The sequence below is a fragment of the Echinimonas agarilytica genome (assembly GCF_023703465.1).
In the GTDB taxonomy this organism is placed as follows: Bacteria; Pseudomonadota; Gammaproteobacteria; order Enterobacterales; family Neiellaceae; genus Echinimonas; species Echinimonas agarilytica.
Map to the genome: position 1 here is coordinate 1 of NZ_JAMQGP010000006.1, position 57,671 is coordinate 57,671.

Annotated in this window: 48 protein-coding genes and 1 tRNA gene (1 of these 49 running past the window's edge); 24 read left to right on the forward strand and 25 right to left on the reverse strand. The window is 46.5% G+C overall.

Annotated elements, in window-relative coordinates:
- The first annotated feature begins 71 nt into the window (after positions 1-71).
- From NAF29_RS11745 to NAF29_RS11765, 5 genes are all read left to right on the forward strand, one after another.
- Complete coding sequence (locus NAF29_RS11745; protein WP_251261766.1) at positions 72-1,235, forward strand: Ca2+-dependent phosphoinositide-specific phospholipase C; 1,164 nt, start codon at positions 72-74, stop codon at positions 1,233-1,235.
- Positions 1,236-1,253: 18 nt separating this feature from the next.
- Entirely contained in the window at positions 1,254-3,968 is a 2,715-nt protein-coding gene (locus NAF29_RS11750) for a TonB-dependent receptor (RefSeq protein ID WP_251261767.1), read from the forward strand.
- Positions 3,969-4,048: 80 nt separating this feature from the next.
- Complete coding sequence (locus NAF29_RS11755) at positions 4,049-4,741, forward strand: RNA polymerase sigma factor (RefSeq protein WP_251261768.1); 693 nt, start codon at positions 4,049-4,051, stop codon at positions 4,739-4,741.
- Positions 4,738-5,763, forward strand: coding sequence for a FecR family protein (locus tag NAF29_RS11760; RefSeq protein WP_251261769.1), 1,026 nt, complete (start codon positions 4,738-4,740; stop codon positions 5,761-5,763). The genes NAF29_RS11755 and NAF29_RS11760 overlap by 4 nt, the downstream gene beginning before the upstream one ends.
- Positions 5,760-8,723: a TonB-dependent receptor gene (locus NAF29_RS11765; protein WP_251261770.1), complete on the forward strand. Its 2,964-nt coding sequence runs from the start codon at positions 5,760-5,762 to the stop codon at positions 8,721-8,723. The genes NAF29_RS11760 and NAF29_RS11765 overlap by 4 nt, the downstream gene beginning before the upstream one ends.
- On the opposite strand, the gene NAF29_RS11770 is transcribed toward NAF29_RS11765, so the two are convergent.
- The 3 genes from NAF29_RS11770 to NAF29_RS11780 all read right to left on the reverse strand — a co-directional run bounded on the left by NAF29_RS11770 (position 8,724) and on the right by NAF29_RS11780 (position 12,149).
- Positions 8,724-9,320, reverse strand: coding sequence for a TetR/AcrR family transcriptional regulator (locus NAF29_RS11770; RefSeq protein ID WP_251261771.1), 597 nt, complete (start codon positions 9,318-9,320; stop codon positions 8,724-8,726).
- A 195-nt stretch (positions 9,321-9,515) separates the two neighbouring features.
- Complete coding sequence (locus NAF29_RS11775; RefSeq protein WP_251261772.1) at positions 9,516-9,860, reverse strand: hypothetical protein; 345 nt, start codon at positions 9,858-9,860, stop codon at positions 9,516-9,518.
- Positions 9,861-10,016: 156 nt separating this feature from the next.
- Positions 10,017-12,149, reverse strand: coding sequence for an alpha-amylase (locus NAF29_RS11780; RefSeq protein WP_251261773.1), 2,133 nt, complete (start codon positions 12,147-12,149; stop codon positions 10,017-10,019).
- 396 nt (positions 12,150-12,545) lie between these two features.
- Here NAF29_RS11780 and NAF29_RS11785 point away from each other — a divergent pair, with 396 nt between their 5' ends.
- Positions 12,546-12,791 carry a hypothetical protein gene (locus NAF29_RS11785; protein ID WP_251261774.1) on the forward strand — a complete coding sequence of 82 codons (246 nt, stop codon included), beginning with the start codon at positions 12,546-12,548 and terminating at the stop codon, positions 12,789-12,791.
- A gap of 84 nt (positions 12,792-12,875) precedes the next feature.
- On the opposite strand, the gene NAF29_RS11790 is transcribed toward NAF29_RS11785, so the two are convergent.
- From NAF29_RS11790 to NAF29_RS11805, 4 genes are all read right to left on the reverse strand, one after another.
- Positions 12,876-14,462: an ABC-F family ATPase gene (locus NAF29_RS11790; protein ID WP_285817740.1), complete on the reverse strand. Its 1,587-nt coding sequence runs from the start codon at positions 14,460-14,462 to the stop codon at positions 12,876-12,878.
- 236 nt (positions 14,463-14,698) lie between these two features.
- On the reverse strand, positions 14,699-16,285 hold the full coding sequence (locus tag NAF29_RS11795; protein WP_251261775.1) for a sulfatase-like hydrolase/transferase: 1,587 nt from the start codon (positions 16,283-16,285) through the stop codon (positions 14,699-14,701).
- Positions 16,286-16,457: 172 nt separating this feature from the next.
- Complete coding sequence (locus NAF29_RS11800; RefSeq protein ID WP_251261776.1) at positions 16,458-17,612, reverse strand: DUF1501 domain-containing protein; 1,155 nt, start codon at positions 17,610-17,612, stop codon at positions 16,458-16,460.
- A 2-nt stretch (positions 17,613-17,614) separates the two neighbouring features.
- The gene (locus tag NAF29_RS11805; protein WP_251261777.1) at positions 17,615-18,940 is read right to left on the reverse strand and encodes a DUF1800 domain-containing protein; all 1,326 of its coding nucleotides are present in this window, start codon (positions 18,938-18,940) and stop codon (positions 17,615-17,617) included.
- A 195-nt stretch (positions 18,941-19,135) separates the two neighbouring features.
- On the opposite strand from NAF29_RS11805, the gene NAF29_RS11810 reads away from it, so the two are divergent.
- Positions 19,136-20,017 carry a glycerol kinase gene (locus NAF29_RS11810; RefSeq protein WP_251261778.1) on the forward strand — a complete coding sequence of 294 codons (882 nt, stop codon included), beginning with the start codon at positions 19,136-19,138 and terminating at the stop codon, positions 20,015-20,017.
- A gap of 21 nt (positions 20,018-20,038) precedes the next feature.
- Here NAF29_RS11810 and NAF29_RS11815 read toward each other — a convergent pair whose 3' ends face one another.
- Entirely contained in the window at positions 20,039-21,502 is a 1,464-nt protein-coding gene (locus tag NAF29_RS11815) for a flagellin N-terminal helical domain-containing protein (protein WP_251261780.1), read from the reverse strand.
- A gap of 325 nt (positions 21,503-21,827) precedes the next feature.
- On the opposite strand from NAF29_RS11815, the gene NAF29_RS11820 reads away from it, so the two are divergent.
- Together NAF29_RS11820 and NAF29_RS11825 are read left to right on the forward strand one after the other, a co-directional pair.
- Positions 21,828-22,223 carry a MerC domain-containing protein gene (locus NAF29_RS11820; RefSeq protein WP_251261781.1) on the forward strand — a complete coding sequence of 132 codons (396 nt, stop codon included), beginning with the start codon at positions 21,828-21,830 and terminating at the stop codon, positions 22,221-22,223.
- 163 nt (positions 22,224-22,386) lie between these two features.
- Positions 22,387-23,439: a CobW family GTP-binding protein gene (locus NAF29_RS11825; protein WP_251261782.1), complete on the forward strand. Its 1,053-nt coding sequence runs from the start codon at positions 22,387-22,389 to the stop codon at positions 23,437-23,439.
- 20 nt (positions 23,440-23,459) lie between these two features.
- On the opposite strand, the gene NAF29_RS11830 is transcribed toward NAF29_RS11825, so the two are convergent.
- From NAF29_RS11830 to NAF29_RS11840, 3 genes are read right to left on the reverse strand one after another with little or no spacing between them, the layout of a single operon-like run.
- Positions 23,460-24,059, reverse strand: a complete 600-nt coding sequence (locus NAF29_RS11830) for a ZrgA family zinc uptake protein (protein WP_251261783.1) — start codon at positions 24,057-24,059, stop codon at positions 23,460-23,462.
- A 19-nt stretch (positions 24,060-24,078) separates the two neighbouring features.
- Positions 24,079-24,594 carry a hypothetical protein gene (locus NAF29_RS11835; RefSeq protein ID WP_251261784.1) on the reverse strand — a complete coding sequence of 172 codons (516 nt, stop codon included), beginning with the start codon at positions 24,592-24,594 and terminating at the stop codon, positions 24,079-24,081.
- Positions 24,595-24,644: 50 nt separating this feature from the next.
- On the reverse strand, positions 24,645-25,208 hold the full coding sequence (locus tag NAF29_RS11840) for a DUF3299 domain-containing protein (RefSeq protein WP_251261785.1): 564 nt from the start codon (positions 25,206-25,208) through the stop codon (positions 24,645-24,647).
- A gap of 116 nt (positions 25,209-25,324) precedes the next feature.
- Here NAF29_RS11840 and NAF29_RS11845 point away from each other — a divergent pair, with 116 nt between their 5' ends.
- From NAF29_RS11845 to NAF29_RS11855, 3 genes are all read left to right on the forward strand, one after another.
- Positions 25,325-26,044, forward strand: a complete 720-nt coding sequence (locus NAF29_RS11845) for an ABC transporter ATP-binding protein (protein ID WP_251261786.1) — start codon at positions 25,325-25,327, stop codon at positions 26,042-26,044.
- Complete coding sequence (locus NAF29_RS11850; protein ID WP_251261788.1) at positions 26,041-27,285, forward strand: ABC transporter permease; 1,245 nt, start codon at positions 26,041-26,043, stop codon at positions 27,283-27,285. The genes NAF29_RS11845 and NAF29_RS11850 overlap by 4 nt, the downstream gene beginning before the upstream one ends.
- A gap of 74 nt (positions 27,286-27,359) precedes the next feature.
- Complete coding sequence (locus NAF29_RS11855) at positions 27,360-27,821, forward strand: Fur family transcriptional regulator (RefSeq protein ID WP_251261790.1); 462 nt, start codon at positions 27,360-27,362, stop codon at positions 27,819-27,821.
- A gap of 228 nt (positions 27,822-28,049) precedes the next feature.
- Here NAF29_RS11855 and NAF29_RS11860 read toward each other — a convergent pair.
- The 7 genes from NAF29_RS11860 to rpsU form a co-directional block, all read right to left on the reverse strand.
- Positions 28,050-28,126 (reverse strand) — tRNA-Ile (locus NAF29_RS11860).
- Positions 28,127-28,336: 210 nt separating this feature from the next.
- The gene (locus NAF29_RS11865) at positions 28,337-31,489 is read right to left on the reverse strand and encodes an efflux RND transporter permease subunit (protein ID WP_285817741.1); all 3,153 of its coding nucleotides are present in this window, start codon (positions 31,487-31,489) and stop codon (positions 28,337-28,339) included.
- Between the two features lie 13 nt (positions 31,490-31,502).
- The gene (locus tag NAF29_RS11870) at positions 31,503-32,651 is read right to left on the reverse strand and encodes an efflux RND transporter periplasmic adaptor subunit (protein WP_251261792.1); all 1,149 of its coding nucleotides are present in this window, start codon (positions 32,649-32,651) and stop codon (positions 31,503-31,505) included.
- 380 nt (positions 32,652-33,031) lie between these two features.
- Complete coding sequence (rpoD, locus tag NAF29_RS11875) at positions 33,032-34,882, reverse strand: RNA polymerase sigma factor RpoD (RefSeq protein WP_251261793.1); 1,851 nt, start codon at positions 34,880-34,882, stop codon at positions 33,032-33,034.
- Between the two features lie 99 nt (positions 34,883-34,981).
- Positions 34,982-36,742 carry a DNA primase gene (dnaG, locus tag NAF29_RS11880; protein WP_251261795.1) on the reverse strand — a complete coding sequence of 587 codons (1,761 nt, stop codon included), beginning with the start codon at positions 36,740-36,742 and terminating at the stop codon, positions 34,982-34,984.
- An 89-nt stretch (positions 36,743-36,831) separates the two neighbouring features.
- Positions 36,832-37,281, reverse strand: a complete 450-nt coding sequence (locus NAF29_RS11885; RefSeq protein WP_251261796.1) for a GatB/YqeY domain-containing protein — start codon at positions 37,279-37,281, stop codon at positions 36,832-36,834.
- A gap of 20 nt (positions 37,282-37,301) precedes the next feature.
- Complete coding sequence (gene rpsU, locus NAF29_RS11890) at positions 37,302-37,517, reverse strand: 30S ribosomal protein S21 (protein ID WP_251261798.1); 216 nt, start codon at positions 37,515-37,517, stop codon at positions 37,302-37,304.
- 210 nt (positions 37,518-37,727) lie between these two features.
- Between rpsU and tsaD the strand changes: the two genes are divergently transcribed.
- A complete protein-coding gene (tsaD, locus tag NAF29_RS11895) occupies positions 37,728-38,741 on the forward strand; it encodes a tRNA (adenosine(37)-N6)-threonylcarbamoyltransferase complex transferase subunit TsaD (protein ID WP_251261799.1) in 1,014 nt (337 codons plus the stop codon).
- Here the strand turns inward: tsaD and plsY are convergent.
- Positions 38,738-39,349: a glycerol-3-phosphate 1-O-acyltransferase PlsY gene (gene plsY / locus NAF29_RS11900; RefSeq protein ID WP_349665580.1), complete on the reverse strand. Its 612-nt coding sequence runs from the start codon at positions 39,347-39,349 to the stop codon at positions 38,738-38,740. The genes tsaD and plsY overlap by 4 nt on opposite strands.
- A gap of 146 nt (positions 39,350-39,495) precedes the next feature.
- On the opposite strand from plsY, the gene folB reads away from it, so the two are divergent.
- The 4 genes from folB to NAF29_RS11920 are packed head-to-tail and all read left to right on the forward strand — an operon-like array spanning position 39,496 to position 41,663.
- Entirely contained in the window at positions 39,496-39,855 is a 360-nt protein-coding gene (gene folB / locus NAF29_RS11905) for a dihydroneopterin aldolase (RefSeq protein WP_251261802.1), read from the forward strand.
- Positions 39,856-39,860: 5 nt separating this feature from the next.
- On the forward strand, positions 39,861-40,343 hold the full coding sequence (folK, locus tag NAF29_RS11910; RefSeq protein WP_251261803.1) for a 2-amino-4-hydroxy-6-hydroxymethyldihydropteridine diphosphokinase: 483 nt from the start codon (positions 39,861-39,863) through the stop codon (positions 40,341-40,343).
- Positions 40,344-40,370: 27 nt separating this feature from the next.
- Positions 40,371-41,174 carry an undecaprenyl-diphosphate phosphatase gene (locus NAF29_RS11915; RefSeq protein WP_251261805.1) on the forward strand — a complete coding sequence of 268 codons (804 nt, stop codon included), beginning with the start codon at positions 40,371-40,373 and terminating at the stop codon, positions 41,172-41,174.
- A gap of 33 nt (positions 41,175-41,207) precedes the next feature.
- A complete protein-coding gene (locus NAF29_RS11920; protein ID WP_251261806.1) occupies positions 41,208-41,663 on the forward strand; it encodes a GNAT family N-acetyltransferase in 456 nt (151 codons plus the stop codon).
- Here the strand turns inward: NAF29_RS11920 and NAF29_RS11925 are convergent.
- Positions 41,645-42,544: an AraC family transcriptional regulator gene (locus NAF29_RS11925; RefSeq protein WP_251261807.1), complete on the reverse strand. Its 900-nt coding sequence runs from the start codon at positions 42,542-42,544 to the stop codon at positions 41,645-41,647. The genes NAF29_RS11920 and NAF29_RS11925 overlap by 19 nt on opposite strands.
- A 181-nt stretch (positions 42,545-42,725) precedes the next feature.
- Here NAF29_RS11925 and NAF29_RS11930 point away from each other — a divergent pair, with 181 nt between their 5' ends.
- Positions 42,726-43,886 (forward strand): iron-containing alcohol dehydrogenase, encoded by a 1,161-nt coding sequence (locus tag NAF29_RS11930; RefSeq protein WP_251261808.1) that lies wholly within the window; start codon positions 42,726-42,728, stop codon positions 43,884-43,886.
- 32 nt (positions 43,887-43,918) lie between these two features.
- On the opposite strand, the gene NAF29_RS11935 is transcribed toward NAF29_RS11930, so the two are convergent.
- The gene (locus tag NAF29_RS11935) at positions 43,919-45,163 is read right to left on the reverse strand and encodes a multifunctional CCA addition/repair protein (RefSeq protein ID WP_251261809.1); all 1,245 of its coding nucleotides are present in this window, start codon (positions 45,161-45,163) and stop codon (positions 43,919-43,921) included.
- A 148-nt stretch (positions 45,164-45,311) separates the two neighbouring features.
- Here NAF29_RS11935 and NAF29_RS11940 point away from each other — a divergent pair, with 148 nt between their 5' ends.
- The 4 genes from NAF29_RS11940 to NAF29_RS11955 are packed head-to-tail and all read left to right on the forward strand — an operon-like array spanning position 45,312 to position 48,419.
- On the forward strand, positions 45,312-46,856 hold the full coding sequence (locus NAF29_RS11940) for an ExeA family protein (RefSeq protein ID WP_251261810.1): 1,545 nt from the start codon (positions 45,312-45,314) through the stop codon (positions 46,854-46,856).
- A complete protein-coding gene (locus NAF29_RS11945) occupies positions 46,856-47,647 on the forward strand; it encodes a general secretion pathway protein GspB (RefSeq protein ID WP_251261811.1) in 792 nt (263 codons plus the stop codon). Before NAF29_RS11940 ends, NAF29_RS11945 begins: the two co-directional genes overlap by 1 nt.
- A gap of 26 nt (positions 47,648-47,673) precedes the next feature.
- Positions 47,674-48,030 carry a GFA family protein gene (locus NAF29_RS11950; RefSeq protein WP_251261812.1) on the forward strand — a complete coding sequence of 119 codons (357 nt, stop codon included), beginning with the start codon at positions 47,674-47,676 and terminating at the stop codon, positions 48,028-48,030.
- Complete coding sequence (locus tag NAF29_RS11955) at positions 48,027-48,419, forward strand: DUF1294 domain-containing protein (RefSeq protein WP_251261813.1); 393 nt, start codon at positions 48,027-48,029, stop codon at positions 48,417-48,419. Before NAF29_RS11950 ends, NAF29_RS11955 begins: the two co-directional genes overlap by 4 nt.
- Positions 48,420-48,486: 67 nt before the next feature.
- Here NAF29_RS11955 and putA read toward each other — a convergent pair whose 3' ends face one another.
- From putA to NAF29_RS11975, 4 genes are all read right to left on the reverse strand, one after another.
- Complete coding sequence (gene putA, locus NAF29_RS11960) at positions 48,487-51,651, reverse strand: bifunctional proline dehydrogenase/L-glutamate gamma-semialdehyde dehydrogenase PutA (protein WP_251261814.1); 3,165 nt, start codon at positions 51,649-51,651, stop codon at positions 48,487-48,489.
- Between the two features lie 137 nt (positions 51,652-51,788).
- Positions 51,789-52,388: a TIGR04211 family SH3 domain-containing protein gene (locus NAF29_RS11965; RefSeq protein WP_251261815.1), complete on the reverse strand. Its 600-nt coding sequence runs from the start codon at positions 52,386-52,388 to the stop codon at positions 51,789-51,791.
- A gap of 127 nt (positions 52,389-52,515) precedes the next feature.
- Positions 52,516-53,787, reverse strand: a complete 1,272-nt coding sequence (locus tag NAF29_RS11970; RefSeq protein ID WP_251261816.1) for an inorganic phosphate transporter — start codon at positions 53,785-53,787, stop codon at positions 52,516-52,518.
- A gap of 37 nt (positions 53,788-53,824) precedes the next feature.
- Positions 53,825-54,505 carry a TIGR00153 family protein gene (locus NAF29_RS11975; protein ID WP_251261817.1) on the reverse strand — a complete coding sequence of 227 codons (681 nt, stop codon included), beginning with the start codon at positions 54,503-54,505 and terminating at the stop codon, positions 53,825-53,827.
- Between the two features lie 98 nt (positions 54,506-54,603).
- On the opposite strand from NAF29_RS11975, the gene NAF29_RS11980 reads away from it, so the two are divergent.
- Positions 54,604-56,157, forward strand: a complete 1,554-nt coding sequence (locus tag NAF29_RS11980; RefSeq protein ID WP_251261818.1) for a CYTH and CHAD domain-containing protein — start codon at positions 54,604-54,606, stop codon at positions 56,155-56,157.
- Between the two features lie 29 nt (positions 56,158-56,186).
- A protein-coding gene (gene glnE / locus NAF29_RS11985) for a bifunctional [glutamate--ammonia ligase]-adenylyl-L-tyrosine phosphorylase/[glutamate--ammonia-ligase] adenylyltransferase (RefSeq protein WP_251261819.1) crosses the window boundary here: on the forward strand, positions 56,187-57,671 show its 5' portion. The gene runs 1,419 nt beyond the window's last position; only the first 1,485 of its 2,904 coding nucleotides appear in the window; it begins with the start codon at positions 56,187-56,189; its stop codon lies off the right edge, out of view.

Sequence of the window (57,671 nt, forward strand, 5' to 3'; positions counted from 1 at the left end):
AAGTTATGTCCCCGTTTTACGCGTTAAAAGTCTCCTGAAGCATATTAAAAACATGTGGAATGAAATGACAAATGTTGAATCGAATTGGGGCCACTCTGTGCATCATTGTGAGCTCAGTCAACTGTGCTCATGGCAACATCAAGAGTTCGTCTGAACATGCGGTTCAACAGCAATCTGTTCGGTTTAATCACGCTCAATTTTTAGGATCGCATAACAGTTATAAGAAGGCCGTTCATCCAACTGTCCTGACATTAATTACCTCGCATAACCCAAAATTATCGCGCCAGATTAATTATTCCCACATTGATCTCGATGCTCAGCTTGACGTGGGGCTAAGGCATTTAGAAATTGATGTGTTGGTCGATGATACGGGCGGTAAGTATGCGTATCCATTAGCAGAAAAGATTGCTGGAAGTCGTTTGCTAGATAAGGCTGAGCGCCAACAACTTCTTAAACCCGGTTTTAAAGTACTTCATATTCCTGACTTAGACATTTCATCGCATTGTCAGTTGTTTAGCGAATGCTTACATCAATTAACTGCTTGGTCTAATCGAAACCCTGAACATCTACCAATTTCGATCCTACTCAATGTAAAAGAAAGCCACATTAAATTCGTCAAAGGTACTATTCCGGAAGAGTTTGGACCTGCCCAATATCAAGCATTAGACCGTGTGATATTCAATGCTATCTCGGAGCAATCCCTCTTTAGCCCTGACTCGCTTCGAGCTCACTATGACTCACTTGATGAAGCCATTGAACAAGCAGGCTGGCCTTTGTTGAAGGACATGCGTGGGAAGTTCATCTTCATATTTGATGCCAACACTAAGCAACGAGAGTTATACCGAGATGAACACTTTGCTTTGATGGGGCGCGCCATGTTTGCCAGCTACGAACCTGGAGAGCCAGAGGCGGCAATTATGATCAGGAATAATCCTGTCGAACAATTTTCAGAGATCTCATCACTGGTTGATCAGGGTTACCTTATACGAACTCGAGCGGATGCTGATTTGTCCGCACCCACAGCTAAAAATCAGGCTCGATTCCAAGCTGCTAAAGCCAGCGGCGCTCAAGTTATTTCCACTGATTATTACCCCTCGTCACCGCAAGCGATAGAGAGTGGCTATCAAGTTTCATTTTCTGATGATTGTTTCGTGCAGTCCAATCAAAGGTTGCAGCGAGAGCATTCGTCAGTTGTTTGTTTTCAATCGCGCATTGCGCAATACACCCAATATTAATACGACTGGAGTATTCTCATGAATTTTTCGTGGACCAAAACAGCGGTATCGGTTGCTGTTCTATCTGCAATCACCACCACTTCTCTGACGGTGTCTGCTCAAGAAGAGTCAGTAGTCAACCCATCAGAAGTTGAGGCCATTGAAGTTAAGGGGTTTCGTAGCAGCTTAATTAAGGCTCGCGACTTAAAACGCAGTGCCAATGGTGCACAAGATTCGATTGTGGCAGAAGACATTGCAGACTTTCCTGACTTAAACCTTGCTGATGCATTGAATCGTATTCCGGGGGTCGCCATTACTCGTGAAGGTGGAGAAGGGCGTCAAATTTCTTTACGCGGTTTGGGCCCCGATTTTACTCAAGTGCAGCTCAATGGCATGGAAGCGCTGGGTAACTCTTCATCAGCAATGGATAGTCGCGGCGGCACATCGCGTTCTCGTGCATTTGACTTCAATATTTTCGCAGCAGAACTCTTTAGTCGAGTCGACGTTAGAAAAGCATTCTCAGCAGACATGGATGAAGGCGGCATTGGCGGTACGGTTAATTTAGAGACAGCAAAGCCTTTCGATTATGACGGATTTAAAGGAGCTGTGAGCGGCCAAGTAGGGCATAACTCCCTCGCTGACGATCTGAGTCCTCGAGTGGCAGCATTGGTGTCGAATACATGGGATGACTTTGGAGCGTTGATGTCGGTTGCTTACAGCACTCGTGACATCAATGAACAAGGTTACAACACCTATCGCTGGCGACAGAAAAATGCATCAGGAAGTGATATTTCGGGTCTGCCGCAACGAACTCAAGAGCTTATCAATAATGAAGAGCTGCACTTCTCACGCGGTAGTCGTAATTCCATCTTTTTAAATGATCAAGAGCGTTTGGGGATCACCACAGCATTTCAATACCGGCCTTCTCAAAGCCTGAATCTCGGACTCGATGTTTTATATGGTGAGTTGAACAATGATCGAGACGAGTACCATCTTCAAAGCCGAGGTTCGAGTTCAACCGCGTTAGGTTGCGGCGGGCCCGCTTATGCGGGCGATTTGACTTGCTCCGTGGTGAACGAGATTCGATACAACGATAAAAACGAAGTGATGTATTCAAACTTCTCTAACACATCGATTCATAGCGAAAGTCGCGAACAGTATGCCGATACTGAGTTTAAGCAGGTTGTGGCAAACGCGGAATGGCAGATGAACGATGACTTCGCCATTCGAGCATTAGTTGGGCATCAGAGTAGTGATTTCGAAACCGGTAGCGCTAAGGTCTACGTCGAGACATTTGGTGACTTAACCATTGATTATACCAATGATCGTTTTTATGGCACTAACTCATATGGCTTTGATACCACCGATATTCATCAGTTCAAATACCATGAAATTGATCTGCAGGAGACGGAAATCAATAGCAGTTTTGATACAGCCTCGTTGGATTTTGAGTATGTGTTGAATGACAGTTCGTATTTCACCGGTGGGGTGATATACAAGAAGTTTGAAAATGAAACAGGCCAGGTAGACGGCAAAGATTTAAACAAAAGTGAATGGTCCAACGGTACATTCAGCGATGACATTGCTGAGGGTGTAGCGTTTACTAACAGAGAGCATCAAAAACTGGCTTGGACGAGCGTTAATGTGAGCGATGTGCTCAATACATGGGCGATTGTTCGCAACCTTGAATCAGATCCCACCAAGGATGAAGTTGAAGAAGAAACGTTATCTGCATTTGCTCAATACAACATAGATATTGAAGTTCCCATCGGTGATTTACGCGGTGACATTGGGGTGCGTTATTACGACACTGAAATTACATCAACAGGTTTTTTGAACGACAACCAGATTGATGTCAGTAACGACTATTCTGACTTCCTGCCTGCATTAAATGTGGTTTGGGATGCTACAGATAACTTGGTGGTACGTGGCTCTGCTAGTCAAAATATTACCCGCCCATCGTTGGGTTCAATGAACGCAACCGGTAATGTAGTCAATGACCCTGACTCACCTTCAGGGCTGAATATTCAAGCAGGAAACCCGCTACTCGAACCGTATGAGTCGGTGAATCTTGATGCATCTTTGGAGTACTACTTCGATGAAGCAGGATATGCGGCTATTAGCTACTTCCATAAATCGATTGATAATTTCATTTTGGTTGAAACCTATGATCGACCATATGGTGAAACCGGCTACCCATTGGCATTTCTCGGAGCCAACCAAAATGCGAATACGTTATACACAGTCATACAGCCACAGAACGTAGATGATGCAGACATTAGCGGTATCGAAGTTGCGTTTCAAAGAGACTTAGATTTCTTGCCTGCGCCGTTTGATGGATTCGGTGTTATTGCCAACTATACCTATTCGGATGGGGAAACCTTGTATCGCAACGTGGGTGGTTCAGGTGAAGATGAATACAAGTCATTCCCTGGGTTGTCGGATCATTCAGGCAACTTCACGGTGTATTACGAGACTGACACATGGGGGGGGCGCATTGCATCATCTTACCGAAGCGACTACATCTCAACGGTGCAAGCAGGTAACCAAGACGAAGACGAGCGCGGTTTTCATTCAACCACGTACGTTGATTTCTCGGCTTTTTATCAAGTTAATGACAACTTAAAGCTGACCCTTGAAGGCTCAAATTTAACGGATGAACACGAAGAGCAATACTCAGATTCGGCTGACCGACTGTATAACACGACCGAGAACGGCCGTTCTTACTATGTAGGTTTACTTTACGACTTCTGATTTTAACTTCAAAAGTTCTTGTTGTAGCCCGCTTCGAAAGAAGCGGGCCTTTTTAGTTTTATTTGAGGCTAAGCTGTGTCATGAATATTGAGTTAATTAGAAAAATTGAAAATTCACACACTCTTCACAATTCAGTGTTACCGTACTTCAATTCCTTGGGGGCGGCAGTGATTGCGCCTCGCCAGCATTCATATTTTTTGGCGATGAATAATTCCATAACCTCTAAACTTAAAAGTATATCTGTGGACGATGGAGCCGCTTCGGATCAATTCTCAAATACATCTTTAGAGCTTGCCAGTCGCATTCCTCAAATACGAAATTTCATTGCCTCTAAAGTGCCAGATCGACAAGAAGTAGACGACCTAGTGCAAGACACGATATGTAAAACACTGTCTGCATCGATTAAAACCGACCTATCGAACCCATTGGCCTACGCCATTCAAGTGGCTAAATCTAACATCGTTGAACACTGGAAAAAGCAAAGCGTTCCTCATGTTGAAATTGAAGATGACATGAGCGTCACTGTTAAATCTCCAGAATCGCTTCACCTATCAGAAATGCGCAGTGCAGCAGTGTTAAACATCATTGGTGATATGCCCGAGCTACGGCGCAGCATTTTTATGAAGCGCCGTGTAGAAGGCTGGTCACGAAATCAAATCGCAAGCGAGTTTTCTGTTTCAGTTGAGGTGGTTAAAAAGCATTTAACCCGAGCTATGGTGACGCTAACTCTTGAATTAGAAAAACTCGACCTCGTAGAGGAGGACGGAAAATGAGTCAATTTACCCCACAATTCTCTGAGGACGTGCTGGAGGAAGCTGCGGATTGGCTGGATCAGATTCATGAATTGACCGCCCAAGAGCAAGCCGAATTGATGATTTGGTTGTCAGAGCCATCACATTATAGTGCGCTGATGTACATGAGCCGCGCGCTTGGTATTGCTGAAATCAACACAGTATTAGCAGGTTATAAAGACAACCCAATCGATATTCCGTTGCATCGCGTCACAAATGAGCTGGATCTTTCTAGCGGCGAAGCATCTTCTGCTCCCAAGAAAAAATCAGCAGCAAGGCATTGGTTAATCGCGGCATCGGTCTGTGCTTTTGTTGTGACTGCAAGTGTGTTGTTGAGCCAGCAGAGTCAGTTAGAAAATGAAGTAATCGCCAGCGTCTCCGTCCCCTTGCACACCCTATCTGCACCGATAGGGAAGAATGAGCAGGTTGAGTTAGACGACGGCACCAAGCTGCATATGAATAGCCATTCTACCTTGCATGTGAGTTTGACTAAGGATATTCGACAAACGCAGTTAGATTATGGCGAGGTGTATTTTGATGTGGCGCGTGATACTTCTCGCCCGTTTGTCATTCAAACCAGCTTTGCTGATATCGAAGTGTTAGGCACACGATTCAATGTTGATGCCCAAGGTGATGGCTTGACCGTTACGGTTGATGAAGGGCATGTTCGAGTGCGAGAACAGTACGACTTATACCCGGGCGATCGGTTATTTATCGACTTGCTAGGGCAGGTAGAAGTCACTCAGTTTGATGCAAAAAACAGAGCCGATTGGCGTTCGGGCTGGTTGGATATTACGGACGTGGAACTGGAAAAAGTCATTCAGCAATTGCAGCATTACAGCCCTAAAAAGTTAGTGGTTGAACCTTCTCTTGGTCAGCAAATGATGCTCTCTGGACGCTTCAATATTAGAACGCCGTCCGCAACACTAGCGCTTATTGGTGAATTGCACCAAGTCGATATTGTAGAGACGCCAGCCAATATTTATTTGAGTCGCATTAGATGATTAAAGGCTTCAGTTGGGCGAGAGTGTATTATTTCTCCCAATTGCTTGTTGGACTTTATACCACAAGCCTTGTTCCTATGGCGTGGGCCGAGGCTCCCAATATCCCACGCCAAGTAGCACTTTCTGCTGGGGAATTAAATCGTTCTCTGAGCGCACTATCCGAACAATTCAACATCGCTATTATCTCGGATGCCGGGATCGTCGAAGGGCTTGAAAGCCCCTCAATACAAGGTTCAATGAGCCTTGAATCAGCACTAAAAACAATATTAACTCCGCATCATTTGACAGCAAAAAGTACCCATGCAGGTATTCTCATTGAACGCTCAGAACCATCGGCTCCGCCATCCAACAATACGATACCAAAACAGCGCCAAGACACATTCGACAGATTAGAGGTTCACGGTTACAGCAATGCTCTAGAGTTGTCATATTCGGCTAAATACGCGTCTCAAGAGCTCAAAGAATATATGTTCGCAGACGAAATCGGTAAGTTGCCTGAACGCAGCATTGCTGAGGTACTTAACAGGATGCCGGGGGTGACTATCACACGAGAAGCGGGAGAAGGCAGGCAAGTCTCGGTGCGAGGATTAGATTCAGGTTTTACGCGAGTACAGTTCAATGGCATGGAGTCACTAGCGACAGGTGCGAGCATTGATTCGCGCGGGGGAGTCAATAATACTCGGAAGTTTGATTTGAATCTTATTCCTGCCGAGCTAATCCGCTCCGTTGAAGTCTATAAATCGAGCAACGCAAGCATTGATGGAGGCGGGATCTCCGGTACGGTGAACCTTAAAACTCCGTTGCCGCTTGAACTAAGTGACGAACAAAGCTCAATTTCTATTGAGCAAAGCTACAATGATTTTTCTGAAACGTGGGGGCATGGTGTGTCGGCTTTATTGAGCCGAATGAATGACACCCACTCGTTCGGAGTGGCGCTAAGTGGTGCATATGTTGACCGTGATACAACGGAAAAAGGGTATTCAACTATTCGGTGGGCACAAGGTGATTGGGGGAACCTGTATCAAGCTGGACGAACAGGGCAAAGTGTCAGTTCGACTGATATCGATAAGTTGGAATCAGGAGAAACGTACCACTCTCGATATAGCCGCTACGATGTATACCAACGGAATATAAAGCGAATTGCAGGATTAGTTTCAGCGCAGTGGCGACCCAATCAATCGGTTCAAGTGGCAGGCAATGTGATTGCAGGCAACATGGCTGTGCGTATGGATGAATATCACATTAGTTCATCGGGCTTGGCGGTCAATGATTTATCCGGTGTGATTGTGAATGAGGTTCACTTTGACGGCGACGATTTAGTGTATGCCGATTTAGACAACGTTGATTTAAGAACCGAGTACAACCGCGAGCGTCATCAAACAGATTATGTTCAAGCGCAACTTTGGATGGATTATGAGTTCAATTCAAAGACTCAAGTTACCGTCTCATTGGGTGCACAAAATGCCAAGTTCGACAGCCCTATCCACGACAAAGTCTATTTATGGTCACCTCAACAATCCTTTCGTTATGATTTTAGTCAGCATTCCCGTATTTCGGTGAATGACTATGGCGCAGGTTTGCACACCAAAGAAGACTGGTCTTTGTATCAAACCACACGAGATATCGATTTAGTGGAAAACCGCTTCGTTCAAACCAAGATAGATATAAATCATGAATTGTCGCCTTGGTGGGAGTTGAGAGCGGGAATTCAATATAAAACTTACCAAAATGAAAATGAACGGGTGCGTTTTCGAGACATAAGCATGCGCAATCAAAATGTTGCGGCGATTACCGAAAACTCTCCGGTGGATTATGGCAAAAATATGGGGGTGGTAGGGCTTCCTAGCACTTGGATTGTAGCGGGACATGATGCATTTTCGTCGTTATATGACGGTGATCCAACTCAGAACCAGTCGCCAGATTTGAGTGCCAAGTTGCGTGAATACTTGATTGCAGGGTATCTACAAACAGTTTTTGATGAACCTTTTGACGATATTCCATTGTCTGGGAATTTGGGGTTTCGTTGGGAATCTATTCGGCAACGCAGCCAGGGTACGATTGCCACGCCTGAAGAGCCTGAGATTTTCGACTCATTGCAACGCCATGCTCAAATTCTTCCTTCGATGAATTTGATTTGGCAGTTTTCCGAGAAAATACAAGCGCGATTCGCGGCAAATAGAAATTGGTCAAAAGCAGAGATTAGACAGCTTAATCCGTCGCATGCGATTAATGTGGGCGGGCAAAGTTTGAATCGCGGCAATCCTGAGTTAAAACCTATGGTTGCAGACTCCATTGATGTAGGGCTCGACTGGTTTTCACGTAATCAGCATTTTATTTCTGTGGGGGTATTTTACAAAGACATTGATTCATTAGTGCATGAAGAGTCTCGAATGCAGCCATTTTCAGAAACGGGACTTAGTCTTGATTTAATTTCTGATAGAGGTCAAGACGGTGACACTGTCTATTGGGTCAGTGAACCGACCAATGGCGATTCGGTTGAATTACTGGGTGCCGAGCTGTCGACCATGTTTTCGCTATGGCACAGCACTGATGGTGCGCCGAAACTCAGTTTTAATTACACCTTTAGTGATGCGCAAGATAGCTATTCGGTGGGAGATCAACGAGTGACTTCTCCTTTAATTGGCTTGTCGCGACATATCGGCAATGCCACGCTTTTTTACGACACTGCAAAATTTGGCTTTAGGGTGTCAGGAAACTATCGTTCGGCATACGTGCAGTCAGTGCCCAGTGGGAATAACAATGATGAAGACGGACTCAACAGCGCTTTCTATCTGGATATGTCGGGTTATTATCAATGGGCCGAGTCGATTCGGTTTGATCTGGAGATCTCAAACTTAACGGATGAAGTGTTTGATTTATATATCGACAGTAGCAACCGACCCTATAATTACACTCAGTCAGGCACAGAGTTTAAGGTCCAGTTGAATGTGCAAATTTAATCATTCGCAATGCGTTAGAGTGGCAATAGAGGCCATGCACCAGTCTAATTGATGTTGCAGTTGCTCGTTTGATAATCCCATTTGGGAAGCCGAACGTAGGCCCATTAATTGAACTTGAACGAAGGTTGCCACGTCATTTGGAGCAAGAGAACGGTCTATTTCCCCTGCATCTTGGATACTGTTGATGAGACCACAAAGTGCCCCTTGAAATGACTCAATATAAGCTTGGGCGGCTTGGCGGGCGCGGTGTTCGTGGTCTTCTATTTCTAATAACGTTTTAGCGAGCATGCAGGCGCGAGCCGCTTGATGCTGATTGCCTATCGATACGCTTTGAATAAATGTTCTCAGTGCATCTAAGCCGCAATCAGTTGAGTCTAAAGCTTGGTGAAATCGCAGTTCCATTTCGTTTTGGTATGCAGTAATCGCCTCAATGAAGATGCCATCTTTATTGCCAAACTCGGCGTAAATACTTGCTGGCCTCATATCAAGCTCAGCGCTTAGATCTCGCATAGAGGTTGCATGATAACCTTGTCGCCAAAACAACTCTTTGGCTTTTTGAGTGACATCTTCGCGGTCAAAGCGTTTAGGGTTTGGCATCAACAGCTTCCAAATTGAAAAGGGAACACGGAAGCATTTTAACTTGAACGAGTGATAAAGTAAAAGTGAGCCAAATGTTGTCTAAACGATTGCCTCACGGCACGGCTCTCTGAATTGGGTTGATAAGGGGGCAGAATGGTATACGACAATTCACAGAGAATTGCCGCATATGAACAAATCTAATTCAGTATTCGGCTACTCGCCATTATCGTGAACGCTCACTAGTTTTAATGGTGTGTTAGCTGGGCTGTTTGAATTGGAACCTGATAGTAAGTGCGTAATGTCACTGCAAATTAAATGCCCCTCAAAAACCACGATATCGGCATTGTTGAGTACGCATTTGGAAGCGTGCGCCAATGATGTTCTGACCGCCTGCCCAGTCTGGTTTTGGCAAGTGGCATGGAGCCTGTCATCTTCAATTGAAATACTGGAACAGTCTTTTTGATAAGATCCCAAAGGTAAGGATGGGTGATTCGGGGCAATCGCTCCGAATAATAAAGCGGCTACAGCAAAAGAAAAATAGAGCGCCATGAAATTCATGATCCTTGCTCCTGTTGGGGGTTGAACACAACAACATATGGGCGAAGTTTGAGTATCAAGGTTATGCCCAGCGATGGGTATTACACAGCATTACGAGCAGAATTTTAGCCCGACCTTACGATAAAAAAGGGCTCCGAAGAGCCCTTGATTAATGCGTTACAATTTACCGGCCCACACTACTACGGCGGTATCTCCGTTGTGTGTTCGGCTAAATACATAGGGCGCTTCACTCAAACGTTGATGTTGACCCGCTCCAATTGCCACATGACGTTTACGGAACTGAGCAACTTTTTGCCAATGAGCTAGCAAGTCAGCGCGTGGTCCTTGAATCGAGCCCCAGTTCATATCTGATCGAGTTCCTTGGTGCGGATCGCTACCGCTCGGCCCTTTAGAACGTGCGGATTCATCACCATAGTAAACTTGCACTGCGCCGGGTAAAAACATGAAGGGGGCTGCTATATCCTTTTGATCTTGCAGATTGCGAGTCATGTTCCCAAATGCCAATTTAGTGTCGTGAGACGAAATATATGTCAACATATTGAAACTGTCGTCGGTATTAATTTTACTGGCATAGTGTTGGTAAACTTCGTCGGCATCGGCCATGCAATTCATGACTTTTTCAGCATCTTCATTTTGAAAATCAAAGTTAATGAGTGAATCGAATCCTGAATCGAAGTATCCATTGCGGGCAACACCTTGTGCCCAGACTTCTCCGGTCATCCAGAAATCGTTGTCGTCTAATACTTTGTCGGGGTTCGCTTGTTTCCATTCTGTGAATGCTTGCTGAGACCGAGTTTTAAGTGCAGCCCAAGACTCCAATTCAACATGTTTTGCGGTGTCGACTCTGAAGCCATCAATGCCATATTCGAGAACCCAATCAGATAACCAATGAGTGATGTAATCGCGAACGGTATAGCCTTCTATTTTAACCGCGTTGGTATCTTTTTTATTGCGATAGAAGATGGGTAGATCGACGACCTTGTTAGACTCAGTTTTAAAGTCGGGCAAGTAAGCTAAAGATTTGGTAATTTCGTCGTAGCCCGGGTCATCGTAGTCGGCAATATCTGTTCTTATCCAATCTTTGCCCCACCAGTTCATCCAATTCTCATCGGTGAAGTTCACATAGTGGTTGAAGTCATGCCAAGACTCGTAGCCTTTGGGTTTCCAATCAGTCCATTTCTCAGTGCCAAATAACTCAGCCGGTGATTTATCTTTGTTAAAGAAACCACCAAAGCCATATTCCTGCATGTCGGCTAAGGTTGCATAGCCGGTATGGTTCATCACAATATCGAACACCACGCGAATGCCTCGGGCATGCGCTTCATCAACAAATTCTTGAAGGTCTTCGTTGGTGCCCATATTGGCATCAAGTTTGGTGTAATCCATCACATAGTAGCCGTGGTAGGCATAGTGCTTAAAATCACCGTTGTTGCCACCACCAACCCAACCATGGACCTGCTCGTAAGGCGCGGTGATCCAAATGGCCGTCATGCCTAAATCAGCAACGTAATCGAGTTTTTGAGTGAGGCCCTTGAGATCGCCTCCGTGAAAGGTGCCAATTTCTTTGTCGCCATCTTGGGTGCGGCCATAACTGTTGTCATTGCTCGGATCGCCATTGTTAAAACGGTCGGTCATCACGAAGTAAACCGAGGCATTGTCCCAGCTAAATTCAGAAGGTTGGTGATTGGCTTGTTCTAAAAGCATTAATCCACGGCTTTGTGCTGCGGGCGTCATAGTGAGCTTGCCATTGGCTACGGTGGCGATATTGCCACTGTAGAAATCAACCACTTCAGATCCTTCTGCGAACGCTCCTCCCACCGAGAAAGTGACTTCGCCACCATCCCAAGAGGGGCATGTTTTAGTGATTGCAGGCGTAAGTGCGACGGGCTTTTTGGGTGACAGAGCAATATTCAATGCTGCGTTGGACTCGGAGGTGTCGAGCGTAATTCGGTAGGAAGCCTGTCGAAATAACTTAATCGTAAATGGTTGCTCTTCATGACATGCATTGGAGGCATAGTCGCGATTGAGTTTCAGTCTTTCAGCAATATCTGAACCATAGCGTGTACCGCAGGTATCGGACTGATCGGCAATTTCAAATTGATGTTCACCTTTAGGAAGTACGATATCGACTTGGTAAATGTGGCCGTCTTGAGTCATTGGAGTGGAGGTGCTCCAATCGTTCATTGAGCCTTTGAGATAAAGTGATGTTGTTGGCGTGCTGTTGCAAGCTGAGACAAGAGCGCAGAGCGCAAATGCTGCGGTCAGCTTTGCCGGCATATTTTTATGCATGATGGTTCTCTTTTTTGTTTTAGCCTTGAGTACCGCTAGCCTGCGGTTACTTTAAATTAGCATAGATGAATCTTTTGATTTGCCTCTTGGTTATCAGAATGTGAGCAAGCCTCAAAAGAGACCGGTTCCAACTGGGGTTGGCTGAACGCGTCATTTTTATATGGCTATGACATACCCGAAATTTGGCGATAAAGACGTGGGTGGATGACGATGCATGTCAGTGATTTTCAGACGTTGCAACGTGTGGAGAATCGGCTCATGCAGACGTTATGTTGTTGTGCCTAATCGCTAATAAAATTGTTCTAACGCTTTCAAAAATCGTCTGCTATGGTTAATAAGTGTGCACTTTAGCTTAAATGCCGAGGTGCACCTTACCCACAGGAAAGGACGGCGCTGATGGACGTTTTTGACAATTGGTCTGAATCTAAGGCTTGTCACGATGGATCTTCAGCAGGAAAAGCAATCGTAGTCATGACCGTTGCAGAAGAAGCGGATTGGATCGATACATTTTATCCTGACTCTAGGTCTGTTATGCATGCCGTAAAAGTGGTGAACAGTGTTCCTTATGATGTGCATGTGATGCGCGACTCTAAGGGTGAAGAACAACAGTTGTATTTTGACTTAACGTACTGCCATCGTTAATTGTTAAACCACTTCTTAACATGATTAAAAAAGGCGTGAGGTTGTTAAACCGCACGCCTTTTTTCTATTGTTAATGACTATTGATTAAGCTTGGCTTGCACGATATTCGTCGTACGTGCCTTGGAAGTCGATTAGTTTTTTGTCTTTAATCTCAACAATACGTGTCGCCAATGATTGAACAAACTCGCGGTCGTGACTGACAAAAATCAAAGTGCCTTCGTAATGCTCAAGAGCCAAGTTGAGCGCTTCAATGGCTTCCATATCCAAGTGGTTGGTGGGTTCATCCATCAACAATACGTTGGTTTCTTGCATCATTAATTTGCCAAACAGTAGACGGTTTTTCTCGCCACCAGAGCAAACGTTTACCAGCTTTTTGTAATCGTCGGCCGAGAACAACAAACGCCCTAACATGGCACGAACAATTTGGTCGTCATGGCCGGGTTTGCGCCATTGGCTCATCCAATCGAAGATATTGATTTCTTCGTTGAAATCCGAAGTGCTATCTTGTGGACAGTAGCCTAGCGTGGCGTTTTCAGACCATTTGATAACACCTTCGTTGGCACTTAATTCATTCATCAAACAACGCAGGAATGTTGTTTTACCGGCACCATTGTCACCAATGACCGCTAAGCGAGTTCCGGCTTCAATGATCATGCTGCCGTCGCTGAATAAGGTTTCACCGTCGAATCCATGCGCCATGTTTTCAAGAATCAATGCTTGGCGATGCAATTTTTTTTCTTGAGGGAAACGAATGAAAGGGCTCACGCGACTTGAAGGCTTGATATCTTCAAGTTGAATTTTATCGATTTGACGCGCACGTGATGTTGCTTGCTTTGCTTTTGAGGCGTTTGCAGAGAAGCGGCTGACAAATTGCTGCAGCTCGGCGATTTGAGCTTTTTTCTTCGCATTGTCAGATTGCTGTTGTTCACGGGCTTGGGTCGATGCTGTCATGAAGTCATCGTAGTTACCCGGATACACGCGAAGTTCGCCGTAATCGATGTCGGCCATGTGCGTACACACTGCATTCAAGAAGTGACGGTCATGCGAAATAATGACCATGGTACTTTTGCGCTCGTTAAGAATGTTCTCCAACCAGCTAATGGTTTCGATGTCTAAGTTGTTGGTAGGTTCGTCGAGCAATAAAATATCAGGATCGGAGAACAAGGCTTGGGCCAAAAGTACACGCAACTTCCAACCCGGAGCCACTTCGCTCATGGGGCCAAAATGCAACGACTCTTCAATACCTGCACCCATTAAAATTTCGCCTGCTCGGCTTTCTGCGCTGTAGCCGTCCATTTCGGCAAACTGAGTTTCTAACTCAGCGACTTTCATACCGTCTTCTTCCGACATTTCAGGCAATGAGTAGATACGATCGCGCTCTTGCTTGATTTCCCAAAGCTCTTTGTGCCCCATGATCACGGTATCAACTACGGAGTATTCTTCAAACGCAAACTGGTCTTGATGAAGTTTACCGACACGCTCATTTGGAGTGATGTTCACGTTTCCTGAGCTAGGTGCCAAAGTGCCATCCAGAATTTTCATGAAGGTTGATTTGCCACAGCCATTAGCGCCAATGAGGCCATAGCGATTACCACCGCCAAACTTAACGGAGATATTTTCGAATAATGGTTGTGCACCAAACTGCATGGTGATGTTTGCGGTAGAAATCAAAAGGGATATTCCTGAGCTTAAAGAGACAAAAGTTTAACGCGCGTACTATAGGGATTTAAGCTTCAAAAATCGAGTGAAACTGTGTGAATTTTATCCGTTTGCAGTGCTTTCAAGGCAAATCTTGGGACCCTAGCGTCAAAAATAGATAAAGGCAGTGATTTTGCTGTAAAGCTTTGGAGCATCGCAGTGCCGTATTCTGTGGGGAGTCGGAATACGGCACCTAATCAAGGAGTGGGTTATTTTTTCTCCCAAGGCATGAGCTCAATGTGGTTCGGGTAGTATTTTTTGATGAACTGCCCCTCGTCAGCGGCTCGCTGCACTTTGCGCTTGAAATCGGCAGCGGTATCACCGGGATTCCAAAACCATTCACTGGGTTCATGAGAATTAAAAATGTGTTTTACTTGGGCGATCACTGAAGGGTAAAGAGCCGCCACATCGGCTTGCAGCATGGCGTCATCTTCGATCAAATATAGCTGAATGGGTGTGTTGGGGTGCGGACGGAAAGCGTACCAAGGACCCATGCGAACGGCTTGCTCATTATTTTTATAGAAATACATGGGGCGCTGATTTGGAATGGCGTTGGGTTTGCTGTCTATCAGCGGGAGTAAACTATAGCCTTCAACTTTTTGCGCTAACGGTTGCGATGCAATATCGGCAAATGTAGGAAATAAATCGGGCAGCCATACGGGTTGGCTGATCACCTGGGCTTTCTCCTGATTGGGTAATTTCATGAACATTGGAATACGCATGCCGGCTTCTAACACGCCGAACTTACCCCCTCTTAGTTGTCCTTTATTTTGTAAAAATTCATCTTCGAGCCAAACACGGGTGCCGTCTTCAAGTTGAGAAGGGGTGTGCATCGAATAGCCATTGTCGGAGGCGAATACGATGAGAGAATTGTCATACAAGTTGTTGTCTTTTAGCGTCTCAATAATTCGACCTACCGAAATATCAAGCCGCTGTACCATTGCCCCCCATTCACGCGCGTAAGTTGACATATCATGGCGATCCTTCAGCTGTCTGAAATCGTCCGTGATCGTCGGCCCATGAGGCAAGTTCGATGCAAAGTAGAGCAAAAATGGCTGTGCCTTGTTGTGCTCGATGAATTCAATCGCTTTGCGATCGAACAAATCTGGGGCGTAGGTTGCTTGGGTTAAATCAACTTTGATGAGCTTGCCTTCATCATCATAGTAATCTTCAAATTGCTGTTCTTTTTTACGTCTGTCCTGTCCATAAAGTGTGTACAAATCGAAATCATCATTGGCCTGAAACTCAATGATTTCGTTGTTTTCATACAACCTGAGTGGAAAGTAGGAATGGGCTTCGTAGTGGGTTAAATAACCGTAGTGATAGTCAAACCCTTGCTTTAGAGGGTTGCCTGTAGTGTCTATGTAACCAAGCCCCCACTTTCCTACAACACCGGTGATATAGCCCGCTTGTTGCAACATTTTGGGGAAGGTGTAGAGGTTGTCAGGCAGCACTTCAAAACCACGAGCACTGCTGTTTAAACGAATGGGTTGCTTGTCAACGCTCATCCCTGTGAGCAAGGTTCCTCTTGAAGGTGCGCATTCCGGCGCGCCTGCATAGGCCTGCGAGAAACGTACCGATTGACTCGACAATTGATCGAGGTGAGGCGTGGAGAAATTCGTTTGGCCGTATGCGGATAAGTCTCGGTAACTTAAATCATCGGAGAAAATAAAAATGATGTTCGGTTGAGTTTTGACCTGCTGATCCTTCGCAGGCAGAACTGGGGGCTCTGAGATTGAGCACGCGCTGATAGATATCGCGATCGAGCCCGCGATGGCATATTTAAAGAACGTCATAATCACTCGTATTACGATAGAAAACATCGGCCTGTATGGCACTTTGAAAGTGCGGCAATATTTTCATACCCGGCCCCTAGATTCACGGCGATTACATGGGGTTCTGGGTTCACAACCAAATTTACTCCTGCATTTAGCCAATTGGGTCTAGCTGCCGGAATAAGTCGTGGACTTAAGATGTGGTGAGCTGAGCCTTGATTAAGCGTTCAGAAAGTACCGGTGTAGCAGAAGGGAAGATATTGCTCAATTGGGAATGATTCATGCCCCAGTGCTCAGCCATTGCTGTTGCGATCCAAGAAAAACTATTGGAGGTTGGGCGTAAATCGCGTTGTTCAAACAAATTGTCTTGACTAAGCCCGGGCCAGTCTCCGAGTACTCGTCCGCCATTTACCGCGCCGCCTGCAAAAAACAGTGCGCTTGCCGTGCCGTGATCGGTACCGCCCGTGCCATTTTCTTTCGCTGTTCTGCCAAATTCAGTGCCCACAATGACTAACGTATTTTGCCATTGCTGACCTAATTCTTGTTTAAGTTCAGCCAGACCTGCGTCTAGTTCTTTGAGGCTACGTTTGAGCCTGTTGGCTTGACCTTTGTGGGTGTCCCAACCACCAAGCTCTAACATTGCGCAATCCATAGTTTTGGAGCTGACCATTAATTTCGCGCAGGAGCGGGCTAGATCGACAAACTTTCCGCGTTGATTTTTAGCCCGATCAGAACCTGCTTTGTTTTGCAGATCTAGGCCATTTTGCAGTAGTGCATGAAGCTGCTCATCGCCTTCATATAATTTCATGAGTGCGTTGTACGTGTCGGCCGTGGCATCTTTCAATTGCGTGGGATACCAAGTACTGACCGAATCCGTACTCCTCAAACTAATGGGAGTGGCTCTGGCAAGTGCTAAGGCTTCGGTTTGTTTGGCGTGAACAGCTCGGCCTAACCAACCGGAATCATAGTCAATATGCCCCGTTCCCGACTCTAGAAAGTCTTGACCGTCAAAGTGAGAGCGTGCGTTGTATCCGGATGAAACCGCCACTACTGGAAGTAATTCTTTATTGTGAAACCACGAGTGCAAGTGCGTCAGACTTGGGTGAAGTGCATAGCCATCCCTGAGCGGTAATAGCGCTTTACTAATGCTTGGATATAGTGTGGGGCGGAGTTTGGGCAAGTCTTTGTCAAATGTCGGTACAAGTGTATGTAGCGGATCTAGCGCCCCCCGGAGCATTACCCAAATGACTTTGGGCGTTGTTTTTTGAGTGGCGCTCATCGCAAAATGTGGCACAGAGAGGAGCGATAAAGACGCACCTGATAATTTTAATAAATCACGGCGTTTCATTGTTATCTCCTTATGAACTCAGGGCTCATTAATAGCAGCGTAAGAGCTTGTTCACGGCTCTCTGCACGAAGGACTGAACGGTAGGTATTGTCGCTGACTGATAACCCAAGCGTTTGGGCCAAAATGCGCTCAGCATTAAAGTTTTGTTGGGCAGCGACTGCTGCGCTCCAATCGATACGCGCCATCATTGCACTTGCTCCGGCCCAGCTTGAAGCCACATCGCTGTACCCCGCAGGCGACCCGGCTTTAAACGGCTGTTGACCTAGAGTTTTGAGCGACTGAATGAGCTGGCGCTCGGTGGTTTTTTGCATGCCTACAGCCCGCATTGTTGAAATAACAAATTCTCTTGGCGTTTTAAATTTTTGGCGTTGGGTTTGCCAAGATTCATTGGCATCAATTAAGGTTTCAATCACTGCTTTGATGTTGCCTTGAGTACGCTGCCATGTTTGAGTGAGTTTCTCCACCAAAGATGTGGGGGGCTGGTCAGCAATAAAGTGTCGAGCCAATTTTGTACACAGATGCTGCGCTGTTTTGGGGTGATTGGCTAGAAACTTCAACATGGCTTGGCCTTGCTTTACGCCCGACTCAGGGTATGAGCTATTGAGCAAGGTGCGTGTTCCAGGTTCATGGCCTCGGTCTCGGAATATAAAGCCAGTACGCTTATCTTTTTTGGGGCGAGCAACGCTCCAACCGCTGAGACCTTTGGCCAGTTCAACCACATCGGTTTGGGTATAGCCGCTGTTTACGCCCAAAGTATGAAGCTCCAAAATCTCACGTGCTAGGTTTTCATTCAGGCCCTTTCCGCGTTTACCCATTTTGGAGTTGGGGCCAAATGACTGTTCGTTGTTCAGATAAATCAGCATGGCTGGGTGTTGAGACACAGCCAGCAACATCTGCTCAAATGAGCCCGTCAGGTAGGGGGCAATTGCTTCTCTTTCTAACGTGGGAGCCAGTGCAACCATGACTTGCCCAGCGGCTGTGACACTGAAATGATTTGAGAAGAAATCGAGTAAGCGCCAACTCAGACTCTGCCGTGACTCAATGGCGGAGGTCATTGCAGCTGCGGCCATTTGCAGCGCAACACGAGGAAATTGGGGTTTTGCCATCTTCATGTTGGCGTTCTTTTCAGCTTTTGCTTTATCAACACGATATTGGTTGAGTTGCTCTGCCAGTGCGCCCGATGAAGGAAAGTTGTCATTAAATAAAATGGGAACAAGTTGCTGCTTGAGCCACTGTTTTGGATTGTTCGATGCTGAGTTTAACTCAGTCGGCAATGCTCCCAAACCAAATCGATTAGCGGCGATCACGCCATTCACTGTAATCGTCATGAGTTCCCACTTAAATAACCAATGCCAAATGCATGTTATTAATTTAAAGCGTTTTTATTAGAGCTCCATTGCTTTTACGATTTTTTACCTAGAGTTGAGACATCAGCTGGGCAAAGTGTGTGAGACTATTGAATTGTAAGATTAGAATGATGATATCTATGTCATGCATTGAAACCTATTGAAGAGGAATTCACTTTGGCTCAAAAAGTATCGACCTCGGCATTGGCTAAAAAATGGGGACTGCAATCTAAGCAGTTGTTTCAAAAGTTAGCGGAGTCAGGCTTGATGGTGCGAGAGGAGGACGGTTGGCATTTGACCCGCGTTGGCCGAGCAAGCGGTGGCGAAGAGAAAACACACCCAAAGTACGGTGACTACGTGGCTTGGCCGGAAACTTTGACGCTCCAATCGGTTGAACAAATCGAACAGTCTGTGGGTGAACCTAAATTACTGACCGCGCGTCAATTGGCTCAGCATTTTGATATTCCCAGCCACAAAATGAATTTCGTATTAGCGGAATTAGGCTGGCTGCAAAAGGCGATTAAAGGTTGGAAATGCTCGGCGCAAGGACTCAAGTTAGGAGCTCAGCAAAAAGAAGATTTTCGGTCAGGTGTGCCTTATGTTGCATGGCCTTCAAGCATCATCGACAATCAATTTCTTAAGTCGTCCATCGTTCACATCAATGCTTCTCTCATGCCCCTTGCTGAGTCGAGTGGTGAGTATCGATCGTTAGACGGGCACACGGTGGCCCTTCCGCAGCATGTTGCCATTGATAATTGGTTGTATGTCGCTGAAATTTTGCACGCCTATGGGCGTCAGCTGCCTATTGTGAACTCTTCTGAATCGCCCATTAAAAGTGATTTTTATCTTCCCTCTGCCAATGTTTATATCGAATACTTAAACTCAACTGAGCATTTAGAACCAGAGCAAAAGACGGCGGAAATTATGGCACAGTCTAAAAAGAAATCCTTGTATGACAAGCAAGGGCTGAATGTGATTTTTTTGTCGGATGATGACCTGAACCAATTGGATGAAGTGCTAGCAAAGAAGTTACTGAAATATCAGATCTTGGCTTATTAACGACGTCCTCTATTCATCATATTAATTACCTTCAAGCAAAGACAGCGCAGACTCTGGTAACCGATTCGCTTGTAGGGTAATAGCAGTTCCTGCCTGTTGAAGAATTTGTTGCTTCACTTGCTGTGACGCTTCTTTCGCGTAGTCGGTGTCGCGGATGCGGCTTCTTGAAGCAGAGGAATTTTCGGCTGTTACAGCTAGGTTGGAAATCGTGTGCTGTAGCCTGTTTTGCACAGCACCTAATTCAGCTCGAACCGAGTCCACTTGCGAAATAGCTGAATCGACGATTTGAATCGCAAATTGAGCGCCATTCTGTGTCGATACATCAATGTCATTCACACTCACAAGTGAGGCTTGCTGATCGTTGTATCCTGCGGAGTCGATACTGAATGACGAATCGCTAGAAAACTGGATATTGCCGTGAATGACGATGGGGTCGAACAGTGTCATATTCAGAGCAGTTTCTTGCACGGAATTGAAAGGCTCATCTCTATCGATGGCTTTGACAAGGGCTGTTGATCCTGTCGGATTGCTACTTGCGTCTGTGATTGTAATGTTGTCTTTAGCTTCACTTCGAATAATCAAGGTATCGTTCTCAACATTTGCTCTAAGGCCGATATCTGTGCTGCTTTGATTAATCTGGTTTGCAATATCATGCAATGAATAAGCTTGATTGAAGTGCAGGGTTTGGCCGTTGGTGTTTAAATCAAACGTAAGCGGGTGGGTGTCGATATTGTCGGCTTCAATCACAAAATCTGTGTATGAAGAGGCTGTCACTCCTGTTAAATGACTGGCCTGATTCACTTGTTGCACAATCGAGTCTGGTGTGGTGTTGCGAATGGCCGGAATATTAATAGTGGTCGTTCCTACATGGCCGGCTATCTGCAGTTGGGAAGGCGGTAATGCCGTATATCCTACAAAGTTTTGTGGGAATGAATGGCGATCGGCACCCCACCAAGGAGCTGCTGCGAAATTTCCTCCAATGGAGTCGCCAGATAGATCTGGGATGGTCAGCGGGATAATTTCGTTTGCTGCTGCGCCCACTTGGAAATCTTTTGAACCAAACGAACCATCAAGTAAATTTTGTTCGCCAAAGGTTGTGGTTTCGGCGATGCGAGTGATCTCTTTTTGAAGTTCTGAGATTTCTTCTTGTATGGCTTTTCGATCGCTTACTGCATTTGTACCGTTAGCTGATTGTATGGCCAAATTACGCATTCTTTGCAGAATTGTAACGGTTTCTTGTAACGCTCCTTCAGCCGTTTGTGCCATTGAAATGCCATCATTGGCATTGCGGATAGCAACACTCAAGCCACTAATCACAGAAGAGAGCCGATTCGAAATTTGCAAACCTGCTGCATCATCTTTTGATGAATTAATACGCAAACCGGAGCTTAGCTTTTGCAAAGATGAGTCGAGCTTTAGACTCGATTCGCGCAAGTTGCTTTGACTGGTAATAGCCGCGTTATTGGTGGCAATTGAAAAAGCCATTGAAGAAGAATTCCTTTACATCCATTAAGCGGCAATAGTTTGCAGCCTATACAGGGGCGCATTTTTGCCGTTTAGACTTCGAACGTGATTCAAAGGTGTCAAATTTAACGTGTTGGATTTAAAAGCAATTTATGTGCCGAGGTTGACGTTAATCTTTTTCTGGATTTCTATGGAAATAGCTTTAACAGCTTAATCGTCACTCTTTACTCTAATCGCGTTGATAATCGTTCTCATATCAGTATAAAATGATACGTTATAACATTGTTGTTTGCTCGCATCGAATGAAACTCTAAACGGGCTCCAAAATATAGTGAAGGAACAATTCATGAGCAGTAAAGTTCAAACCCTCGATGGAATCGCCATTGGAATCTCATTCTTGTGTGTATTGCATTGCGCGCTACTGCCAATTGCTTTGACGGTATTGCCCGCACTAACTGGCACCTTGTTTGCGGACGAATCATTTCATCAAGCGTTAGTTGTTGGAATTGTACCGACCAGTGCGATCGCTTTACTAATGGGATGTAGAAAGCATGGCCATTGGACAGTATTAAGCTGGGGGCTTGCTGGGTTAACATGCCTGCTGTTAGCTTTGTGGGTGGGGCACGATATATTCGGCGAGTTTGGTGAGAAAGGCCTCACTCTGTTGGGTTCTTTTTTGGTGGCGATAGGGCACCTTAAAAACTTCCGTTCGTGCCGGGCAGAGCAATGTCAAAAGGCGTAATGGCTTCTAAAGGGTCATTAGTGTAGACCGAATAGGCATGTTTGATGTGTATGAAACGCGTCAAACGGTTCTCAATTTATATATCTTTTCAACCCACCTATTGAAACGGAGTCCAGTCAATGCGTCTAGCTCCTCTTCTATCTATTGATAAAACGCGAACGTGATGAGTAAACCACTGCAACATATTCCAACCAATATCATTACGGGTTTTCTTGGCGTAGGAAAAACAACAGCTATTTCTTATTTGCTCAGAAGCAAGCCAAAGCACGAACGCTGGGCCGTTCTGGTCAATGAGTTTGGCGAAATTGGGATTGATGGCAGTTTACTTCAGGGGCGACATCCGCACGATGAAGAGGTGTTTGTGGCCGAAGTACCAGGTGGGTGCATGTGTTGTGTGATGGGAATGCCCACCAAAGTCACACTCAATAAGCTGCTAAATCAGGCTCAGCCAGATCGCTTGCTGATCGAGCCTACGGGGCTTGGTCACCCACAGGAAGTTTTAGATCTGCTCGCATCAGAACACTACCAACAGGTACTTGATGTTCGTTCAACAATCACCTTGGTTGACCCGCGGGTGATCTCAGATGAGCGCTATACCGACCACCCAATCTATAATCAGCAGCTACAGGTGGCAGACCTGATTGTGGCTAATAAATCAGATTGCTATGACGAAACAGCAGTGGACAACCTTCGGGCTTATGTAAACACATTGGGCTCTGGCAAAGTGTGTTCTGTTGTTTCGGTTGAGCAAGGACGTATTGAATTGGATTGGCTTGATTTCATGCAAGTGTCCGCATCAGTGCTGTCATCCGAAGTTAAACAGCAACACGGCACGCACAAGATCTTTCATCATGTATCTGATCAAGAGATGGCGACTGCAGCGGAAGAGCCGAATTCTGACGAAAAAATACCTGCCGAAGGGTACATCGAGGTACGAAATCACAAGGGTGATTATTTTAGTCGCGGCTGGCGATTTGATGCGTCTTGGGTGTTTGATATTGAACAAATTATAAAGTCGTTTAAGACATTAGATTGCGAACGAATGAAAGCTGTGTTCAATACCGAACAGGGAGCTAAGGGCTTTAGTTTGATCGGTGGTGAGTTGCAAGTGGGGCCCTTGCAGCAATCACAAGGAAATCGTATTGAATTGATAGACCGCAGCAAACACTCCTTTGACCACCTACTGAATCAATTGCTTGCGTCGGTACTGCGGTAATCTATCGAAAAATTCTTGCATCATTGCAGACGGAGCGAAGTGCTTGTTCTGTTGAGTTTTGCACTTCCTTGTTGTTGGTCGCTTAACCACTGAACTTCGATAGTTTCGAGGTTTTTCATTGGCTCGAAGAGTGCGACCGAAACTGACGTGACGGTTGCGGAGCATGTATAACGGTAATGCGATTTTAAATTGCTGTGAGCCGAGTGTTCTTTATGCTGTTCATCATGGTGTTCGTTATGTTCTCCATGGTGGTCATCATGTTCCTCATGATGCTTATCTTGAACCGCTGAAAGTTCCGTTGAATCAAAAGGCAATTCAAGCTCTTGATGCATTAAAGTGCACTCCGCGCCCTTAAATCCAAAGTGCGGATGAGTTTTAAGGTTATGCACAGCGTCTAAATAAGTCTTCGTTTGAGTCGGCGTTTCCGGCTTGTGTTCAAAGCCAACTAAATTCGCCAATGGTGATTCAAATTCAATTTCCAGCTCTTGCCCTTGCTGCACAAGATTTAGGTGGGCTAAACCGTGTTGGTGAGCATCAAATTCGGCCAATGACTGAATAGGATAACCCATTGTAGCAAGTGCTAATAAAGTGGCTTTTAAGGTGTGGTTTGGGCGTGTCATTGTAGCGCTCTCGATGGGTTTAACGGGTGACTGATGTACGGGCTGTTTCCGAAGAAGAAGGTTGGCTACCCACTACATTGACAAGGAGATAGCTATATTTTGAAGTTGCTTCTCCGTCGACGAGTGCAGTCAACTTACCACGTACGGTATAGGTTCCTGGGCGATCAGAAGAAAGCGTAAGATGGAGCGAATGATCCGTGCCAGAGGCGAGTGATTGATTTTGGTTACCATCGAGCTGCAAGGAGTCGCTAGAATGCCAAGAGATCGTTGCCTCATGATAGGTGTTTGGCAGTCCGACAGAGTACGGTACCTGAGCAGGTTGGCCCGCTCGTACTGTTAGTCGAGGTGCAATGGAAAGATCCATGGCTTGAGATAAGGCTGCGGTTCGCGCTGATTTTGCATTCAAATTTGCATTGATGGCAGCATAACCAAACCCCACTGGTCCGTGATTATCGCATCCGAATGCAGATACCGTCGACAGGCACAGTGCGGTGCCTAAGGCTATATGGGCACTCCTGTTGAGAATCGTTTGCATACTAGTGGCTCGCTTGTAAGAGAAATTCATGATCCAACATCGGCTGTACCTTATTCGGAGTAAGGTTCTATTGAGTCCACTTCCAACGTGTAGGCTGCAGTGCCCTGTTCGCTTTCAGTGCTTTCTATTTTCAACGTTCCTTCAAGCCAAAACGCATCTTGAAATGAGCTGAGTTTCACGCCTTTCGGGTACTTAACGTACACAATTTGATTGGGCGGTGGAGGCGGCAGGTGCAGACATGCGCCAAAGTATGGCACCACGAGAAACTCCACGGCGGTATACTCATCGGTCATTTCCAACGGTACAACAAATCCGGGTAGCCGAATGCTAGTGTTATCAAAACTACGGATCACGTCCGTCGATTCAAGGGCTTTCAAATAGCGTTGAGTTGCTTCATCCTCCGCGCCCGATAACCCTTCCACTGAGTCTTGATCACTGCCATCTGCAATATTCCCAATGCTTTCTGGAGGGCTGAGCAGTGCCTCCAAATCTTCAGCGGGCATCAATTCAATCCACTCGATCTGGCGATAATTGTCTGCCTTTGCAGTCGCACTAAAAGCCAATAGAACGGCAAGAGTAATGCTCAAGGCAATGTTAAAATTACGGCACAACATGGTCAGCGTTCCAAGGGATATCGAATCATATTAAAATGTTATAACATAACGGGTGTCGATAATGAATATGGTCATCGCTTAGTTTGACCTAGAAATCACACAGGTGTTGAATAACTGTGCAACAAGACAATCTTGCAGAATTGCAGTCTGCCGTTGTTTTAGAACAACTGCGTTTTGCATACGATGGCACTCGTACTGATATTATCAATATTCCAGAGTGGCGGTTAAACATGGCAGAAAAGTGCTTTGTTTTTGGCGCATCAGGTACGGGGAAAAGTACTTTGATGAATTTGCTCAGTGGTGTTTTAAAGCCGACGTCTGGCACCATCACTCTTTTTGATCAAGAGCTGACGGCGATGTCTGCCCGACAAAAAGATCAGTTCCGGGCTCAGCATATTGGTGTGGTGTTTCAGCAGTTTAATCTCATTCCTTACCTTTCAGTGGCCGAAAATATCCAGCTTGCGGCTTGGTTTGGCGGTAAGCCGCGTCTGATACAAGATGAGGCTTTCACACAAAGGCTTCTCGGGCTGCTAGATGCTCTGAAATTGAAACCGGAACTGCTGCAACGCTCCAGCGGCGAGCTCAGTGTAGGTCAACAACAGCGAGTTGCTATTGCTCGTGCGCTCATTAACGAACCTGAACTACTAATTGTAGATGAACCCACGTCGTCTTTAGATACGCATGCGCGAAATAGCTTTATGAAGCATCTAATGGCCATCTGCAGCGCTCAAAATAGCGCTTTGCTATTTGTGAGTCACGATTTGTCGCTGCAATCTCATTTTGATGTTGCTGTGGATCTGGCCGAACTTAATCAGCTTGAACGAGCGCCGTCATGATTCTTAAATTAGCTTACAAGAGTTTGCTCAACCGTAAGGCTTCAGTTGTACTCACTTTATTTTCAATGACCGTGAGCCTGTGTTTACTGATCTCTGTGGAACACATTCGCTCTCAAGCCAAAGAAAGCTTTCATCGGACCGTGTCCAGTGTAGACCTCATCGTTGGTGCCAGAACTGGGCAGCTAAATTTAATGCTCTACTCCATTTTTAGAATGGGGAACGCAACCAACAATGTAAGTTGGCAAAGCTACAACGATATTTCTAACCAGTCAGACGTGGTTTGGTCTGTGCCATTGTCATTGGGCGATTCTCATCGTGGTTATCGTGTTCTGGGTACCAATCTCGACTACTTTGAATTCTATCGGTATAGCGACAAACGCCCATTAGAATTTGAGCATGGCAAAGCTTTTAGTTCGCCTTTTGACGCTGTTTTAGGGGCGGAAGTGGCGAAGGCTCTGAACTATTCGGTGGGCAAGCGGATAACTCTATCGCACGGCATAGGCCAGGTGAGTTTTTCCAATCATGACAACGCGCCTTTTGAGGTTGTGGGCGTGCTAGCGCCAACCGGTACGCCTGTTGATAGAACCGTTCATGTCAGCCTTGCGGGGCTAGAAGCTGTTCATATGCCGCCGAGCCAGCTCATGGCGCTTAAAAATGCGGTTGAATCTGGGCAACATATTGATGTGCAGCCCACTTCAATTACTGCATTTATGCTGGGTTTGAAGTCGAAGATGTCTATTTTTAAGGTGCAAAGAGCCATTAATAACAACCCTACAGAGCCGCTGATGGCGGTATTGCCTGGGGTTGCTTTGGTTGAACTTTGGGCGTTAATTAGTTCGGTCGAGAACATACTCCGGATCATTTCTGTCTGTGTGTTTATTTCCGCCATCTTGGGGCTCACAACCATGTTGCTCTCATCCATGCGTGAACGGCAAAAGGAAATTGCTGTGCTTCGCGCTATCGGCGCAGGGCCCTTCGTACTCTTTGCATTGATCCAGCTAGAAGCGCTTTTGTTAACGGTTACCGCCACGGCGGTCTCATTGGCAGTGGTATGGGGGCTGTTTTATAGCGCAAGTGATATACTGGCATCGCAATACGGTGTTTTCGTATCATCGAACATTTTTTCAGTTAGTCAGTTTATACAACTAGCTGTAGCAATTGGAATCACTTCGATTGTGGCCTTACTTCCATCGGTGAGTGCTTATCGCAAAGCCCTCCATGTAGGATTGAGCCCCTCGTAATTGAGCCAATTTCTCGGTATCGCTTCTGCTACGCCAGAGCGTACCTGTTATTGACGAACAGAATAGAGCTTAGAATGGATGTAAAACGTAGGCTCAATAGCGCCTCTCAAAAATGCCAAAGTGCCGGTGTGAAATTTACCGATAAACGCGCTTCTGTGTTGGCTATTCTATTGGCGTCTGAGCACCCTTTGTCAGCCTATGAGCTGGTCGCTCAATACAATCGAGTGCATGATACATCCATGCAGCCTATGTCGGTGTATCGTATTTTGGATTTGTTTGTTGAACTAGAATTGGTGCATAAACTGGCTTCATCAAATAAGTATGTGGCTTGCTTCCATCTCTCTTGTGACCATAACCACGGTGAGCAGTTTTTTCTGGTGTGCAAATCTTGCGGTGCAAGCCACGAAGTAGGCATGACCGATGCCCTCATGGAACAAATTAAAGGCTCTGCTGAAGCCGCCAGTTTTCAGTTACTCCAATCGCAGTTTGAACTTAGTGGTTTGTGTCAGAATTGCCAAGCGAAAGTAGAGAGTTAAACGGCAATATAGGGAGCTTGTATTCTTCAGGTTCCCAAATGAATCCTTTGTATTTTGACTTTCCCCATTGTGCCTTCTCCGGTTTGGCGTTGTAGGAAAACTTTCTATCCACCAAGCTTTAATTGATTGAACCAGGCTTTGATAATGCAGAGCATTAGCGCGCGCATGGGAGCCATGTCTGGGTGCTTTGTGATTGAGAGAGACTTAGGACATATACAGAAGAGAAAGTGGTGGCCCCTCCCAGACTCGAACTGGGGACCTAACGATTATGAGTCGTGTGCTCTAACCAACTGAGCTAAGGGGCCGTATCAGACTGCTAATGCGTTTTGCATCAGAGTGGGCCGATTATAGGGTCAGTTGTGGCGGCTGTCTAGGGGATGATGGTGCTTTGTTGAGGGCTTTATCATTGCTTTCAATTGCTTGGTTAATCTTTGTGCAAATTCATGCTTCCACAATAAAAAAAGCCAGAAACCGTTCAACTGATTTCTGACTTTTAATACGCTTACACAAGCAAACTAAGCACGCGACTCAGCATCTTGATTGGCGGGTGTCGACGACGCAGGTTGGCCAAATAGCTTCCGAACCAACAAGACGAATGGTCGTTTTATATCTTCCAGAATCATGTACAGGCATGGCACTAAGATCAGTGTAATGAGCGTAGCAAACATGACGGCAAAACCGAGAGCGACAGCCATTGGAATGACGAACCGAGCTTGCAAGCTTGTTTCGAACATAATTGGCAGTACACCTGCGAAGGTTGTGATTGAAGTGAGTGTGATGGCTCTAAAGCGAACGCACCCTGCTTCTATGACAGACTCTCGAATTGAGAGTCCAGCTTTGCGGCGTTGGTTGACGTAGTCAGTCATCACCAAGCTGTCGTTGATCACCACTCCGGCTGCGGCAATAAGCCCAAATGTGGACATCATGCTCAAATCGATACCAAACCAGAAGTGTCCCCAAATTGCACCGGTTAAACTAAACGGAATGACCGACATAACAATCAAGGGTTGCAAGTAACTTTTTAGTGGAACCGCAAGCAGTACATATACCATCAACATACCAGCAATAAAGAACATGATTTGTTGGCTTTGCTGTGCTTGTTGTTCCTCAATCGAGCCGCCTAGTTCGGTTTTGATGGTAGGGAAGTCTTTCTTCAGCTGCGGTAGAAGTTTATCTTCGATGATATCGACCACAGCATTTGGCTCGATGACTTCTTCATCAATTTCACCCCAGATATACACGCTGCGGAAGCCACCTTCGCGGCGAATGTAGCTAATACCAGGCTTCTCAGATAGTTGAACAACATCACCGAGCATGACTTCTTCGCCGGCCGGCGTGGTGACAATGGCGTATTTCAGTTGAGCAAATTTTTCGCGCGTGAGCTTTGGATAGCGCACCATGACTTTGACTTCTTCGCCATTTCGAATCACGCGTTGGGCCTCTCCACCGTAGAAGCTAGCACCTACTTGGGCGGCAATAGTGGCTAGATCTAACCCCAAATCGTAGGCCACAGGGCGAAGGCTTAATTGAACTTCTTTGCTGGAGGGGTCCATGGTTGAGCTAATATCGAATAAGCCTTCCTCGCCTTGTAGCATGGCAATAAATTCGCGACCAGCAGCATTAAGCGTATTAATATCAGGTCCAAAGAGGAGATACCCAAATTCACCATCGTCGCCGCCGCCATTCACATCATCTTGGATCTGAAATGACTTCATGCCGGGAATAGGTGCAATTTGTTCGCGCCATTGGCGAGCCAGCTCAAAGGTGTCGATAGGGCGCAACTCCTCATCTACCAAAGGAATGACCAGTTTGGCTTCGGTTCGGCCTTCATTGAAGGCAAGCACATCGCGCAACATGCCTTGGCCATAGGTGTCGATGGTTTGTTGTTCAACCGACAACACCGTCGCTTCGATCATTTTCAAGGCATCGATGGTTTGTTGATCCGACACGTTTTCATTCATTTCGATGCTAATGCTCGGAAAATCATGAGGGACTTTGGGGCTAGGCACAAAGCGAACGTAGTTGGCTGCAACTAAGGCAAAACTAATGACGAGAAGGGCGATGAATCCACAAAAGACAAGCCAGCGCCATTCCACACAGCGCGACACAAAGTCTTTATATGTGCCATTTACAAAACCGAAGAAGCGAGTGTTAAAACGGTCACGCCAGCCACCTTTTTTGATCGGGCTGAAGCGGGTGTGCGCTAAGTGAGCGGGCAAAATCAGTTTGGACTCAATTAAGCTAAAGAATAAACATAAGATCACGACCACAGCAATGTTGTAGAAGAATGCACCTTCTGGCCCTTGAGTGAGGGTAAATGGAGCGAACACCGCTATGGTGGTGAGAACGCCAAAGGTGGCTGGGGTCGCGACTTTTTTAGCGCCGCGAACCACATTGTTAATGCCCCCACCTTTCTTTTCAATTTCGGAGTAGGCACTTTCGCCAATGACGATGGCATCATCGACCACAATTCCGAGTACCATAATAAAGGCGAACAGCGACAAAATATTAATGCTCACACCGAAAATAGGCATCGCCATGACTGCACCTAAGAAGCATATGGGCAGGCCTACCATGACCCACATGGCGAGTTTAAACCGTAAGAACAACGTTAGCATTAACGCCACTAGAACAGCGCCTTGAAGTAAGTTCTTCAGCATCATCTCTAGACGTGCGTTGAGGTAGTAGGTCATATCGACCAATACCTTGAGTTGCATGCCTTGGGGTAATGTTTGGTTGCGTTGCTCAATATAGTCTTTAACCGACTTTGCCACCGGCACCATATTTTGATCTTTGGTGGCATTGACAGACATGTATATGGCGTTTTCGCCGGAATATTTGAAGTAGCGTTCGCCTTCGGTAAATTCATCGGAAATGTGGGCGATGTCTTTGAGTAAAACCTTGGCGCCATTGGCTCCTATTTTAATTGGGATATTGCGAAATTCATGGCCGCTGTAAAACTGATTCTCGATTCGAACCGAAATGATACCTGAGTTGGTGCGAAGTTGGCCGGCAGAGAAGTTTGCCGAATACCGTGCAATGGCTTGGCTGACATCGTTCAGTGTTAAATTGTATTTGCGTAACACATCGGGTTGAATCTCAATGGCAATTTCATCGTCTGGAGCACTTAGGTTGACTAAAGAAACGTTGCCAAGTTGAAGCAATTCGTTTTTAACATCGCGCGCAATGGGTTTGAGTTCAGTGAGCGGAAAGTCGCCGACCAAAGACATCTCGATAATGTCTTGGCGAAACTCAGCCTGATAAACTGTGAGAGGCTCCATATCCGAGGGAAATGAAGCAATACCGTCGACTCTGAGTTTCACTTTGTCGAGTACATCGGATAGATCTTCTTCTGGATATATTTCCAGTGAAACACGCCCCGAATTGCGGAATGCCCGCGATATACCACGCTTAATTTCCGTCACATCCTTGAGCGACTCTTCAATCTTAATCAGGATGCTTTCTTCAATTTCTTGCGGTGATGCACCGGAATACACGGCCTCAATATTAATGTAATTGATTTCGATGTTCGGGAACATTTGGCGCTGAATGGTGAAATAACTGATCACGCCCATAATGATGATGAAGAGCATCATTAAGTTGGCAGCCACAGGGTTATTGGCGAAATAAGCGATAATGCCTTGTTCTTTCACGTCTTTGATTGACATTGTGCGGCTCTCTCTAGCGTTGGGCGACTTGTGTTTCAGCCGGGACAGAGATCACCTGCATCCCTTTTTGAGGGTATTCAGGTAGCGTCAGGACAATTTGGTCGGATTCTTCGATACCGCTGCCGATCAAGAAAAACTCACCTTCCTCCCTTAAGACTTCAACCTTTTTGGGATGCAATTCGTCATCTCCGTTGACGGTCCAAACGGTGCGATTAGAGACTAATTTCTGCGGCACTTGATATACGTTCGATAGTTGCCGACCGGCAATAGCCACTTCGACATAGCTGCCGAATTTCAATCGAGGCGCATCCGTATTGAGACTGTACGGATCTTCAATACGAGCGACGAGATGACTCATACGAGTCGCGTTATCGACGATACCCAAATCTCGGGTGATAACCCCACTGCGGGTAAATCCATTAAACCCCTGAGTTGTCACTGTTGCGGCCAAATCAGCAATATTGTCAGGTAGAAATGGGTTGTCGAACCCTGGAATTGGGAACACAATTTCTGCCGCTTCAATGCTGTTAAGTTCGGCCACCACGTCACCGGCTGAGACAAATTGACCTACGCCGAGGTCGCGAGAAATTACGAGCGCATCGTAAGGGGCCTTGATATCGCAATTCTCTAAATCACGACGTGCGAGCTTCAACGCAGCTACGGCAGAAAGCACCGTTGCTTTGGCGCTCATGACTTGAGGCTTACGCAAGTATAAGTCTGATACGGTGCGGTCTTTTAAGCGTTTGGCTTCTGCTTCTGCAACCTTGGCTTGTGCATTTTCTTCAATCAAAGCCGCTTGTGCTTGACTTAAGTTAGCTTCGGCTTGCAACAACGCTGCTTCATAATTGTCTTTCTCAATTGAAAATAGGACTTCGCCACGCTCAACCAAGCCGCCAGCGGTTAGCTTCGGGTTCCAGCTCACCACCTCACCAGAAACTTGAGGCGCGAGCATTGTGCTTTCAAGTGGGCGAACTTCACCAAAGCTGCTAATGGTAACTTGGTAGTCTTGAGCCGTTGCCGAAAGTACTTTTACAGTGGGGCGCGTGTCTACAACCGCGATGTCTTCCGGTTTCGCTGCCGTTGCATTAATTGTCATGAAGCCTGCGACTCCAAATCCTATTGCGGCGATGGGCAAAATCACCTTCATCCATTTTGTGTTCATAACATTGGCTCATTGATAGAAATTAAATTGTATACATTATGAATAATAACGAGGTTTTCACGGGATGAGTTTAATAAGTTGTAAACAGATATGACCCGTCGTGTTAAAGAGGCTGTTTTTTTAGCGAACACTCCTTCACGAGTCAGCGTTTGAAGTGTATTGAAACAATCGTTATGGAGGTTGGTTTTATCTAAATTATTGTTTGTTAGTTGATTTTTAGGTTTGAGCTATTTGATGTGAGAGTGAAGTGAGAGGGTAATATTTTTTTACAAGTTACATAAATTTATTTATTTAGGACCATCCGTGCATGTCATCTTGGCCCATTGATTACACGCATAAAAAAAGCGCGGACATTGCCGCGCTTCTTGAGGTGGTGTTGATTATTGCTCGTCTAAGAAGCTTCTGAGTAACTCAGAGCGGCTTGGATGACGCAATTTACGCAGTGCTTTTGCTTCAATCTGGCGAATACGCTCGCGTGTTACATCAAACTGCTTACCCACTTCTTCCAGGGTGTGGTCAGTGTTCATGTCGATACCAAAGCGCATACGAAGAACTTTTGCTTCACGTGCTGTTAAACCCGCAAGCACTTCGTTTGTTGCATTCTTCAAGCTCTCAGCTGTGGCTGCATCAGCAGGCAGTTCAAGCGTGGTATCTTCAATGAAATCACCTAAGTGCGAATCTTCATCATCACCAATGGGTGTTTCCATGGAGATTGGCTCTTTCGCAATTTTAAGTACCTTACGAATCTTATCTTCAGGCATCAACATGCGTTCTGCCAACTCTTCAGGGGTTGGTTCACGGCCCATTTCCTGAAGCATTTGACGAGAAATGCGATTGAGCTTGTTGATTGTTTCAATCATGTGCACTGGAATACGAATTGTACGCGCTTGGTCGGCAATCGAGCGAGTAATCGCCTGACGGATCCACCATGTTGCGTAAGTCGAGAACTTGTAACCGCGACGGTATTCAAATTTATCGACTGCTTTCATCAAACCAATGTTACCTTCCTGAATTAAATCAAGGAACTGCAAACCACGATTGGTGTATTTTTTCGCAATGGAAATAACCAAACGTAAGTTCGCTTCAACCATTTCTTTCTTCGCTCGACGGGCTTTCGCTTCGCCAATCGACATGCGACGGTTGATGTCTTTAATTGAGATAATTGGAAGCTTTGCTTCTTCCTCAATTGCTTCAAGCTTATTAATGCTGCGAAGTAATTCAGGTTGTAAATCTTTCAATTTGGCTGAGTAGTCTTTACCAGAGGCAATGGCTGCATCAATCCAAGTTGTGTCAGTTTCGTTGTTTGCAAACGCTTGAACAAATGCCTTTTTCGGCATTTTTGCGTACTCCACTGTCATTTTCATGATCAGACGTTCTTGAGTACGAACGCGGTCCATGGTGGCGCGCATTTTACGAACTAACAAATCAAATTGTTTTGGAATCAAACGGAAGTGTTTGAACAAGTCCGACAGTTCCAAAATCTTAGCTTTGGTGTCTGGGTGATCAGTACCTTTTTCGGCTAAGGTTGCGCGCATGTCATCGAAGGTATCGCGAAGTTTTGTAAAATTCTCACGTGCTTCTTCTGGACATGGGCCTGTATCGACTTCTTCTTCGTCTTCTTCGTCATCATTTTTGATGTCTTTGTCTTCGTCTTCCAACTCTTCTTCTGATAACTCAGAACCCACGTGAGTGGCGGTTGGAGCGGCTTGACCATCGTCGTTTGGATCAACAAATCCAACGATTATATCGGTCAGACGAATTTCGTCGGCTTCAAATTTATCCCACTGATCCATCAAATGAGAGATGGTTTCAGGATATTCTGCGACCGCACTTTGAACCTGATTGATACCGTCTTCAATACGTTTGGCGATCACAATTTCGCCTTCACGCGTCAGAAGTTCAACGGTCCCCATTTCACGCATGTACATACGAACTGGGTCAGTTGTTCTCCCTAATTCAGATTCAACACTTGCAAGTGCTTGAGCTGCCGCTTCGGCAGCTTCTTCATCTGGACTGGAGTTATCATCGGACATCAACAGATCGTCAGCATCCGGGGCGCTTTCAAAAACTTTAATGCCCATGTCATTGATCATGCTGATGATATCTTCAATCTGATCGGAATCGACGATATCAGCCGGAAGATGATCATTGACTTCAGCGTAGGTCAAATAACCTTGCTCCTTGCCCTTTTGAACGAGGAGTTTTAGCTGAGATTGTTGGGTTTGCTCCATAGAGTCTTCCACTTTTCAGTATTGATGTAACAGTTGCTGCTGAACACAGACATAAGCGGTCAATTATACAACGATCATGTCTCAGCGACCAGCAAGAATTCAGTCAACATTGGCCTGTTTTGGCTTTAATGCTTGAAGAAGTGCCATGTATTCGTGACGTTCGTCGCGAGATAGCTCCCCTTGCTTCTCCTTGAGCAGTAAAAGCTCAAGTCGTTGCTCCAAGTATCGGTCAATGAAATGACTGTAAATATCCATAAACTCGAGTTCGCATTCAGGCTCGGATTCGATTCCGCTATCCCACGCAGCAAGCCTCGATAGACTCGCATAGGCGGGATGTTCTCGGTATTTTTCCAAGAGTTGACCCGTATGCACGACGTTGTGATCACGGCAGTGATCTAACAACCCCATAAAAATTTGAATGCCAGCAATATCCAGTTCTGCTAATTCAGGTTGCGGCGGCACTTTTGTAGCCAACTGCGGCATTTGTAACAGCAATGCGATGGCTTTTCGCATTGGTGTCATTTTCATCTGTCCCTGCGCATTTTGCGAGCTGGGCGATGAAGACACCTTAATGTGTCGAGATAATTGTTCTTCTTGCATCCCGACTAAATGTGCGAGTTGTTGCTGCATCATGTCGAAATAAACGCCGGGCGGAAGCCTTTCGAGTAACGGCTTGGCGGCAGCGACTAATGCACTTTTTCCGGTATCTGTTGCCGCATTGTGCTGTGTGAGCAATTGATCAAACAACACTTTTGAAAGCGGTGTTGCATCACTAAGGAGCTGCTCAAATGCCGCTTTACCTTGTGCTTGGATCAATGTGTCTGGATCTTCGCCATCGGGCAAAAACACAAAATCTAACGTCAGCCCGTCTTTGAGTAACGGTAAAGCATTTTCTAATGCGCGCCAAGCTGCGCCGCGGCCGGCTTTGTCGCCGTCATAACAACACGTAACATGGCGAGTCTGCCGAAAGAGCATCTGCAATTGTTCTGGGGTTGTGGCTGTTCCCAACGATGCAACTGCATAATCGACACCATGTTGGGCGAGTGCTACCACATCCATATAACCTTCTACAATCACCACATGCTCAATGGAGCGGTGTGCTTGCTTCACTTCATAAAGGCCGTAAAGTTCTTGGCCTTTATGGAAAATAGGAGTTTCAGGTGAGTTCAGGTATTTGGGCTCACCTTGGTCTAATACGCGACCACCAAATCCGATCACTCGGCCGCGGCGATCTCGAATTGGGAACATTATGCGATCGCGAAAGCGATCGTATTGTTTGCCATTGTCTTTTTGAATGAGCATCCCTAACTCTACTAAGTAGTTTTTGAGTTGGGGTGTTTGTCCAAACGTTTGTAACACGCTGTCCCATTCCGCACCGGCAAAACCAATTCCAAATTGTTTTGCGATGTTGCCACTGAGTCCTCGTTTTTTGAGGTATTCAATGGCTTTTTTGCCGTCTGAGTGTTGTTGCAGATTTTGGCGGAAAAAACGGCTGACTTGTTCCATCAGCTGATATTGGTCATTGGCTTGTGGCCGGCTTGGGCGCTGTTGCCCAGAAGAATTTTCTTCATATTGGACTTCAAGGCCGTGAACTTTTGCTAGCTCTTCAATCGCTTCTGGGAATTCGAGTCGATCAAACTCCATTAAGAAACCAATGGCGTTACCGTGAGCACCACAGCCAAAACAATGATAAAACTGTTTGTCGGGGGCTACGCTAAACGAGGGTGTTTTCTCATTGTGGAACGGGCAACAGGCAGAGTAATTCTTGCCCGCCTTTTTCAAAGGGACGCGGGCTTCGATCAGATCAACGATGTCAGTTCTAGCGAGTAGATCGTCAATAAATGAACGAAGAATTGCCATTCTCGTAGAGTTCCTTTGAATCAGGATTCAGAGACAAACAAGCCGCGCTTTCGTTAAAAAGCACGGCTTATTGCGGCATTAAGTTCAAACTATGCGTTTAGCTTAGCGCGAACTTTTCCACTTGCCGCGCCGATATCGGCACGACCTTGAATGCGTGGTTTGAGAACCGCCATTACTTTGCCCATGTCTTGCATGCCTGCGGCACCAGATTCAGCAATGGCTTCTTCAATTAGAGTTTCGACTTCGTCGTTACTCAAAGGTTGCGGCAGAAATTCTTCAATAATGATGATTTCTGCTTGCTCCACCTCTGCAAGATCTAAACGATTTGCATCGGTGTACTGCGTTACTGAATCGCGTCGTTGCTTGACCATTTTGGTCAGGATAACGATTAAATCGTCATCACTAAGCTCGGTACGAGTATCAACCTCGCGTTGCTTTACTTCAGATAAAATCAGTCGAAGAGTTCCCAAACGTGCTTTATCTTTAGCACGCATGGCATCTTTTTGATGTTCTTTTATCTGAGCAACTAATGCAGACATAGCGCGAAACTCAGCAGTAATTAGTACAGGCGAACTCGACGCGCGTTTTCGCGAGCCAATTTCTTCTGTGAACGTTTAACTGCAGCAGCTTTCTTACGCTTACGTTCTGTGGTTGGTTTCTCGTAAAATTCGCGACGACGAACTTCAGACAGAACGCCAGCTTTTTCACAAGAACGCTTGAAACGACGCAGCGCTACGTCAAATGGTTCATTTTCACGTACTTTAACAACAGGCATTTGCCAATCACCTCAAAAACGATTTGTTTAAATTAAATATCAATTGACAAAGCAGCTCTATCGAAATAGACAAATACAGGCTTAGCCAAAAATGGTGCGCTATCATATTCCGCTTTGACGTTATTGTAAAGGAGCTTTGCGTCTTTATCTTTAGCGAGTTAAAATCCGCGTCCTTATCAGCAATCTACAGTGACTCTGGAAACCCTCTATATGCGTGTACTTGGCATCGAAAGCTCTTGTGACGAAACTGGCATCGCTATTTATGACGAAACGGGCGGACTATTAGCGCATCGTATTTATAGCCAAGTGAAGTTACACGCAGATTACGGCGGGGTAGTTCCTGAGCTGGCTTCTCGTGATCATGTGCGTAAAGCGATTCCTCTCATTCGTGAAGTGATGGCCGAAGCGAGCTGCAGTAGAAACGATATCGACGGCGTAGCCTATACCGCAGGCCCAGGCCTGATTGGCGCATTGCTTGTCGGAGCAACTCTAGGCCGCAGTATTGCAATGGCATGGGGCTGCGCCGCTGTGCCGGTCCATCATATGGAAGGCCATTTGTTGGCCCCAATGCTGGAAGAGGATATTCCTGACTTTCCGTTTGTTGCCTTGTTGGTGTCGGGTGGCCATACCATGTTGGTGCGAGTGGACGGCATTGGCCAATACGAGCTATTAGGAGAGTCGGTGGATGATGCGGCAGGTGAAGCCTTTGATAAAACCGCGAAATTATTGGGGCTTGATTATCCCGGTGGAGCAGCGCTTGGACGTATGGCGGAGAACGGCACACCAGGTCGATTTGTATTGCCACGCCCAATGACGTCCAAGCCCGGGTTGGACTTTAGTTTCAGTGGGCTTAAGACACATGCCGCGAATACGGTGCGCGACAACGATAACTCCGAGCAAACCAAAGCGGATATTGCGTATGCATTCCAAGACGCAGTAGTCGATACCTTATTAATTAAATGTCGCAGAGCGCTCAAGCAAACCGGCCTTAATCGCTTGGTCATTGCTGGCGGCGTCAGTGCCAATACTGAATTGCGCCGTCAACTTAAAGTGGAATTAGAGAAACGCCAAGGGCGAGTGTATTATCCGCGCCCGGAGTTATGTACCGACAATGGTGCGATGATTGCCTACGCAGGGCTTCAGCGCTTAAAAGCAGGGCAGGTTGCTACCGAGGGTGTGGATGTGTTTCCACGTTGGCCGTTAGAGTCACTGCCGCCGGTTTAAACCGACCTGTCTTGGCGCTGACTTTTATCTGTGACTTTCTTTTCAGTGCCAGCGAGCAAGCGTTCGATGTTGGGGCGATGCCGAATAATCATTAAGGTACTGAGCATTAGCACTGGAATGGCATAAATGGGATCAATCCAGAATGCATATAAAGGTGCCAATGCAACGGTTGTGATGGATGCCAGCGAAGAATACCGGCTGATCAGTAAGGTTAAAATCCAAGTGCCTAGCAACAGGCCGGTCATATCCCAGCCAATAGGGCCGATCGAACCAAGCGCTGTCGCAACGGCTTTGCCGCCTTTGAATTGAAAAAATAATGGGAACATGTGCCCAATGCACGCTGCAATTGCAATAAAACCTAAGGCAAAGGGAGATAAACCTAAAAAGAAGCTACCGTAAACGGGAATTGTGCCTTTAAGAATATCGAGTAGTAAGGTGGCCAATGCTGGAAGCCAACCGCCAATCCGAAACACATTGGTTGCGCCGGGGTTGCAAGACCCTTCTGTTCTGGGGTCGGGAAGGCCAATGATGCGACAGATGAGAACGGCGCTGCTAATGGAGCCCAGCAGGTATGCCACCACAATCATGATGGGGATGAGTATTGTCACTATCAGTGTATTATCCATTCACTATTATTTTAACTAACGCTTAAGTGGGTTAAGATCCGAGCCCAAGCTAGGCTAAGCCTACACGCTAGCATGGTCGGCCCCAATCCGACCAGCGTGTTTATTCAACAATGGGTTACCCGTATTCCATGGATACCGTATTTATCGAAGCGCTCAGTGTAGACACTGTAATTGGTGTGTATGACTGGGAAAAGAAAATCCAACAAACACTTCTTTTTGATATTGAGATGGACACCTGTATCGGCAAAGCTGCCAGCACAGATGACTTACAGCACACACTTGATTACGAAGCTATTTCCAATCGTATTATTGCACACACACAAAATGCCCGGGTTGAATTGCTTGAAACCTTAGTGGAACAAATTGCCCAAATCATTTTGAATGAGTTTAGTGTATCGCGCGTGGTGATCACACTGCATAAGCCTGGGGCCGTGAAAGCAGCTAAATCTGTGGGTATTCGTATCGTTCGCACTTCAGAGCAAGGTTAATCCCGATGGCCACTATTTATATTAGTGTTGGCAGCAACGAACAGCGCGACGAAAAAATTCGTGCTGCGTATGCTGCCATTCAGCTTGCCTATGGCAACATTGTTGTGTCGTCAGTATATGAGAGCGAATCAGTCGGTTTTTCTGGTCCCGCCTTTTACAATCTGGTGATTGCAGCTGAAACCGAAGAAAGCCCTCAAGATGTAGCGGCTCGCTTAAAGCGAATTGAAGACGACAATGGCCGCGTAAGAAGCGGTCCTAAGTTTAGCAACCGAGCGCTTGATTTGGATTTGCTGTTGTATGATGACGTGATCACAGATGAAGGGGTTCAGATCCCGCGTCATGAGATCACTGAAAATGCATTTGTACTGTGGCCGATGGCGGAGCTTGCGCCCACACTTGTGCATCCAATTACACAAAACACATATGAAGATATGTGGAAAAACTATAGAAAAAATCAATCTCTTAAGCCGGTCACATTTGACTGGTAATGTAATGCGTTTTCGCAAGGATAAGTAATGACGACTCTTGAAGCCATCGTATTGGCTCTGATCCAAGGACTCACTGAGTTTTTGCCTATTTCCAGTTCTGCCCATCTTATTTTGCCATCTCAGTTGTTTGGTTGGGCGGATCAGGGGTTAGCGTTTGATGTAGCCGTACATGCCGGTAGCTTACTTGCTGTCATGTCGTACTTTCGTCAACAAATAGTGACCCTGACTGTGGCATTGTTTGGCTCCATTCGCGGCCAGCAAACAGCCGAAGGGTGGTTGGCTTGGAGTATTGTCATTGCCACTATTCCCGCTGGTATTTTTGGATTAATGCTCAGCGGTGTCATCGAAATGCATTTGCGCTCAAGTTGGGTGATTGCTATCACCACTTTGTTTTATGCCCCTGTCCTGTATTGGGCTGATAAACGAGGTCGAGAAACGCGAGACGAGTACACCGTGACTTGGAAGACCGCGCTCGCATTAGGCATGGCCCAAGCGTTGGCGTTGATTCCCGGAACCAGCCGCTCTGGAATTACTATTACCGCGGCTTTGTTGCTGGGATTAACACGCCAAGCCGCTGCGCGTTACAGCTTTTTGATGTCGATTCCTATTATTCTGCTTGCCGGTGGTAACCAAGCGCTGGGATTAATGGAAAACCCAGAACCGGTTGATTGGAGTGCCATAGCCATTGGGGTGGCGGTTTCTTTTGTAAGTGCTTGGGTTTGTATCCATTACTTTTTGAAATTGATTGATCGGATTGGCATGCTGCCATTTGTTTTGTACCGCGCTGCGCTGGGTGCTGTACTGATCACATTGGGTGTCATGGCTTGGTAAATTCTTGCCAGTGAATGTAAAGGGTGGTGCAAAATGGAACGTTGGCAGCACAAGCAATATGTCATTAGTACAGATAAAAATCTGCTGAATCAAGAAGCGGTGTATGATTTTATCTCGGACAGTTACTGGGCTAAGAATATTCCAAGAGTGGTTGTTGAACGGAGTATCGACGGTTCTTTGTGTTTTGGCGTTTACTGCCAACACGACACTGCTTTGGAACAAATTGGCTTTGCCCGCGTGATCACAGACTCAGCCACGTTTGCCTATCTATCGGATGTATTTGTGCTTCACGAACACAGAGGACAGGGTTTGAGCAAATGGTTAATGCGCTGCATTGATTCGCACCCAGACTTGCAAGGGCTTCGGCGCTTCATGTTAGCCACCCAAGATGCGCACGGTCTTTACCAACAATTTGGATTTGAAACGGTGGCCGATGCTAGCACTTTGATGATGCGGCATCAGCCCAATATTTATGCCGTAGCCGACTGATTGAGCAGAGTTTTAGGTGTGGCGTTAAAGTGACGCTTGAACTCTCGGCTAAATTGCGATGGGCTGGCATAGCCTACCAATCGAGCGGCATCGTTGGCACGCTTGCCCTGTGCCGCAATCAACTCTTTCGCTTTGTTCAAACGAACTTTTTTCAAATATTGTAGCGGCGATTCACGTGTCACTAATCGAAATGCTTTGTGAAATGCAGACACGCTCATATTGGCTTCTTCGGCCAGTACTTCCACTGTAATGGGGTCTGCATATTGCTGATGCATTTTGTGCAATGCCCGAGTCACCCGAGCGTAGTGGCCATCATGACGCGCTAAATCGAATAGCACATGGCCCTGCGTGCTGACCAAAACACGATAAATAATCTCAGAAACGATGGATTCACCCAGCATATGTGCATCGGTTTGATGCAATAGCGCTTGCAATAGACGATGCGTCGCGTCGAGCATTGGAGGACATAAGTGCACCGACTTCACACAGCAGTCTAATGGACCTTTGTCCGGCCCGGTGGCGTGTGTAAAGGCCTGCAAGTCGTTGACAAGGCGATGCAATAATGGCGAATCAATCTCGATCGACAGGCCCATCATCGGTAATCCATTGTCAGCAAATGCTTCGCACTCAAGCGGAAGTGGTGCGCCGAGAACCAAAAAGTCCCCTGGCCCGTAAGACATCTGGTGATCAGCCAAGTGAATTGTTTTATGCCCCTGGCCCATGATGATAATACCGGCGTCATAAATAAAGGGCTGGCGAGGACTCCCTTTGTCTGCGCGGTAAAACTTCACACCGGGAATTGAGGTCGCGGAGACGCCATTGAGCGAATGAAGGTTATTCCGGTCAACGTACGACTGCATGAGGCTGGCTAAATGATGCATGTGATTCAATTTACTTCATTGTTTGATTCTATATAAATTACTTATAAAAATAGAAATAGGCAATAAAATTGCATTTTTGATGCTTTTTATTGGTAATTTTTGATATTAATATGCATTCACTGTTTTTAGCGGCGCTAAATCAAGGCCCCGACATTTCATTGATTAATATAAAGGCTGAACGATGAACTTTTCCTACGTGAATTCGACCCATATTCATTTTGGTCAAGGCCAAATCTCTGCAATCTCACATGCAATTTCAACCGACCAAAAAGTACTCGTGATATACGGTGGCGGCTCAATCAAGCGCAATGGCGTATTCGACCAAGTGTCTGATGCATTGAAGCATCACCAATGGATCGAGTTTTCTGGTGTTGAAGCGAACCCAACCGTTGAAACGTTAGACAAAGCTGTTGCTTTGGCAAAAAAAGAAGATGTGGATGTGATCCTTGCCGTGGGTGGAGGATCGGTTATTGATGGTTCAAAATACGTCGCTGCGGCCGCTCAATATGAAGGCCAAGGTTGGGACATCTTAATGGGCAAGCACCAAGTGACAGAAGCACTGCCGATAGGCGTGGTACTAACGTTGCCTGCAACTGGATCTGAATCGAACATGGGTGCAGTGATCACTAAAGCCGAAACCCAAGATAAACTTCCGTTCATGTCACCTGCGGTGTTGCCTGCATTTGCAGTACTCGACCCTGACGTGATGAAGTCATTACCAGAGCGCCAACTTATTAATGGTTTGGTGGATGCGTGGGTACATATCTGCGAGCAATACATCACTGCGCCCGCTGGAGCAATGGTACAAGATGGATATGCAGAAGCCTTACTCAAAAACTTAAACGTGTTAGCGGGTGAGTTTGACAAGCGCGACAACGATGCTTGGCGTGCAAATTTAATGTGGACGGCAAACCAAGCGTTGAATGGTTTAATTGGTTCTGGTGTAAGCCAAGATTGGGCAACCCATATGATTGGTCATGAATTAACGGCTTTATATGGTGTGGATCATGCACGTTCGTTAGCGGCTGTGCATTCATCTCTGTTACGCAACCAAATGCAATACAAACGCGCCAAACTGGAACAAATGGGACAAAACGTGTTTGGGCTAGCACCATCGCCGGAATTGGCTGAACAAACCGTAGAATATATTGAACGGTTTTATGAAAGCTTGAATGTTGCGACTCGCTTTACCGAATATAAAGGCGAAAAATCTGACGCGATTAATGCCATTATGGGACAACTTGAGCTGCACGGTATGTTGGCGCTGGGTGAAAACCAAGCGATCACCTTAGACCACTCTCGTCAAATATTAGAAGTGGTGGTTGAATCATCAACCTTGTAACCCGACCTTGGTAAAGACGAAAACAGCCCCCTTTATGCGGGCTGTTTGTTATCTTGCCATTGATCTTTGATGCGTTGCACTGCAACGACTCGGCGTGTTGTGAGTGCTTCTCGAATTGCCGGCCCTTTGATACCCTCAGCGATGATTTCTTGAACATCGACGGCATGAGCTGCACGATAACATTCACGCAGATATTGACCTTGATGATACGGAATATCTTCAAAATTTAACCGCCCTCGATGGTCCGCTTCACAGGCTGTCAAAAACAAATCGTATCGCTCAGGTTTTCTCCAAGCATCGCATTGGTTAAGCATTTTAACCACTGTATCCGCTCTTAGCTCGTAGCAACGATGAACCTTACCGTGTAATTCTCCCACTAAAAGCGCCAGCTCTCGGTGATCATTGGGTAACTTAAAACGATCACAAATGTCGTTGATCAGCGGTAATCCAAGCATTTCATGCCCGTGATGAGACGGCCATTTTGATGAATCAGTAATGGCTTTACCGAGATCGTGTACCAAAGCGGCAAAACGCACGCTGCTAAGCGGCGTTAATTTGGCTGCTTGTTCAAGCACCATCATCACATGCACGCCGGTGTCGATTTCTGGGTGCCACCGCGCAGGATTAGGCACCCCATAAAGGGCGTCTAGTTCAGGAAATAGTACCTTGAGTGCATCACATTGGCGCAGCACGTCAAAGTAAACATGAGGGTACTTGCCTTCAAGGCTCCGTTGGGTTTCATTCCAAACTCGTTCCGCAGTCAAGTGACCAAGCTCGCCACTGTGAGCCAGTTGTTGCATCAGTGTCAATGTTTCAGGTGCGATGCTAAAGCCATATTGATGATAGCGAGCCGCAAAGCGAGCCACACGCAACACTCGAAGCGGATCTTCTACAAAAGCATCCGATACATGCCGAAGCACGCGTTGTTCCAAGTCGACTTGCCCGTTGTACGGATCGATGATGGTGCCATCATCGGCCATTGCCATCGCGTTGATGGTCAGATCGCGACGCTGAAGATCTTGCTCTAGCGTCACATCGGGGCTCGCATGCACTTCAAATCCAGTGTAGCCATGCCCTGATTTTCGCTCTGTGCGGGCTAAGGCGTGCTCATCATGTGTTTTCGGATGCAGAAATACCGGAAAATCCTTGCCAACCTGCTGGTAGCCTTGGCTTAGCATGTCTTCTGGTGTTGCTCCTACAACAACCCAATCACTGTCGTGATAGGGGTAATTTAATAATTTGTCGCGGACGGCGCCGCCCACCAGATAGATTTGCATTGAACCTCTCCCTTACTCTAAGTGAAAGCCTATCACTTGCATTCAAAGGGTGACAACCCGAACCAATGGCGAATTGCGTCCAAGTGCCCTTTGACATCAGTGGTGTCAGGCGATACCTTGACGCCACTAGTAGCGTTTGGTTGTCCCAATGTATACCGAATTTTTTGGCTTATCTGAGGTTCCGTTCTCTATTGCACCGGACCCTGCCTATTTGTTTTTGAGTGAGCGACATCGCGAAGCGTTGGCGCATTTAACCTTTGGCTTTAATGACACGGGCGGATTTGTCCTACTTACAGGAGAAGTGGGCACGGGCAAAACAACTGTGTGCCGTTGTTTGCTGGAGCAGCTTCCGGAAAATACCAAAACCGCATTTATCTTGAATCCGGCACTAGATGCGCGTGAGTTGATGGCGGCTATTTGTGATGAGCTCGGGCTTCCATACGACGCCCATAAAGACACCATTAAAACCTTCTTTGATAGCATTCGTGACCATTTGCTAGAGCAACATGAAGCGGGCGAAAACGTGGTGCTGATCATTGATGAAGCTCAGCATCTAAGACCCGAAGTACTCGAGCAACTGCGTTTGCTGACTAACTTAGAGACGAACAAGAAAAAACTGCTCAAAGTCATCTTGATTGGCCAGCCTGAACTTCAAGAGCTGTTGCGCCAACGCGAGTTGCGGCAATTAGCCCAGCGCATTACCGCGCGATACCACCTGCTGCCTCTGTCGCGTGAGGATGTTGTGCACTATGTGCAACACCGCCTGAAAGTCGCAGACTGTCAGCGTCCGATCTTTACGCGTAGCGCGTTAACTCAATTGCATCGGCTTTCTGGTGGTGTTCCACGGTTGATCAATCTGTTATGTGATCGGGCTATGTTGGCGGCATATTCGTCGCAACAATGGCAAGTGGATGGCAAGTTACTCAAAGCCGCAGCGCGTGAAGTGCAAGGGTTGGAAGAAAACACCTCTGAGCGAAGCAATATTCTATGGCACGCCGTTGCCGGAATTGCAGCGCTTGTGGCCGTCGGCATGGTGGCATGGTCGTTTTGGCCTCAAGCTAAAGTCGCCCCGGTAATTGTTGAAGAGCACACAATACCTGAATGGCATGAAGTGGCAGCCTCAAGCCGCAGTTTACCCGAAGGGTTCCGTGAAATTGCTGCTGTGTGGGGCGTGCAACAACCCCGTTCTGATTGTCAGAGTTTACGCGGTTATGGTTTAAAGTGTTTGTGGAGTCAGGCGACGTTGGCGCAACTGATTGCCTTTGATCACCCGCTGCTGTTGAAACTCAAAGATGATAAAAATTTGCAGTTCTATGCTGTGCTCGTGGCGCAAGATGGTGTCAACGTGCTGCTGCATTCTGGGGGGCAACAGCTTAAAACGAGTATGCAATGGTTGGAGTCTCATTATCAGGGGTCTGCCGTGGTATTGTGGCAACCTCCGGAAGGCTATGTGGGCGCGATTGGTAACAATGCGTTGCCATCGCAAGTTCAATGGCTGGAAACTCAATTGAGCTTTTTACAAGGCCAAACACCTCGGCCCCTTCGTAAATTTGATGGTCAGTTGTCAGAGCGTGTGCGTTGGTTCCAATTGGCCAATAACTTAGAGCCTGACGGTATTGCGGGTGAGAAAACTATTATTCAGTTAAACGCGGCAATGGATGAAGCACCATCTATCACACAGAGGGAAATCTAATGTCCTACATTTTAGACGCCCTTAAGCGTAATGCGAGTGATGCTGAAGTCGGGCATGTGCCCAGTATTCACACTCAAAGTGGTGTGGCGAGCAAGGCCTCTGCTCAACGCTTTGTATGGCCGATTGTGAGTTTGGCATTGGTTGTTGCAGCCATTGCCTCAGCGTTAATTTTGCAGCCTTGGAATCGCCAATCTCCTGAGGCAGAAGTGATTGTTGCTGATGTGCCGCCAACAGATGTGGAATTGCTGGGGTCGGTAGATTACAGCCAATACCCAGCGCGCGCTAAAGTCGTCATTGCTGCAGTGCGAGTGCCGCAACCTGAAACTCATACTCAACCTTTGCCCAGTTCACCCGTGTCAGCCGGCATTGCAAACGGCGAGCGTAAGGCGCAAGCGATCGTTGAGCCTAAAGTTGATCATGATTCTGACTTAGACCGCGGCACAGGTGAAGCAAAACGTTTATCGGGGTCAGAGCTAGAAGCATTATTTAATCAAGCTGTGAGTGCTACTATTAGTGATAATCCGAAATCGATGGTGCGCCAAGATTATCAAAGCGTTGAACCGCTCACACGAAAGCCTCAGAGCTACCAAAACCAAGTGCCGAGTATGAATTTTAATGCACATTCGTATTCGTCAGATGTGCAAAAACGCATGATTAAAGTCAATGGCTCCGAGCTGCGAGAAGGCGATTGGATTGGCAATGATGTTCAAGTGCAGGCTATTTTGCCAGACCGAGTGATACTTGAAATGCAGGGCCAGCAATTCACTTTACCAGCGCTGACCGACTGGTAATTGATGTGTTCTCAGAGGAGACCGCCGTGGCAGAATATCAAGGCAGTTGTCATTGTGGAGATGTCACATTTAAGTTTGTGGGTGAACTCATCACCAAAGGACTCCGCTGTAATTGCTCTTTGTGTGCCCGCAAGGGCGCGGTGATGACAACATACGCTCTTGCTCCTTCTGCGCTTCAAATTAAGGGCAAGACCGAAGCGCTCGCCACTTATACGTTTGGATCTGAAATTGCCAAACATCACTTTTGTAAGCGCTGCGGTATTTACACATTTCATCAAACGCGAAGCAAACCGGGTCAATATCGCGTTAATCTCGGCTGTGTTGATGGTGTCGACTCTAGCCGAATCCCTTTTGACATCTTTGATGGGGCATCTTTGCCGTGACTGAAGTGGTGCGCAAGCCCGCGTCAAATGCCGTTAAATGGTCGGTTACCTTTTTACTGATTGTATGTTTTGCTGTTGCATTGGGGCGCGTCCACTATTGGATTCTAATTTTATATCTGGTGTTGAGCTTATTAGCTTTTGCTATGTATGCCATTGATAAGTCGGCTGCTAAAAAAGATCGATGGCGCACCTCTGAAAAAACACTTCACTGGGTCGCGCTGTTGGGAGGCTGGCCGGGGGCTCTGATCGCTCAACAAACCTTGCGCCACAAAACTCAGAAACGTTCGTTCCGTATGTTGTTTTGGGCGACAGTTGTGGTTAATGTTATTGCATTTATCGGCTTAACCACACCAACAGGCATGTATTATTGGCATCACATCATGGTGTAGTGAATGCATGGATATGGAAACGCCGCTTTTACACGGCGTTTTTGTTGTTCATTGACACTGGCCTTGGTTAAGCATCGCCAAGCGTTAATAGCGTGGCATTACCGCCAATGGCTGTGACGTTGTTGGTAATGGTTTTTTCCGTTGCGAAGCGCAATAGATATTGCGGCCCTCCCGCTTTGGGGCCTGTGCCTGAAAGCCCTTGCCCACCAAAGGGCTGCACGCCTACCATAGCTCCAATTTGATCGCGATTGATGTAGACGTTGCCGACGTTAATGCGCTGTGCAATTTGTTGGGCTCGACCTTCATTGCGACTGTGAATACCTAGCGTTAAACCAAAACCTGTGCCGTTAATGGAGTCGACGATTTTGTTGAGCTCTTTTGCTTTAAAACGAACCACATGCAAGATCGGGCCAAACTGTTCTTCAGAGAGCTGTTCGATGCCTTCGATCTCGATGGCGGTCGGTGGCACAAAATAGCCCTGCTGAGCATCGGCGGCAAGAGGCGTTTGATAAATCAACTGACCTGATGTTGTGATTGCCTCGATATGAGCCAGCAGTTTTGTTTGAGCGGCTTGGTCAATGACGGGGCCTAAGTCGCTGCTGTAGTGGCTAGGGTGGCCCACTTTTAGTTCCGCCATCGCGCCTTTAAGCAGCGTGATCACACGATCAGCAATATCTTCTTGTACATACATGACACGCAGTGCAGAGCAACGCTGCCCTGCGCTCGCAAAAGCTGAATGAACGGCATCTGTCACCACTTGTTCAGGCAACGCGGTGCTATCAACAATCATTGCATTCTGCCCGCCGGTTTCAGCAATGAATGGCACAATCGATCCGGTGCGCGCTGCCAGCGTTTGGTTGATCCGCATCGCCGTATTGGTAGAGCCTGTGAATACAACACCGGAAATGCGTGGGTCGCTTGTTAAGGTGTTGCCGACGGTGGCACCGTCACCACAGATCAGTTGAACTACATCGGTTGGGAATCCTATTTCGAACATGAGTTCAAAGGTTCGGGTGGCAATTAAACTGGTTTGTTCAGCCGGCTTTGCGACCACTGTATTACCGGCGGCAAGAGCCGCTGCAATCTGACCAATAAAAATGGCTAACGGGAAGTTCCAAGGGCTAATACAAGCGAATACACCGCGCCCACTGAAGCCCAATATATTGCTTTCTCCAGTAGGGCCAGGCATGACCATGGGATTGCAAAACTTCAATTCCGACTGACGGGCATAATATCGACAAAAATCAACTGCTTCACGGACTTCATCGATGGAGTCTTGCAGTGTTTTTCCGGCCTCTCGAACGCACAATGCAATCAACTCAGATTTGTTTTGCTCCAAACTGTCGGCTAGACGTAGCAGCAACCAAGCGCGTTGCTGAACGGGTGTATGTTTCCATCCAGGAAAAGCTGAATACGCAACTTCAATGGCCTGTGAAACTTGTTGTGCGTCGCTGTCATTCACCTGTCCGACAATATCTGAATGTAACGCTGGGCTTTGAACGTCTCGATTTTTTTGGCCAGTAGACTTACCATTGATCATGCTTGCACCTTGCCATTGGTGCGTTTGCCATTGTGCTAAAGCTTCGTAAAAAGGTTGGCTCATTGCTGCGATATGAAGGTTGGTGCCAAGCGAATTTTTGCGATCTGAGAAGATGTTCGGAGGCAGCGGGATCTTGTCATTGGCGAGCGTGTTTTTATCGCGCAAATGCAACACAGGGTGGCCGGATAACTCTCGGGCAGGAACTTTGGGATCCATTAACTTGTGTACAAACGACGTATTGGCACCGTTTTCCAGCAGGCGGCGAACCAAATATGGCAGCAAATCTTTGTGGTTTCCTACAGGGGCATAAATTCGGCAGTGAATACTTGGATATTGCTTGAGTACCAAGTCATAAAGTTCTTCGCCCATGCCGTGTAGCCGTTGAAATTCAAATTCACGCTTGCCTGCCATGTCGATGATGCTAACTACGGTGTGAGCATTATGAGTGGCAAACTGCGGGTAGATATTGCCTCGCGTATGGTCTGACAATAAAAAGCTCGCACAGGCCAAGTAAGACACATCTGTGTTCGCTTTGCGAGTAAACACAGGATAGTAGGGCAGGCCTAAACTTTGAGCTAGTTTGATTTCGGTATCCCAGTAAGCGCCTTTCACCAAGCGAACGGGTATTTCGTCGCCTTGCTGGTGGCTTAGCGCATTGAGCCAATGAAGCACTGGTAACGCGGCTTTAGAGTAAGCTTGCACGGCCATACCGAGATGTCCCCAGCCTTTAACATTGTCATGTTGATAAAGGCGTTGAAATACCGCAATCGCTAACTCTTGGCGGTCGGCTTCTTCAGCGTCTATGGTGATGCCAATATCTAGTTCTCGACCACGTTTAATCAGCGGTAGTACATCATCGATGAGTTCGCGCATCACGCGAGACTTTTGTGCAACTTCATAGCGTGGGTGCAATGCCGAGAGTTTTATTGAAATTGTGGCAGATTTGGGATGAGATTTATCTTTTTGTGCCTGTTCAGCCGCGCTTTCGATAGCTTGCATATAGGCCTTTAAATAGAAGTTTGAATCGTCTTGAGACAAGGCCGATTCGCCCAGCATATCAAACGAGTGCCAATATCCTTGTCTTCTGTTTTCAGTGGCTGCTTTTAAGGCATTTTTAATGGTGGTGCCTAGGACAAACTGCTTGCCCATGATTTTCATTGCGGCATACATGGCTTGGCGCACAATGGGTTCGCCAAGTTTGCCCACCAGGCGGTTGAGTAATTTATCTGGTTTATCGTCTATGGCGCTGGAGGGGCTTATGACTTTACCTGTCAGCATTAACCCCCAAGTTGAAGCGTTTACAAATACAGAATCGCTGGCTTTGAGATATTTAGTCCAGTCGGTGGTGCTGATTTTATCGCGGATCAAGGCGTCGGCGGTCTCGGCATCGGGAATGCGAAGCAAGGCTTCTGCGAGACACATTAAGACAATACCTTCATGGGTGTCGAGACTGTATTGTTGCAAGAAGGCATCTAAGCCATCGCCGGAATTATCAGTTCGAACTTGTTCGACTAATTGTTCGGCTCTTTTGCACAGAGAAAGAAGTTGAACGTCATCATCCGGCAACATACTGAGTAGATGTTGCACAGTACTGCTCTCGTCGAGCAGGTAATGTTCGCTTATATTTTGCTTTAACGTTTCTAGATCGGAATCGATCGGGGCATTGGTCAGCCAGTATTTATTGTCGCTCATGATGAGACCTCTCTGCTACTGCAAGTACACGTAATCATAGTCAGCCCTATACGGGCTGAACTGTTATTGAACGTTCTTGAGAGCAGAGATTGGGAACAGGCGGCCCAATGATCGACTAACTTTTTATGACTTTGAAATTACATCCAGTTGTCTTGGCGTTTTTTTCTGCGAGGCAGGAATGAAAGGATTAGCCCTAACAATACACCGCCGCCAGCGACAACACCGCCATTGACGAACCATTGCATTTCAATTTCGTCAGTGTAGTTGCTTAAACGTTGTTGCAATACATCGCGTTCTTTTTGCACCTCAACTAACGTACCTTGATGCGTTGAAGATTGCTCTTGCAGATTGGCGATGACGTCGTTTAAGCGACTCACTTCTTGTTGTTCAGTTGTTAGTTGGGATCGCACTTGGCTCAGTTGCTCAGTTAATGAGTCTATTCGCTGGCTTCGGCTTTCACCTTTCGATATATGCTCTGCTTCAATCCATCCTTCACGGTCTTTACCGTCGCGAATTTGAACGAACTCACCGTCCTCGCTGGTGTTTAGCAAGACTACTGGTGATGATGAATTAACACTACCGAGAATCCGAAATTGCTTACCCGGCCCTCTGTGCATATATGTGTACAAATTTTCGCTAATAAAATAACCGCTTTCTTCCGCGTTAACTGAAGCAGGTACAACGGTAGACAAAGCCAATAAGGCTGTGAAGCATGCTGAGTAAATAGATTGTTTCATATGCGTTACGACGAGTTGATTTCCATTCAATGCTAGGAAGTTGTCAGCAGAAATACAAGAGGGAGCATACGCTCCCTCTCACAAATAGCCCAGCACATGGTATATGCCGATGATTCGGACTACAAGATTACACGCCGAATGCAGCTCTCAATAAGAAGAAGAATACAATCGACAGACCAGCACCTGCTGGGAGAGTTACAACCCAAGATACAACAATATTGCGAATTACGCCTAAATTCAAAGCCGCAATTCCGCGCGCCAATCCAACACCGAGCACAGCACCAACGAGGGTTTGAGTGGTTGAAATAGGTAAGCCTGTACCTGATGCAATCACAACCGTTGAGGCCGCCGCAAGTTCAGCCGCAAAACCTCGGCTAGGTGTTAGGTGGGTAATGCCTTTACCGATGGTCGCAATCACGCGGTGGCCAAAAATAGCCAAACCAGCAACGATGCCCACAGCGCCTAATGGAAGAATCCACCAAGCAAGTGCGGCCTTACTGCCAATTTCGCCTTCACTGTTCACAATGCTTACTACCGCTGCCAATGGACCGATTGCGTTTGCAACATCGTTTGAACCATGAGCAAACGCCATACAACATGCTGTGAGAACCATGAGTACTGCGAAGATGCGCTCTAAGTTCTCGAACATGGTGTGGCGATCGGCTTTTTCGTCTAGTTGCAGTCGGCCTATAACAATAGAGCCGACGATGCCAACAACTACTGCAATGGCGATGGCTAATCCATAGGCTTCAGCATTATCAAAGTGTAAGCCAATGTGCTTCAGGCCTTTTTTAATCGTCACCAAAGACATAACAAAACCAGCAAAGGCCATGTACATAGGCACGTAGCGTTTGGCTTGGCGGATTGGATTGTCAGTATCGAAAATGAGCTTTTGTGCCGATTGGAATATAAGATACGCCAGTACGCCGGAAAGGGCAGGAGTCACAACCCAGCTTCCAACAATGCCACCTACTTTGCCCCAGTGTACACTTTCAACCCCAACACCGACGGCTGAAAAGCCAACGATTGCACCGATAATGGAGTGCGTTGTAGAAACGGGCCAGCCTAAATAACTCGCGGCAAGCAACCACACGCCTGCTGCAAGCAATGATGCGATCATACCGAATACGAGTAACTCGGGGCTGTTTGTAAAGTAGCCCGCATCAATAATGCCTTTTCGAATAGTACTAGTAACTTCGCCACCTGCGAGGTAAGCACCGGCAAATTCGAAAATCATCGCAACAATAATCGCTTGCTTAATTGTGAGGGCTTTCGAACCTACCGAAGTTCCCATTGCATTAGCAACGTCATTTGCACCGATACCCCACGCCATGAAAAAGCCAACAGTTGCGGCAATTATAATGAGTAGTGGACCGTGCTGAATGAGTACGTCGACCATGATGTATCCTTAAGTTATAACGTCTTAATATTTTTAATTAGAAGCGAGAAAGCATTTGTTCGAGTCGGCTACCAGCAGAATCTGCGCTGTTGGCAATATCACCTGCTAACTCAAATACTTTGTATAAAAACATGACATCGATCGGGTTCATGTCAGATTCTAAGCCCATCAATTTGCGACGTAATAGAATTTGCATGTGGTCTGTGTCATCTTCGATTTTGTCGAGCTCGGCCACCATGTTTTCAACAAGGTTGACTTCGCGTCCGGCAAAACCTGTTTCAAGTAAATCATCAAGCTCATTCACGGCTTTTCGCGCTTGCTCTACAGCATCGATACAACGTTTGATATAGGCCATGAAATCTTCAGCAATAGGTTCGGGTATTTCTAGGCAGCGTCCTAAAATTCGGCCTGAAACGTCTTTGGCTCGGTTAGCCATTTTGTCTTGCTGGGAGAGCAAATTAAGCATGTCAGTGCGTTCTACCGGCATGAAAATTCCGGCTGGGAGTCTGCTTCTGGCTGAAGCTTTAAGGGCGTCAGCTTCCTTTTCTTTCATCGATACGTCATTGTGGCGCGTCGAGGCGAGTTCCCAGTCCTTTGCGAATGCAGCTTCAAAAAACGGTATTAAAGCTTCGCAGCAAGAGTGAACTTTATTAATATGTTCTACGAGTGGTTTGATCGGCGACTGCGCAAACACGCCCAGAATGTTGGAAAATGGCATAAATGATGTTCCTTAACCAATGACGACGATAATTTTGCGGGCATGGTAACGAAAACATGCCCACCTTGGTATTAAAAAAATAAGACAAATTCAAATGAATGATAGCTGCCGCGGGCAGAAACATTCGTCAATCAGCGAAGATAGGCATGGATACAGAGATAGAATTAAAGCTTTTAGTGGCGTCTGAAGACTTATCAAATCTGACCGATTGGATGAATTGTCGTTCTGAGCTCGTTAATTTTTATGAACGAGAGCTAGGAAATATTTATTTTGATACGAGAGATCGGCAATTGCGTAGCATGGATTGTGGATTGAGAGTTCGAACCGTTGATGGCCGCTCAGAGCAAACTTTAAAAACAGCGGGAAAAGTCATTGGTGGCTTACATTCTCGCCCCGAATACAATATTCCCATTGATGGTAGACGGCCGGACTTGTTCCTATTCGAACGTGATATTTGGCCTGAGAATACCGATATATCCACGCTGCAAAATTCACTTCAGCCGCAATTCGAAACCAATTTCAAGCGTAAAACCTGGTTACTTAGTTTTGCCGACGATGCCATCATCGAGGCGGTATTGGATGTGGGACAAGTGAGCGCTGGGGATGATTCTTTGCCCATTTGTGAAATGGAATTTGAACTGGTTAAGGGGGCTCCAAGCTTGTTGTTCCAATTTGCAAAAGAGCTCAGTCAGCATTTTAGTATCCGTTTAGGCCAGTCAAGCAAGGCAGCCCGAGGCTATCGCCTCATGGACGGGGCTCCCGATTTATCGGCTCAGCCTTTGCCTGTGCTGGCATTGGATAGAAACACCAATATTGAAGCGTCTTTGGTGACTTTGGTGGGAGCGGCTGTGAAGCATCTTCAAACCAATGAAGATGTATTTGTCGCAACCCATGATATTCGCGCCCTTCAAGAGGTGCGGCATGGTCTACTTTGGCTGCTGCAAATTCGACATTATTTGTCGAATGTTTTAAGTGACGAATCACTGATGCCATTGGGGCTAGCAAAACCTTGGCTGCTCAAACTAGGCTGGGTTTCTGACGAAATGTATCGGGAGCAGATCTTGGCAGAAAAACAGCGTTATATGAAACGCCTTGACGATAAGCCTTTGGTGCGAAAAAGCTTACGCAAGGGTGGCAGTGAAACTCAACGTCTAGAAGCACAAGCGATGTTTGTCAGCGCCGGTTACAGCCAATGGTTTTTGGATTTGAGCCAATGGCTTGTGTGCCATGGTTGGCGTTCTGAAGGCGAAGCCCAGCCTGAACTTGAAGCGCCTATTGCCGAGTTAGCGCGACACGTACTCGACCATTCGTTACAGCATGTTAAAGAACGCTTTCCGATTCACGAGTCACTAAGCGCGGAGCATTATGCTGATGGCTGTGAGCGCTTAGAGCGCTCCTTGCTCAGCGGCAACTGTTTCAGACGCATGTTTGATGAAGATGCTACTACTGGCTATCGTGGCCCTTGGCATGACATGCTCAAAGGCTGCCAAGAATTGGCTTTATTGAAGTTTTTAGAACAATTTACAGTGCAACTTGAACTGACTGAACGTAAAGCGTTTGAACGATGGCTGCATCGCAAGCGCAAATCATGGGTTGAGTTAGTGGAGCAAAGCAAACAGTCTGCACTATCAATGGACGCTTATTGGCGCTAGTAGCGTGTTGTTTTCACAAGGAATCTATCATGGCTATATCGCCACTCGAATATTCTGATTTAACACCTGAAATTCAAGAGTACGCTCAAAATCAGTGGCTTAAATTTGAAGACAAAGCCGCCCCGCTCGATGTTTCCACCATAAAAAGCGAACTTACCTACGCGTTCGCACTGTCTGATTTTATCTATGAGTCGTTTTATGCTGTTCCTCAGCAGGCGGTTGAGTGGCTGCAAACAGGATCATTTGAGCAAGCCGTAACCACCCTGCGCATTCATGATGAAATCGCCACAGCGCTTGAAAGCGTTGACTCTGAAGCGTCTTTAATGGCTGCGCTGCGTCGAATGCGTCGGAAAATTCAGAGTCATATCATTTGGCGCGACATGATGGGCCTAGCCTCATTGGATGAAGTGCTTGAAGCAACATCAGCCTTGGCTGATGAAGCCATTCTTCAGGCTCGAGATTGGTTGCAGCATAGTTTGGAGCAACGTTGGGGCGTTCCAACAGGGCGCTCAGGCAGTCGGCAAACCATGTTCGTGATTGGCATGGGCAAGCTTGGAGGATGCGAGTTAAACGTTTCTTCTGATGTGGATTTGATTTTTACTTACTCCGAAGCTGGAGCCACGAAAGGTGCACGCAAAGAGCGTGACAACCAAGAATTTTTTATTCGCTTAGGCCAACGGCTTATTAATGTACTGAATCAAACCACGGTGGACGGTTCTTTGTTTGTGGTGGACATGCGCTTGCGCCCTTTTGGCGATAGCGGACCTTTAGTGATGCCGTTTTCTGCGTTTGAAGATTACTACCAGCATCATGGCCGTGAGTGGGAACGGTATGCCATGGTTAAGGGCCGAGTTTTGGGGCCTAAAAGTGAGAGTCAACAAGAACTGGCTCAGCTATTACAGCCATTTGTATATCGCCGCTATATCGATTTTTCTGCCTTTCAATCATTGCGTAAAATGAAATTGCTGATTCAGCAAGAAGTCAAGCGGCGCCAACTCGATACCAATATTAAACTGGGAGCAGGAGGCATTCGAGAAGTTGAGTTTGTAGCGCAATCACAACAGCTAATTCGAGGTGGCCGAGAGCCCGAATTGAGAGTTAGAAACTTGCTGCAAACACTGGCAACTATCGAGCAGTTCGAGATCCTCCCAGACACAAACGTAACTCAGTTGGCAGAAAGCTATCGCTACCTCCGTAAACTAGAGCATATGCTGCAAGGCATTGCCGATGAACAGACTCAAACCCTACCGGCAGACGCGTTTACTCAATCGCGCATTGCCGCGGCAATGGGTCACGCTCAATGGCAAGACTTACTTGCTGAGCTTGCTCAAGTGCGCGGCTATGTGCATCAGTGCTTTGATGAAGTGATTGGTGAGCAGCCCGGCGAACAGCAGCCACCACAAAGTACGCTCAAAGCTATGCCGTTGTGGCCTGCGGTGTGGGAGGACAGCTTGGTTGAGTCCGCTTGCGAAGAACTTGTGACTGAACATTCACGCGATTTCTATATTGCACTG

Coding starts and splice junctions, on each gene's coding strand:
- NAF29_RS11745 (WP_251261766.1), top strand. CDS start 72: ATGTTGAATCGAATTGGGGCCACTCTGTGCATCATTGTGAGCTCAGTC.
- NAF29_RS11750 (WP_251261767.1), top strand. CDS start 1,254: ATGAATTTTTCGTGGACCAAAACAGCGGTATCGGTTGCTGTTCTATCT.
- NAF29_RS11755 (WP_251261768.1), top strand. CDS start 4,049: ATGAATATTGAGTTAATTAGAAAAATTGAAAATTCACACACTCTTCAC.
- NAF29_RS11760 (WP_251261769.1), top strand. CDS start 4,738: ATGAGTCAATTTACCCCACAATTCTCTGAGGACGTGCTGGAGGAAGCT.
- NAF29_RS11765 (WP_251261770.1), top strand. CDS start 5,760: ATGATTAAAGGCTTCAGTTGGGCGAGAGTGTATTATTTCTCCCAATTG.
- NAF29_RS11770 (WP_251261771.1), bottom strand. CDS start 9,320: ATGCCAAACCCTAAACGCTTTGACCGCGAAGATGTCACTCAAAAAGCC.
- NAF29_RS11775 (WP_251261772.1), bottom strand. CDS start 9,860: ATGAATTTCATGGCGCTCTATTTTTCTTTTGCTGTAGCCGCTTTATTA.
- NAF29_RS11780 (WP_251261773.1), bottom strand. CDS start 12,149: ATGCATAAAAATATGCCGGCAAAGCTGACCGCAGCATTTGCGCTCTGC.
- NAF29_RS11785 (WP_251261774.1), top strand. CDS start 12,546: ATGGACGTTTTTGACAATTGGTCTGAATCTAAGGCTTGTCACGATGGA.
- NAF29_RS11795 (WP_251261775.1), bottom strand. CDS start 16,285: ATGACGTTCTTTAAATATGCCATCGCGGGCTCGATCGCGATATCTATC.
- NAF29_RS11800 (WP_251261776.1), bottom strand. CDS start 17,612: ATGAAACGCCGTGATTTATTAAAATTATCAGGTGCGTCTTTATCGCTC.
- NAF29_RS11805 (WP_251261777.1), bottom strand. CDS start 18,940: ATGACGATTACAGTGAATGGCGTGATCGCCGCTAATCGATTTGGTTTG.
- NAF29_RS11815 (WP_251261780.1), bottom strand. CDS start 21,502: ATGGCTTTTTCAATTGCCACCAATAACGCGGCTATTACCAGTCAAAGC.
- NAF29_RS11820 (WP_251261781.1), top strand. CDS start 21,828: ATGAGCAGTAAAGTTCAAACCCTCGATGGAATCGCCATTGGAATCTCA.
- NAF29_RS11825 (WP_251261782.1), top strand. CDS start 22,387: ATGAGTAAACCACTGCAACATATTCCAACCAATATCATTACGGGTTTT.
- NAF29_RS11830 (WP_251261783.1), bottom strand. CDS start 24,059: ATGACACGCCCAAACCACACCTTAAAAGCCACTTTATTAGCACTTGCT.
- NAF29_RS11835 (WP_251261784.1), bottom strand. CDS start 24,594: ATGCAAACGATTCTCAACAGGAGTGCCCATATAGCCTTAGGCACCGCA.
- NAF29_RS11840 (WP_251261785.1), bottom strand. CDS start 25,208: ATGTTGTGCCGTAATTTTAACATTGCCTTGAGCATTACTCTTGCCGTT.
- NAF29_RS11850 (WP_251261788.1), top strand. CDS start 26,041: ATGATTCTTAAATTAGCTTACAAGAGTTTGCTCAACCGTAAGGCTTCA.
- NAF29_RS11855 (WP_251261790.1), top strand. CDS start 27,360: ATGGATGTAAAACGTAGGCTCAATAGCGCCTCTCAAAAATGCCAAAGT.
- NAF29_RS11865 (WP_285817741.1), bottom strand. CDS start 31,489: ATGTCAATCAAAGACGTGAAAGAACAAGGCATTATCGCTTATTTCGCC.
- NAF29_RS11870 (WP_251261792.1), bottom strand. CDS start 32,651: ATGAACACAAAATGGATGAAGGTGATTTTGCCCATCGCCGCAATAGGA.
- rpoD (WP_251261793.1), bottom strand. CDS start 34,882: ATGGAGCAAACCCAACAATCTCAGCTAAAACTCCTCGTTCAAAAGGGC.
- dnaG (WP_251261795.1), bottom strand. CDS start 36,742: ATGGCAATTCTTCGTTCATTTATTGACGATCTACTCGCTAGAACTGAC.
- NAF29_RS11885 (WP_251261796.1), bottom strand. CDS start 37,281: ATGTCTGCATTAGTTGCTCAGATAAAAGAACATCAAAAAGATGCCATG.
- rpsU (WP_251261798.1), bottom strand. CDS start 37,517: ATGCCTGTTGTTAAAGTACGTGAAAATGAACCATTTGACGTAGCGCTG.
- tsaD (WP_251261799.1), top strand. CDS start 37,728: ATGCGTGTACTTGGCATCGAAAGCTCTTGTGACGAAACTGGCATCGCT.
- folB (WP_251261802.1), top strand. CDS start 39,496: ATGGATACCGTATTTATCGAAGCGCTCAGTGTAGACACTGTAATTGGT.
- folK (WP_251261803.1), top strand. CDS start 39,861: ATGGCCACTATTTATATTAGTGTTGGCAGCAACGAACAGCGCGACGAA.
- NAF29_RS11915 (WP_251261805.1), top strand. CDS start 40,371: ATGACGACTCTTGAAGCCATCGTATTGGCTCTGATCCAAGGACTCACT.
- NAF29_RS11920 (WP_251261806.1), top strand. CDS start 41,208: ATGGAACGTTGGCAGCACAAGCAATATGTCATTAGTACAGATAAAAAT.
- NAF29_RS11925 (WP_251261807.1), bottom strand. CDS start 42,544: ATGCATCATTTAGCCAGCCTCATGCAGTCGTACGTTGACCGGAATAAC.
- NAF29_RS11930 (WP_251261808.1), top strand. CDS start 42,726: ATGAACTTTTCCTACGTGAATTCGACCCATATTCATTTTGGTCAAGGC.
- NAF29_RS11935 (WP_251261809.1), bottom strand. CDS start 45,163: ATGCAAATCTATCTGGTGGGCGGCGCCGTCCGCGACAAATTATTAAAT.
- NAF29_RS11940 (WP_251261810.1), top strand. CDS start 45,312: ATGTATACCGAATTTTTTGGCTTATCTGAGGTTCCGTTCTCTATTGCA.
- NAF29_RS11945 (WP_251261811.1), top strand. CDS start 46,856: ATGTCCTACATTTTAGACGCCCTTAAGCGTAATGCGAGTGATGCTGAA.
- putA (WP_251261814.1), bottom strand. CDS start 51,651: ATGAGCGACAATAAATACTGGCTGACCAATGCCCCGATCGATTCCGAT.
- NAF29_RS11965 (WP_251261815.1), bottom strand. CDS start 52,388: ATGAAACAATCTATTTACTCAGCATGCTTCACAGCCTTATTGGCTTTG.
- NAF29_RS11970 (WP_251261816.1), bottom strand. CDS start 53,787: ATGGTCGACGTACTCATTCAGCACGGTCCACTACTCATTATAATTGCC.
- NAF29_RS11975 (WP_251261817.1), bottom strand. CDS start 54,505: ATGCCATTTTCCAACATTCTGGGCGTGTTTGCGCAGTCGCCGATCAAA.
- NAF29_RS11980 (WP_251261818.1), top strand. CDS start 54,604: ATGATAGCTGCCGCGGGCAGAAACATTCGTCAATCAGCGAAGATAGGC.